This window comes from Rhizobium leguminosarum bv. viciae USDA 2370, from assembly GCF_002008365.1.
GTDB lineage: Bacteria > Pseudomonadota > Alphaproteobacteria > Rhizobiales > Rhizobiaceae > Rhizobium > Rhizobium leguminosarum.
Genome location: NZ_MRDL01000036.1, coordinates 229,122 through 286,792, shown reverse-complemented (window position 1 = coordinate 286,792; position 57,671 = coordinate 229,122). Strand labels below are relative to the sequence as shown.

Genomic DNA, 57,671 nt, shown 5'->3' with positions numbered 1-57,671 from the left:
GCGCGCCGACGCGGATTTCCGGACCATAGGCGGCCGGTCGCAGTTTCGAGTGGGCCAGAAAGAGATAGTTGATCCGCTCGGTGACGTGGTCCGAAAACTCGTTCGACAGTGCAAAGCCGATGCGGAACGGCGTGCCGTCCTTGGCGATCACGTAAATGCCAGCCATTTCAGGCTCTTCGCCGCCGTCGAGCGCGAAGGAGGGCGAGATGAGCGGCGCGCCGGGGGCAGCGGCGCCATAGCCGTTGCCCTTGTAGAACCATTCGGGCTGCACGCCCTTTTCGCCGGCCTTCGGCTTGCCGTTCTCAAGGCCCATCTTGAACATCTTCATCGAGTCCGTGAGGGTTTCCTCAGCGGCTTCGGTGGTCTTCTTGTGCATGGAATCGCGCGTTGCCGCCGAGCCCAAATGCGTCAGGCCGGTGCCGGTCAGATGCAGGTGCGCGGCATCGGGATGGGTGATCGGCGGCAGGAAGCGGCCTTCTGCATAGGCCTTCTCAAGATCGACGGCATCGCCGTAGCCATGCGCTTCGATGACGGCGGCCAGCGACTTGCCGCCGTCTGCGGCTTCCATCGCCAGCGCATAGACGCTGACGGCATTCTTGATCGACCTGGCAGCGCCGCCCGCCTCGCGCACGGCGACGATGATCTCTCCGTTTGCACCCTTGATCTGTGAAATAAGCACGTTACTCATCCTTTTCCTTTGGCGATGGCACAGCTACGCCTCTCCGGCTCCAGGCGGAGCCGGAATTCAGGTTTCTTATGACTGCGATGCGGGTGCCGAGCTAAGCTCAGCCCTTGTTCTTATTGTAAACGTCGAAGAACACGGCAGCGAGAAGCACCGCACCCTTGACCATCTGCTGCGAGTCGGTGCCGAGACCGTGGATCGACATGCCGTTGTTCATGATGCCCATGATCAGAGCGCCGATAACAGCGCCGGTCACCTTGCCGACGCCGCCCTGGGCGGATGCGCCGCCGATGAAGCAGGCCGCAATCACGTCGAGTTCAAGACCGAAGCCGCCCTTGGCCGTTGCCGAATTGAGACGCAGGGCAACGATCAGCCCGGCCAGTCCGGCAAGCAGGCCCATGTTTGCGAACGTCAGGAAGGTCAGTCGCTCGGTGTTGATACCGGAAAGCTTCGTCGCCTTCTCATTGCCGCCCATGGCGTAGATGCGGCGGCCGATCGTCGTACGGCGGGTAATGAAGGCATAGGCAGCAACCAGAACGAGCATGACCATCAGCACATTCGGGAAGCCGCGATAGATCGACAGCTGGTAGCCGAGCGCCAGAATGGCGAGGGTGACGAGGGCGTTCTGGACGAGGAAAAAGCCTAGCGGCTCGACGTCATTGCCATGCTTTTCATTCGATAGGCGCTTGCGCCAAGCCAGATAGAACAGGGTTACGGCGCCGACAACGGTCAGAATGATCGAGGTCGAGTTGATGCCGCCCATATCGAAAGCGTTCGGCAGGAAGCCGATGCTGATCAGCTGGAAAGCCGGCGGGAAAGGACCGATGCTGGTGCCGGTCCCCGATGCCGTCATCACGAACAGCGTCAGGCCGCGGAAGACCAGCATGCCGGCCAGGGTGACGATGAAGGACGGGATCTTGTGGTAAGCGACGAAATAGCCCTGAATGCCGCCGACAAGCGCACCCATGGCCAGACATACGATACCCGCCAGGACATAGTTGGTGTGCCATTGCACCGTCATGACGCCGGCGATAGCGCCGATAAAGCCGACGACGGAACCAACCGAAAGGTCGATATGGCCGGCAACGATCACCAGCAGCATGCCTAGCGCCATGATGACGATGAACGAGTTCTGCAAAATGATGTTGGTCAGGTTGAGCGGCCTGAAGAGAACGCCACCGGTCGAGAACTGGAAGAACACCATGATCGCGATGAGCGCGATAAACATGCCGTATTCGCGGATGTTGCCGCGAACGTAGTCTCCGACGGAGACGACACGCCCCTGCTCAGCGATGGGTTGATTGATCGGCGTCATTGTTTCTTCTCCCCTGAGCGCATGATAGCGCGCATGATGGTTTCCTGGCTTGCTTCTCCCTTCGGCAGTTCCGCGACGATGCGTCCTTCGTTCATCACGTAGATGCGGTCACACGTACCGAGCAGTTCGGGCATTTCCGACGAGATCATCAGAACGCCCTTTCCATCGGCGGCAAGCTGGTTGATGATAGTATAGATTTCGTATTTTGCGCCAACATCGATGCCGCGCGTCGGCTCGTCGAGGATCAAAATATCGGGATCCGAGAACAGCCACTTCGACAGCACCACCTTCTGCTGGTTGCCGCCGGAAAGATTGACCGCCTCCTGGAAGATGCTGGAGGAGCGGATGCGCAACTTCGACCGATAGTCGGTCGCAACCCTCGATTCCTTGACGCTGTCGATAACGGACGCATTCGACACCGCCTTCAAATTGACGAGCGTCGTGTTGTGCAGGATCGTGTCGTTGAGCACGAGGCCGAGCTGCTTGCGGTCTTCGGTAACGTAGGCGAGACCTGCATCGATCGCCTTGCGCACGGTGCTGACGTCGACCGGCTTGCCGTGCATCAGCGCCTCGCCCGAAACCTTGTGGCCATAGGCTTTGCCGAAGAGGCTCATGGCGAATTCGGTGCGTCCCGCCCCCATCAGGCCGGCGATACCGACGACTTCGCCCTTGCGGACGGTGACGTTGATATTGTGCAGGACCTGACGGTCGCGGTGCTGCTGGTGATAGGCGTTCCAGTTCTTCACTTCGAGAATGGTTTCGCCGATCGGCACCGAACGCGGCGGGTAGCGATCCTCGAGATCGCGACCGACCATGTTGCGGATGATGATGTCTTCGCTGATCTCGTCCGCATGACAGTCGAGCGTCTTGACGGTCATCCCGTCGCGCAGGACCGTGATCTGGTCGGCGACCTTGCGGATCTCGTTCAGCTTATGGGAAATGATGATCGAAGTGATGCCCTGCTTGCGGAACTCGATCAGCAGGTTGAGGAGAGCGTCGGAATCGCGTTCATTGAGCGAGGCTGTGGGCTCATCGAGGATGAGCAGCTTGACGCTCTTCGACAGCGCCTTGGCGATCTCGACGAGCTGCTGCTTGCCGACGCCGATATCGGTGACCAGCGTGTTTGGAGATTCGGACAGGCCTACTTTCTTCAGCAGCTGCTTCGTGCGGTTGAAAGTCTCGTCCCAGCTGATGACGCCGCTCTTGGCATTCTCGTTGCCAAGGAAGATGTTTTCGCCGATCGACAGCAACGGCACGAGCGCCAGTTCCTGGTGAATGATGACGATGCCGATTTCTTCGGAGTCCTTCAGGACCTTGAAGTTGCGCGTCTCGCCTTCATAGACGATGTCGCCTTCATAGCTTCCCGTGGGATAGACGCCTGATAGCACTTTCATCAGGGTCGATTTGCCGGCCCCGTTTTCGCCCACCAATGCGTGGATCTCACCCTGGCGAACCTTGAGGTTCACATTCTCCAGCGCCTTGACGCCCGGGAACGTCTTGGTGATGCTCCGCATTTCGAGGATAGTATTGTCCATAGTCAAAGTTCCAGCGCCTGCAGCCGTCAAGCGGCTGGGCGATCATAAAATCGAAGACCGGAACCCGCAAGCGCGGGCTCCGGTCCTTCTCATTACTTCAGCTTGTCTTCAGAGTAGTAACCGCTGTCGACGAGGATCTGCTTGTAGTTGGTCTTGTCGACGGCAACCGGCTTCAGCAGATAGGACGGGACGACCTTGACGCCGTTGTCGTAGGTCTTCGTGTCGTTGACCTCGGGCTCCTTGCCCGACATCACGGCATCGACCATGGCAACGGTGACCTTGGCGAGTTCGCGGGTGTCCTTGAAGATCGTCGAGTGCTGTTCGCCAGCGATGATCGACTTGACCGACGGGATTTCAGCATCCTGACCGGTGACGATCGGGAGCGGCTGAGCCGCAGTACCGTAACCAACGCCCTTCAGCGAGGAGATGATACCGATGGACAGACCGTCGTAAGGCGACAGAACGGCATCGACCTTGGCGTCGGTGTAGTTGGCCGAGAGCAGGTTGTCCATGCGGGCCTGGGCCGTTGCCGGATCCCAACGCAGCGTGCCGACCTTGTCCATGCCGGTCTGGCCGGACTTCACGACGAGCTTGCCGCTGTCGATGTAGGGCTGCAGAACGGACATTGCGCCATCATAGAAGAAGAAGGCGTTGTTGTCGTCAGGCGAGCCGCCGAACAGTTCGATGTTGAAAGGGCCCTTGCCGTCCTTGAGGCCGAGGCCGTCAACGATGGAGCCAGCCTGCAGAACGCCGACCTGGAAGTTGTCGAACGTCGCGTAGTAGTCGACGTTACCCGAATCGCGGATCAGACGGTCATAAGCGATGACCTTGATGCCGGCGTCGTGTGCCTTCTGGAGAACGTCAGAAAGCGTCGTGCCGTCGATCGAAGCGATGACGAGAACCTTGGCACCCTTGGTGACCATGTTTTCGATCTGCGAAAGCTGGTTCGGAATGTCGTCGTCGCCATACTGCAGGTCAGTGCCGTAACCGGCAGCCTGGAGCTGCTTGACGATGTTGTTGCCGTCGTCGATCCAGCGGGCCGAAGCCTTGGTCGGCATCGCAATACCGACAGTGCCCTTATCCGCGGCCAGAGCCGGCGCAACGAACGAAGCGACGCCGAAGGCAGCCGCAGCCATCAATGAGATAATGGATTTCATTTCTCTCTCCCTTGTTAATAAGCAGCGGACGAAAAATCGCCCGCCCCGAAACTGTGGCAGGTTCCGTATTGGATAGTTACTTCAGATGGTGAGAAACGAAGTAGGTCTCCTCCACGATCTCACACGTGTTGAGTGCCAACCAGCACACGGCGGCAAACTGGTATGGATTCCTATAACTGTCAAATAGAATAAGTGCTAACGTGCATAACAATTTTGGTATATCGTTAAAAAGTATTACTTTTGATGGAGCGCAGCGAGGAGGCTGCAACCATGACGGTTATTTCTGAGCCATTTTTGATGGATCACGTCGATATCCACAGCGATAATTTCGGCGATGACAGCCTTTTGCGTGCAGGACTTAAGTTGAATCACCTGCGGATGATCGTCGCAATCGAAGATAGCGGACAGATTTCCGCCGCAGCGGAGGTTCTGAACATTTCGCAGCCCGCCGCATCGCGGATGTTGTCCGAAATGGAATCAATCACCAAGACATCTCTCTATGAGCGCGTGGCCCGCGGCGTGGTGCTGACGACCTTCGGCGCAGCGCTTGCCCGGAGAGCCCGGAAGATCCTTTTGGAACTGCGCGAGGCGAGCCGCGAGATCGGCGAACTGAAAAGCGGCAAGGGCGGCTCGGTCTTCATCGGCTCGGTGACGGCGCCGGCCATGAGCCTCGTCGTGCCGGCGATCAACAAGGTGCGCAAGGCCTATCCCGGCATCGAGATCAACATCCAGGTGGAGACGAGCAACGTGCTTGCCCGCGAACTGCTCGCCGCCCGCCATGACTTCATCATCGGCCGCATTCCCGATGATCTCAACCCGCGCCTGTTCGAGGTGACGGAGATCGGCATCGAGCGGGCTTGCCTGATCGTGCGCAGCTGCCATCCGCTCATGAAGCAAAAGACCAGCAGCCTTTCCGACGTGAGGGATTATGACTGGGTGTTCCAGCCGCCGGGCACCCTGCTGCGCCGCACGATCGAAGACGTTTTCCTGTCGCAGGGTGTGGCGCTGCCGGAAAATATCGTCAACACCTCCTCGCTGCTTCTGACCTGCGCCATCATCTGCGAATCCGATGCGATCGCTCCGGTCGCCGTCGACGTCGCCCAGTTCCTTGCCAGCCAAGGCTCGAATGCCTCGGACGTATGCATGCTGCCGATCGATTTCGACATCAACGTCAAGCCCTACAGCATGATCACGGCGAGGGAGCGGGCGCTGCCGCCGAGCGCAAGGCTGCTCTACGACATCATCCTCGAGGAGAGCCGCAAGCAGGCCGGCTGACGACACCCGCAAGCCCTGCGCCATCTTGCTCTCCTTTAATGCGCCTGGAGCAATTCCAGCAAAAGTGTGCAGCGGTTTTGCATCCGGAATTGCGTGAACAAGGAGATAGAGCATTTCCGTGGTTCGAAGAAAAACGGAAATGCTCTCAAGGAAGGCGGATGCTGTTCGGGCAGTCGGTATTTCAATCAGTCCTCGAGCGGCTGAAGGCGGAGGACGAGACGGCCGAAGACGCCGAAGCGCCGGCCACCCATCGCGTGTCCGGCCTCGGCACCGGGCTTGCCTTCGATGTCATGGAGGGCGTTTCAGTCGCGTCGCAACGCGTCGGCCAGGCTTATTTCGACAATCTGGATCTCGATGCTGCCGCTGGGGTCGTGCAGAAACCCGCGCCTGCGCCTCCAGCCGGGCCCGTCATGCCGGATCATCTCACCCGCACGGCACCGCAGGAGGTTGCCGCCGAACTGGCGATCTCCGCCGCCGATACGCCACTGATGCTCCGCGAGAAGCGCCGCGCCTTCGCCCGCGCCAATCATCCCGATGGCGTAGCATTGCCCTTCCGTGACAATGCGACGAAGCGCATGATGCTGGCCAATCTGCTGATCGACGAAGCGCTGCGGCGATTGAGCCGCTGACTATTCCGCCTGCCCGTCCTTCGAAGGTTTTTCAGCGGCCGCCGCGGCTTCGTCCTCGTCCTCGGCGTCAGGCTGCGCGGGCGGCTCGATGGCCGGAGGCTGCGGATTGAAGGTCCAGAACAGCATATAGAAGGAATAGGCGCCTGCCCCGCCGGCCAGCACCGCCCAGAACGGATCGCCGGTGACAAGTTCGACCACGGCCCAGCCGAAGCAAACGGCAACGATGGCAATCCGCACCCAGAGGCGCCGATATGCCGGATGATTCGGATCGATGAGTTTCATTCCTGCCCCGCGGTCGCATTTGTCGCACTGCCTTCGGCCCGTGCCGCGATTGTCTCTAGAGCCTTTCCTGGCCAGATTAAAGTAGTCTCTTGGCTGAAAGGCCGGGCGCTTTCCGCCAGGATCAGAGGCGATCGGCTCTGCCCTGACCAAAACCTGCTCCGGCAGAATACGTCAATCCGACCATGAAAGGCTCTGGCCGACCATGAAGGGCTCTGGTTCGAATCTTGCAAATGTGAAAGATCCGCGGGCTTGACGCGGTCCACAGAAGATGGAATGAAAATTCCAGAATATTGGCAATTCGGTTTATTTGTTCCGAATTCAAGGGAGGTTAGAATGACAGTGAGATTTGGTCTTCTCGGCGCCGGCCGCATCGGCAAGGTCCATGCAAAGGCCGTCAGCGGCGACGCCAATGCGACGCTCGTCGCGGTCGCCGACGCCTTTCCGCAGGCCGCCGAAGCGATCGCCTCCGCCTATGGCTGCGAAGTCCGCACCATCGAGGCGATCGAGGCAGCCAAGGATATCGACGCCGTCGTCATCTGTACGCCGACGGATACCCATGCCGATCTGATCGAGCGCTTCGCCCGCGCCGGCAAGGCGATCTTCTGCGAAAAGCCGATCGATCTCGACGTCGCCCGCGTCAAGGCCTGCATCAAGGTGGTCGAAGAGACCGGCGCCAAGCTGATGGTTGGCTTCAACCGCCGCTTCGACCCGCATTTCATGGCGGTGCGCAAAGTCATCGACGAAGGCAAGATCGGCGATGTCGAAATGGTGACGATCACCTCGCGTGACCCCGGCGCTCCGCCGGTCGATTACATCAAGCGCTCCGGCGGTATCTTCCGCGACATGACGATCCATGACTTCGACATGGCCCGCTTCCTGCTCGGCGAAGAACCGGTGTCGGTTTTCGCGACCGCTGCAGTTCTCGTCGACAAGGCGATCGGCGAAGCTGGCGACTATGACAGCGTCTCGGTGATCCTGCAGACGAAATCCGGCAAGCAGGCCATCATCTCCAATTCCCGCCGCGCCACCTATGGCTACGACCAGCGCATCGAAGCACACGGCTCCAAGGGCCTCGTCTCGGCCGAAAACCAGCGCCCGGTCTCCATCGAAGTCGCAAACGGCGAAGGCTACACCCGCCCGCCGCTGCATGACTTCTTCATGACCCGTTATACCGAAGCCTATGCCAACGAAATCGCAGCCTTCATCGCCGCGATCGAGAAGGGCTCCAAGATCTCTCCATCAGGCGCCGATGGTCTCGCAGCGCTCGCGCTCGCCGATGCCGCGGTTCAGTCCGTTAAGGAAGGCAAGCTTATCAAGATCGGCTGACGGCCCTCTCCCGACCGGAAGCCATGCATGAGATGGCCGGGCACCCGCCCGGCCATTTCGCGTTTGGCAGACATTCGTTCAAACAGGCAACGTGCTGTGTCGCACCCCCCTCAAGTCGCATACTACAGACTAGCCCGTTGCTGCTGCGATCCCCAGACGCCGGTTGAAAGAAACCCTCAATCCGTCTCTTGAGTGGCCGCCGATCCCTGCACGCCCGAGAGAACGATATCCTCGTCGATCACTGACAGCGCTCGGTTCAGATGTCCTTCGAAGACCAGGATCTGCTCGTCGGCCACCACCCTGATCTCGGGCATGCCTTCCATGCGCACGATATGCGACTGCCCCAGACCCTCTTCGATCCCTTGCCGGAGAAGGTCGTAATAGCGCGTGCCCGGCCCGGTGATGGCGATCGGCATGCGCTCCGTCAGGCTCAGCATGCGCGACAGCCCGTTGCCGAGCGCCAGCCCTGCCTGGCGAAAGGCGAAGGCGGGGACGCGGTGGCCCTGGCGCGCCTTGGCGGCGATCTTGTCCAGTTCCGCCACCGGCACGAACTTTGCCGGAATCGTATCGAGCGGCACCTCGAAGGCGCTGCGCAGGATCGCGTAGAAACCGGCATAGGCCTCGATGCAGCCGCGGGTGCCGCAGCGGCAGAGCCCACCATTGGCCATGTGCAGCATGTGCCCGAAATTCGGCGCCGATATCTCCTGGCCCGTCTGGTTTCCGCGCCTGACGATGCCGAGCCCGACGCTATGGCCGAGCGAAAGGGCGGCGAGCGAACGGAAATCGGCGCCTTTCACCATCTCTTCACGCGCGCCGAGCGCTGCCGCGACCAATAGCGTCTCGTTGTCGAGGATCACCTTGGCCTGCCATTCCGGCCGCAGTGCCGATTCGAAATCGATCTGGTCACTGCCGAAAATCGGCGACCAGACGAGAACCGGCTCGGTGGAATTGACCAGCCCCTTGCTGCTGATCGAGATCAGCAGCACCTTTTCTTGGCTGATCTTCGAGCGATCGAGAATGCGCAAAAGCCCGGCCCGCACTGCCGCGACGAAGCGGCCAGCACCCGCAGGATCATGCGAACGTTCCTCGCTGAAGCGGTCGATCAGCTTGCCGGCATAATCGACCAGCGAATATTGCACAGCATCCGAGGAGATGATGACGACGATGAGATAGCCGCAATCGCGTCGCTGCCGCAGCAGCACGCGCGGCCGGCCGCGGCCGCTTGCCGGCTGATGTTCAGATTTTTCGATGATCTGGGCTTTTTCCAGCTCAGTGGTAATGGCCGTGATGGTGGCCGACGACAGCCCGGTGAAATCGGATATTTCGGTATGCGCGAGCGCACCGTGGCGACGCAGCACGGACAGCACGAGCACGCTGTTTCTCTGCCGGACCAGCTCCGTGCTCGACTTGGTCAGCATGAACGCCGCCCTCTCTCCCTGCTTGCTCCACCCTTGGTTTCCACTGCATCTCCAGCCGATGTTTCGCAAGGAAATTAAGCCGGCAGTGCAGTGTTGACAGTTGAAAAAATCTCTGACACTAAATTTCTCGACTGTCGAGAAAAAAATCCGAACCTTTCTCGACAGCTTTTCGCGGTGGCCGGAGGAAGCATGGGCTGGGCCGGTCGCAATCCACTCGGGAGGACATTATGAAGTCTATTTTGAAATTGATGGCCGGTGCGGCCATCCTCGTTTCCGTGCATACCGCTGCCATGGCTGCCGATCTCGTCGTCGGTGTTTCCTGGTCGAATTTCCAGGAAGAACGCTGGAAGACGGACGAAGCCGCCATCAAGAAGGCTCTCGAAGCCAAGGGCGCCAAGTATATTTCCGCTGACGCGCAGTCTTCTGCCGCAAAGCAGCTTACCGACGTCGAATCGCTGATCTCGCAGGGCGCCAACGCGCTGATCATTCTCGCCCAGGACTCCGACGCAATCGGCCCGGCGATCGAAAAGGCCGCCGCTGAAGGCATCCCGGTCGTCGGCTATGACCGCCTGATCGAAAACCCGGCTGCCTTCTACATCACCTTCGACAACAAGGAAGTCGGCCGCCTGCAGGCTGAGGGCGTTTTCAAGGCCAAGCCGGAAGGCAATTACGTCTTCATCAAGGGCTCGTCTTCCGATCCGAATGCTGACTTCCTGTTCTCGGGCCAGCAGGAAGTGCTGAAGGCCGCCATCGACGCCGGCAAGATCAAGAATGTCGGCGAGGCCTATACGGACGGCTGGCTGCCGGAGAACGCTCAGCGCAACATGGAGCAGTTCCTGACCGCCAACAACAACAAGGTTGACGCCGTCGTCGCATCGAACGACGGCACCGCCGGCGGCGCGATCGCTGCTCTCGACGCACAGGGCCTCGCCGGCTCCGTTCCGGTTTCCGGCCAGGACGGTGACAAGGCAGCGCTCAACCGCATCGCTCTCGGCACGCAGACGGTTTCCGTCTGGAAGGACAGCCGCGAACTCGGCAAGCGCGCCGCTGAAATCGCTCTCGACCTCGCCGGCGGCAAGGACATGAGCAAGATCGACGGCGCCCAGGCTTTCAAGGGCGGCCCCAAGGGCGTCGAAATGCAGTCGGTCTTCCTGAAGCCGCTTGCGATCACCAAGGAAAACCTGAACGTCGTCATCGACGCCGGCTGGATCTCCAAGGCTGAAGCGTGCCAGGGCGTCAAGGCAGACAGCGTCGCTGCCTGCAAGTAAGCCACGGGCTGTAAACTGAAATTGCCGGCGCCGCAGCGGAACACCGTTGCGGCGCTGGATGCGGATGAGAATTCCAATAACGAAGTTTTCTCCGCCTCGCCGCACCATCGCGGGTTTTCATTCCCTGCCGGAACGGTGTCGCGACACCACGCGACCGGTTTCCGGAAGCATCGCGGTGGTGAGTTGAAGAACAGACGCATGACGCTGATGGCAGCCTCTAGCACGCCGGCGCGTCCGTCCAAACAAAGTGGGGGAACGGCAAACCCATGGCCGAAATGGTAAAATCCACAACATCAAGCGGACCGCGAGCGGCGGAAGCCAGTCCGGTGACCCGCTTCTTCCGCGCCACCGAGATCGACACGCGTCTGCTCGGCATGATCGGCGCGCTGATCATCATCTGGATCGGTTTCCACATCATCACCGGCGGTCTCTTCCTGACCCCCCGCAATCTCTGGAACCTCTCGGTCCAGACCACCGACATCGCCGTCATGACGACGGGCATGGTGCTGATCATCGTCACCCGCAACATCGACCTGTCGGTCGGTTCCGTGCTCGGCCTCTGCGGCATGATCATGGGCGTGACGCAGGCCAAGATCCTGCCGGAATATATCGGCTTCGACAGCCCCTTCACCTGGGCGATCACGCTGCTGGTCGGATTGGCGGCAGGCTGCCTGATCGGCGCCTTCCAGGGCATCATCATCGCCTTCCTCAACGTTCCCTCCTTCATCGTCACGCTCGGCGGCCTGCTCGTCTGGCGCGGCGCCACCTGGCTCGTCACCAGCGGCCAGACGGTTGCCCCGATGGACCAGACCTTCCGCATCATGGGCGGCGGCGCCGAGGGCTCGATCGGCGCCACCTGGAGCTGGATCGTCGGTATCGGCGCCTGCCTCTTCGTCATCGCAAGCATCGTCGGCTCACGCCGGCAGCGCCGGCGCTTCGGTTTCCCGCGCCGGCCGATGTGGGCTGAATATTTCCTCGCGGTCCTGAGCTGCGTGCTCATCCTCGGCGCGGTCTGGATCGCCAACAGCTATTACTGGCCGATCAACATCGCCAAGAAATATGCCGAGACCAACAATATTCCCTGGCCCGAAACCGGCCTGGACATTCCCTACGGCATCGCCGTGCCGGTGTTGATCGCGATCGTCGTCGGCATCATCATGACCTTCATCGCGACCCGGCTGCGCTTCGGCCGCTATGTCTTCGCGATTGGCGGCAACCCCGAAGCGGCCGAGCTCGCCGGTATCAAGACCCGCTGGGTCACCGTGCGCATCTTCGCGCTGATGGGCATTTTGGCCGCTATCGCGGCCGCGATTTCCACCGCCCGCCTCAATGCCGCAACGAACTCGCAGGGTACGCTCGACGAGCTCTACACCATCGCCGCCGCCGTCATCGGCGGAACGTCGCTGGCAGGCGGCACCGGCACCATCGCCGGCGCCATGCTCGGCGCGCTCGTCATGCAGTCGCTGCAATCGGGCATGGTGCTCGCGCATGTCGATACGCCGCTGCAGAGCGTCGTCGTCGGCACCGTCCTTGTCGTGGCGGTCTGGCTCGACACCGTCTACCGCGCCCGTGCCAAGTGAGAGGAGCCCCAGACATGGCTGATCAACGCACTCCCCTCGTGGAACTGAAAAACATCTCGATCTCCTTCGGCGGCATTCACGCCGTCGACAATGCCTCGGTCGATCTCTACCCCGGCGAAGTGGTCGCCCTGCTCGGCCACAACGGCGCCGGCAAGTCGACGCTCATCAAGATCCTCTCCGGCGCCTACAAGCGCGATGGCGGCGAGATCCTGATCAACGGCGAACCGGCCGACATCCGCAATCCGCGCGATGCCAAGAAATACGGGATCGAGACGATCTACCAGACGCTCGCCGTCGCCGACAATGTCGACGCCGCCGCCAACCTCTATCTCGGCCGCGAGCTGAAGACCCGCTGGGGCACGCTCGATGACGTCGCGATGGAAGCCTCGGCCCGCGAGGTGATGGGGCGCCTCAACCCCAACTTCAAGCGCTTCAAGGAACCGGTGAAGGCGCTCTCGGGCGGCCAGCGGCAATCGGTGGCAATCGCCCGTGCCATCCTCTTCAACGCCCGCATCCTGATCATGGACGAGCCGACGGCAGCGCTCGGCCCCCAGGAGACGGCGCAGGTCGGCGAATTGATCAAGCAGCTGAAGAAGGAAGGCATCGGCATCTTCCTCATCAGCCACGACATCCATGACGTCTTCGATCTGGCCGACCGCGTCTCGGTGATGAAAAACGGCCAGGTCGTCGGCCATGCCCGCACCGAGGACGTGACCAAGGACGAAGTGCTGGGGATGATCATTCTCGGCAAAGTGCCGCCAAAGGCAATCCCCGGCCCCGGCGCCATGCAGATCTGACCGCCGCCAGGCGACAGTCGACAACAATCACGCTCCGCCGCCCGCAAGGCCGGCGGAGTTTTCATATGCATTCACCGGACTGACGGATAAAAACGTCCGCCAAATCGCAAGCATCGGTATTTCCGAGAATTTCGCGATTGAAGCCAGCCGCAAGCTAGGCTAAGAACCACCCATCGGACAGGCGATTCAAACCGCCTTCGGCATGCACCCGTAGCTCAGCTGGATAGAGTGTTGGATTCCGATTCCAAAGGTCACAGGTTCGAATCCTGTCGGGTGCGCCAGTCTTTGTAGTGCTTGGCAACAGCGTACACCAGCTTGCCAACAGCGTGCACCCTGCCTGCCAACAGCGTACACTCTTTTCCAGAAAATCGAATGAAAACAATGAACGCGCCGTTTTGGTGCGCGCGGCATTCAGCGTTTCCGGCTGCGACGTGATTCCTGGCGAAATCGAACTGGGGACAGCCGCCCCGGCGTCCCCACAAAGCTTCTGAGCATGATTGAACGCCCGTTTGCGCATTGTATCCTGTGCAACTTTCCCTAGCGACCTTCCGGCTCGATCAAAAGGACTGAGTCCTTAAAATAGCGCTCGTCGCCCTTTGGAGCTTCGAAAAATTTCGTAAGAATATTTTCGCGCCATTGAGAGATCACGCGCGAATCCGCAGCCTGTCATTACTTGCACTCGCACTGAAGTCTATTCAAATACATTTTGCATCGGCTGCGCCGTCACTCAGATTTTGTAGCGAATAAATACGTACATCGGCACTTTGGACAAGAAGATCTTTGGCAGGGCTGGCTGCTTATGGATTCGCCTTCGAATCCCTGTGGAGCTGGGGCCGTCTTGACAAGAATTCCGGACGAGGTGGGCTTTAAGATAACTGTCGGTTTTGGCCACCCGGCTCAAATTCCCTAGAGGATTCCATCATGAATCCTCTAGGGGGTTATTTAGCGAATCCGAAGCGGGCTTCGTTTCACTGACTCGGTTTCTCAAAACCTCGGCTTCCGTGCCTGATAGGCTTCGAAGGCAGGCATTCCTGACCGCGACCTCGGTGGCCGGCGCAGCTCGATCCTCGCCAGCCCCCTGATGGAAGCGCAAGTCAGGTAGTGATCGATGACGCTTTGGCGAAACATGGGTGTCGCGACCGCTCCAATCTTGGGGACATACCGTAGCCACCATAGAAGGCCGGTGTCTGGAAGCCACCGCGGCGGAAACTCCACGTCTCCGAAATCGAGGAACACCGGATATCGGCTGCCGGCCCATCGATCGACGATCGCAGAAATGCCCAGCGGAATGATCCAAGCTCTTAGCTTCGTTTCGGCAGAGCGGGCATAGGTAAGTGCATCGCAGAAGGAGGACAGATCCCTTTTCAGCCTAGTGCCGTCCGCCACCCACGCCATCGGGCGATAGAAGCTCTCTCTGGATGCTCTCTCCTCCTGGGATATCGGTGAGTGCTGGAACTCGAGCACCGCTCCCTGCGCTGTCTTCACATCAGCGATGTGAACGATTCCACTTGAATCCCGATGCCAGACTTCCTGCCATTCGATGGGAAAGTGGTTCTTCCATGCGCGATGCCATTCAGTCTCGGGTTCCCGCCAGGGATCGCATAAAACCGTGCTGCGGTGCGCCCAGTGATGGAGCCGTATCGCTCCGCATTTCGGTATCACGGGTGCCTCGCATCCGGGGCAGGTCCCAAAGAGACCCGGCGCGGCTTCCTGGCGGAGTCCATCTACGACGGCGAACTTCATTGTCATCTCCAATAGCCATAGCTTCGCCGATCACGGCGCGTGCTCGTTTCACAAGGGAAAGTGGCGGGCGGCTTGGATACCGCTTGGAGCTTCTTCGGGCAGTTTCGGCTGCCTCATCTTCTTATCCGTCTGTTCCGCCTGACGAATGCTCGGACGGTAGCCGGCGGAATGCGGGAAATCAACAACCGACGATGTGCTATCCACCGAAGACGAAAAAATGTTTTCAGGGCCCGTTGACGATCGAACAAAAAGAGAACATAAGCATCGACGCAATAATCTCGATTTCGGCGGTGCATGAAGTCACCGCTGCGCGCCTCTGCGGATTCCATGAAGGGACGTGGCCATGCATTCGATGCGAATACGAATAGCAATCCTTCCGCGAGCTTGACGCCACGCTTTCGCACGCCACGCAAAGACTCCTGAACAGCAGACCTGCCCGACTGATGCTCCTGGCACGCCTCCGCGCGCCATCGGTGGTTCGGCCGCGTTACATGCGGTGCCCGCTCCGAAGCCTCGTTTGAGCTTGGATCTACTTTCCACCGTGCCTCTTCCTGGCGACGGCAAAGGACTCACGCCTGGAGAAAGACTTGGCGGAGCGGGCTCAAGGATTCGACCTTTAATACAATGATTACAGACAGTTAGGCGAATCGCAGGCTTGCGACCGGGCTCTACTTGTGGGACCTTTGTGCCCGTGTCCGGCGGTGTCCACCTCGCTTGACCGATTTCAACAGATAGTTCGTCAACGTCGCTTCCGACCAGCGGGAGCGCGAACGGAGAGGTGTTGCCGATGATCAGCCATGCCAAAAGTTTTCGCGTCCAGAACATGAAGCTGAGATCACAGGATCTCGAATCCTGCGGGATCACGAAAGGTCTATTGGAGGAACTGCGGCCGTTGATCCCTCCGGCGCCGCCATCACGCGTAACCCGCGTCGAGCTGTCGTTCTTCCACGTCAAAAGAAGGGAGCATGCAAATGAAGAGCGTTCAAGATAGGCGGCCTTCGGGCCGGAAGCCGTCCCAGGTCACCAAACCACTACCCTCAGACGACAAGAAGCGTTCGACGGAGGATGACTACAAGGTTCTCCTTCAGTGCCTTCCGCACGCGCATGTCTGGTATCGAGAGCACCTGCGGCGCGCTTTCGATCACATCTTCTCAGAGGGTCATGAGCCTCGCGTCACGTTCCCGGCGCGCGTCAGGGAGCACGGCCGGTCAAAGTTCACGACATCAAAGTATCGGACTGGAAGCTCCATCGTAACCCGGAACAAATGGATGGCCCACGGCCTGGCGCTCATGGATGGCGATCCAGACATCGTCGCCCTTTCTCCGTATCCCATCACAATCCGGTATCTCGGTCGAAACGCGAACAGTAGCGTCGAGTGGAAGGATCATATTCCAGATCTCGCGATCCTGCGCCGGAACGGGGCCGTCGGGTTCATGGATTTCTTTCACGATATCGATACCCGACGAGATGACGAACGCACCAATGCACTTCAGATCTCGCTGAAGGAGGATTGTGGGGCGGCATACGAGGAGATGTGCGCCACGCAGATCCTTAGGCAGCCCCGCTTCTTTAATCGCAATCTCCTTCATGCGAACCGACCACGCCCCGGCGAACTCGATCTCACGGTTATCGAACGGTGCATCCTCGAACAGCCGCTACCGATGACCATCGCGGAAATTTCGGACGCGATGCCATTGAACGTGGTCGTCGAACGGTGGGAAGACGAGGATCGGACCTCAGCACGATTTGTGCCAGGCTCCCATGTGGTCTTCAGTTCGTGCCTGCGCCTTGGATATCTCGGCAAGGTCGATCTCGACATGTCGAAACCCTTGACCATGTCCTCGATCGTGTCGCGGAGGGTCTGATTATGTCCTTTGCAAGCAAGCATTTCGAATTCATGCAGCCTGTGCTGACAGCACACGACCTTGGCCTTCCCAAGGTCGAACCCGGAGAAATCGACGGGCAGCTCTTCGACTTCAGGCCCGGGGATAGGGTGCTGATCTTCAATGAAGATCGGACGAGCTACACGGAAACACGCTTCAAGGAGTGGATTCAGCTCACGTTGGAGGCGCGCAAGCTGGCCGTGTTCGGTCGGCTCGAAAGCAACGAGCAGATCACACTCAGCAATGCGGGGATGAGGTGGCTGGAGAAATTCGGCCGGATCATCCCCGTGGGAGCGAGCGGAAAGCGTATTCTGCCGGGATCCTCTCATCGCCTGTCCGACGCCGATCGCCAGGATGCCGAGAAGGCGATGGCAATCGTTGATCGGTACAATGCTTTTCTGGAGTCCATCGGCTTCGAAACGTACGGCCTCAAGAAGAGAACCAAAGAGTTCCTGGCAGCCGTCGCAGCCGAGCGCGGCGAACCTCCGATGAGCTACGAGTGGCTGCGAAAAATGGTCCGCAACGACGAGGCCGGAACCCACTTCGACCGCCTGATGAACTTCGCCCGTGCACCTAGGCGAGGTAACGAGTCACCGCGTCTCCCCGGTCTGATCTACGAAGCACTTGAGCTGGCTGCCCACTTCGCGTGGTCGCAGCCAAAGGGCGACTACAAGACCATGATGGACCACTTCATCCATCTGTTGCTGGAGGAAGATCGGTTCGCGCCTGTCCGGCACGTCGGCCTGACAAAGGAAGGCGCAATCAAGCTCCACAAGAGCACGTTCGACTTTCATCTCGCCGCCGTCGACAAGTACACGAGATCGCTGCTGCGCCACGGCGCTGACATCGCCGCGGCGAGGAACCGCCAGTACATCCGCGTCCACCGCCCGCAGAGCCTGCTCGACATTGTCGATGTCGACCATCTGAATCCTGACATCATCGCGTACCTCGACGAGAATCCGCTAGCCTTCGGGCGACTGGATCTCGTGCTCTTCCGGGAGCGGTTGTCGGGATCCATCATCGCGTATGCAGCCGGCTTCGGAGATCCTTCCTACGCCACTTTTCTGCGCGGACTTGAAGCAGCGATCTTCGGGATGGAGCGGCTCGTGGAGGGCGTGACATGGCCCTGGTTTGGCTTGTTCAACAAGCTGGCAGTGGACAATGCACTCCACCTGATCGGCGACTCCATCGACGCTGCCGCCCATGCGATCGGCTTCGACATCATCGAGCATCGTCCGGCAGCCCCGGGCGACAAGGGCGCGCTGGAGCGTGCGCTAGGCACCCTCGCCCGCGACGTGTTCCAAAACCTGCCCGGCACCACGATGGAGTCGCCCGAGATCAGGAAGCTGTTTGGTGAGGACCGCAACATGGCGGTTCCTGTCCTTGCGCTGTCGGAAGTGGAGGCGGTCATCCAGCACTGGATCGCGAACGTCCACCACCAGACGCCCCGCCAAGGTCTCGGGGGTGATCTTCTCACCGAGGCGGGCGTTCCCGCCGAACTGTGGAAGAAGCACGAGGCATCGATCCCCCGCCGCCCTCTCCTCGACCGATCGATCTTCGCCCGATTGGCCGGTGAAACGCGGTGGGTCACTGTCCAAAGCGATGGCGTGCGCTCGGACGGGATTCATTGGAACTCCCCAGGTCTCCTTGCCCTCTCTCTTCATCCAAAGACGAAACGAGCAAAGTCCGGACGCGACTCAACCAAGTTTCGCATGACGATCAACGTCAATGACATCGGCCAAGCGTGGGTTCACGACCCCTACCGCGAAGAAATCATCGAGGTGCGGGCTGTCGGGCCTGATGCGGAGTACTGCTCTGGAATGACCATGGAAATCCACAAGATGATCCAGGATTTCCGTCGCAAGGAGGAGAAGGCCGGTCGGGTCAAACCCCATCTGCTTCAGGCGCGCCGGGAGCTCCACTCGAAGCTCATGGAGCTGATCGACCAGAACCGCAAGAGGTATGCTACTCGAAAGAAACTCGCCAAGTTCGTCCAGGGACACTTCGTGGCCGACCGCCGCCGGAAGGTTCTGGAGGTGGCGAGAATGGAGGACGACGGCACCATCGATCTGAGCAGTGGCGTCGAAGTCACAACGAAGCTTCGCACGGTCCCAGCTCCTGCAACGGACGTTACGAAGACCCATGTGCCAGCGCCTGCGGTTGAACAAAAAAGTGAGCCTCGGTCTGCCGAAACCCGACGAAAGTCGGCTCCCAAGAAAACTTCTCCCGCAGGGGACGATGACGACGACATCGCCAGCCTGCTCGCTCGCAACCCTGATTGGAAGAAGAAGCCATGATCACCGATTTCCACACCGCCACATTTGATACGCCAGAACAGCGAGCGGCTGTGAGCCTGCTACCCAACATCGAGCGCCAGCACATGATCGAGCGGCTGCTGGTTACTTATCCGCTGTTCGACCAGCTCGTCGAATTTATTGGGAATTACCACTTTCCAGTGATCGGAGGGACTCACGGGCGTGGCTCCGTAGGCGGCCTATTCGGAAAGACCCGTGCCGGGAAGACCGACATCATCAAGTTCTACTGCAACAAGTGGCCGGCACACGTTGTGGAGGACGGCATTGTAATCCCAGTCGTTTACATCCCGGTGCCCCCGGACATTGTACCTCAGCGATTTGCCGAGATCGTCTATGACGTGACGGGATCCGGATCCGCTCCCAAAATCAAGATTCCATCCCTTATGGGGCGGTCAGTCGATAGGATCGTAGGGGTGCGAGCGCAACTGGTCATTATCGATGACTCTCAGTTCTTGTTTGGAGCACACAAGAACCACGTGAGAGAGTTCTATGGCTTCCTGAAGCAACTGGTCGACAGGCACACCTGCAACATCCTGTTCGTTGGCGAAGAAGGCGTGATCCCACAGGTGCTTGCGTTCGGTCCACTTGCTGCGAGGGGAGGCTTTCCCAAAAAAGTCCTGGCTCCGTTCGGTGAAGGCGAGATGGATCAGTTCCGACTGCTGCTGCACGAAATTGATCTTCGCCTGCCGTTTCGCGAGCTCTCGGGACTTGCGAACAAGTACCTTGCTCAGGAGCTACATAACTTCACGGGCGGTGCCACGGGACAGGTGATGTTCAACCTAGTGCGTCCTGCTGCCTTCCGAGCACTGAACGACGGTTCTCCGCGGATCCTTCGTCACCATCTCTATGAGGAAGCCGCCCTCCGACAGAGGCCCGGGGACGCCCGGGAATACTTCGCCAGGGAGGCAGCGTGATGGAGCTGCTGCGCGCCCGCCTTCCCTTCACGAGCTGGCGATCAAAGCCCGGCCTCGGGGATCCGGCACAAGGATACTTTGCCCGGCTCGTCGCGGAAGGACAGCATGTCAGTGCACGCGTGTACGCAAACGAGTTGGAGATCAATGGCCGCAACATCGTCATGCAGGAAATGCTCGACGAGCTGCTGAAGCTCCCACTGCCAGAGGAGTGCAAGCAATCCCTGATCCGATGGACTCCAATCTGGCGCAACGGCTATCATCGACTAGCGGGGGAAACTCTCCGCAAGAGACAGATGTCCTTCTACAATCGCCGCTTCTGCCGCGCTTGCCTCGCCGAAGCGCCGCACCACCGCGTCTGGTGGGACATTGTCGATTTCCATGTTTGCCCGTTTCATTGTGAGCCCATTGAGGACAGATCAGCCGCTGGGGATCAGATCAAGTGGTGGTTTCCGTCCTTCGAGCTCGACCCCGAAGGCGAACCGCTCGGGCGGCCGGCTTCGCTCCTTCTGGAGCCGGACGATTTTGAATGGTACGTCCTCTCCCGGTTCGAATGCGTTGAGAGCTATGCGCGCCCGCTCCTGGATGGCGCGCCGCTCCACGAGGTGATCGACGTCTGCGGGGCGGTAGGACGTCTGCTCGCGAATCCATGGATGAAGTCTGCGCCGGCCATTGGGCGCGAGGATTGCCGAACAGGATTCCTGGCTCTCTCTGGGAGTTTGTCTGATCTCGAGAAGTCCCTTGTGACTTGGCTGGAGAGCAATGTGGCGCAGCAGGATCGCAACCGCGGGATCTACAATGGCTATGGTTGGTTCATGCCCCGTGGAGAACGAAACTTCCTGGAAGCAACTCTCTGGCCGGATATCGATGCTGCCATGCGGCGCGCGTTTGCCAGGACAGGTCGCATTGGCCGTCAGAGCGCAGACGTCGACCAACTTCCGCACCGGGAACACACAATAAAGGAAGCCGCTAAGACAATCGGAATGGATGTTCGCGGTCTACGCGCGATTAGTCAGCAGGCGGGGATCACGGTGAAGAGCTCCAATCCCGCAATGCGGTCCTTCCTCACCGAAGAACAAGTAGCTCGGCTCCATGCGACCGCGAAGGACTTGATCAGCGTAAAGGAAGCGTCGGCCCGCCTCGGCTGCCGTCAGACCTGCGTCCGAAGCCTTGTTTCGATGGGTGTGATCAAGGGGTTTCTGCATACCCGCATCTTCGGCCACGAGGGGAATGGACTTGCGCACCTTGGATCTGACATTGATGCCCTCGTTGACCGTGTTCTTGCCGTGCCGACTGTCGGCGGTCAGGGCCAGAGCCACGGCATCGCCTATCTGTCCAAGGCATTGGGCAAAAGCATCCCTGAAATCGTCCGGTCGGTCCTCAGCGGAAAGATGAGCGTCGCTCGATTTGACCGACGGCGGAAAGGCATCGGGTCGTGGCGTTTCGATGCCGTCGCCTATAAGAAGCCATTTCGTCAGCGGGTGCGAGAAAAGGAAGTCCGCGCCGTCGAGGCGGCCGCCGTCATGCAGATGCAACTGGATGCCATCCAGGCATTCGTTCGTGCTGGTGTCATTAAAAGCCGCGTTGGGAGAGATGGTCAGACGTATCTCGACCGCGCCTCATTCGACGTCTTCAGTTCGACCTACGTCAACGCCAAGCCCTACCAGGATCGCCTCGGATGCACCGACCTTGGCCTCGCAAGAAGGCTGGAGGAACTCGGGATCCGTCGAATTCACGGAAAGCTCCGCGCTCGCAACAAGATCTACCTGGTGGAGAGGAAGTCACTCGAGAAGGTCATTGGAAAGCTCGACGATCGCGGAACTGATCCGCCAGTGTGGGAGGCTTTCCGCAATACGATGGCGAGCGTGTGCGCGTCGTTCGTCATCCCACCATCTTCGGGCGGAAAGGTCGTGAAGGCATACACGGCCACGCGGTCGACCTATGTTGAGCTTCACGTCGAGGGTGAGGAACTGCTGATCCGGAAGACATTCCGAAGCCATCCCGCCCCGCGCGAATGGAAAGTGTTCACCGCCAATCAGCGCCAGATCAGGGAAGAGTGGAAGGCCTTCAGGTGGTCGAAACAGAATGCGCGAGGTGACGTGACCGCGGAATTCAGGATCCACACGACCGAGGATATCGCCATTATCGCGGAGGCTTTGCGGTGCCTGTATCTTCATTTCAGGAATCCGCGAAACTTGCCGAAGGCATGACCATTGCAATCTCCTCCGGGCCGCTGCAAACATGCGCCCGGAGGACTTCTCATGAAATCACTGCTCGCCTGCCTGTTCGGCCTAGCTGCGTCCACCGCGCTCGCCGCCGACTACCCCACCACTGGCATGCTCTATAACCAGCAGGAAGACTCGTCGCTGACCTACACCTGCAGTCTTCAGCAGGGTCAGCAGCGCCTCCGGTGCGAGTTCATCCAGACAGCCGTTCGCAAGAAGGCGAAGGCAGCCGATCTGGAAAAGAAGCTCGATGTAGCCCGCAAGAACTATCCGGGTGCTGTGAAGGAATTCTCCGATCCCAAGGAATGCAACATGGTGGGCGCGTGGCTCGGCATGGCCACCGGTCAGATTTCCATCGATGCCGCCCTCGCGCGCAATCCTGGAATCGCGACGGATGCCGCGAAGTTCAAGGAAGGTATGATCCGTCTGCAGGAGGAGGCCAAGGTAAACCCCGGCGTGCTCGACACCTTCCGCGCTCTCGCAGGCATGTGCGATCATCCGACTGAGGAGAATTTCCTGAAGATCACAAAGGCCGACCACGACAAGAATATTCGAACTTGCCAAGTCAGTTCGAATGCGTTCGCGCAGGAATTCGTCTGGGTCTCCGACTTCGGCAATGGCGGTGCGTGGGTGGTGTCATCGCAGCCCGAAGGTCCATGTGGCGTAGTCCAGCTTTCTCGCTTTGAAAAGGATCAGTCCGACACGTCCGGCCTCTTCTGGCGGTACATTGCCCGGAAGGCCGCCACCAATCCGTCAGGCACAGTGTTGCCAGGACTGAGTTGCTCGGCAGTCGATCAGGCCGAATACGTCTACGACTGGAAGAAGACGAGATCTGACCATCTGCAGTGCGACTTCGTTGAGTTCAGTCCGATCTGATGGACGATCCGCGTGAATCGGATGGCTTAATTCGTACATATTAGGAGGACTTCATGCGTCCGAGCGGTCGTGGCCTGTATTATCGCGCTGATGCCATCCGCGGCATTCTTATGTGATGTATTTTACAATAGCCTAATGTACAGTAGCATACCTGCCTACCTGGGGGCTGCGACTAGAGAATTCAGCAAGTATTGCCAGCCTGCCGGCGACGAATCCTATCTGCCACGGCGGACCGTGACGGACACGCTAGTATTTTTCAATCAATTGGGGGATGCCATGAAATTGACTAGACGCGACTTCACGAGAGCTTCATTGTTGGCGGCAGGTCTTTTGGGACTTCGATCCACCGGGGCCGCAGCCGACGATGTACCGGCCGAGGAGGCCCGCGCCATCGCCAAGGAGGCCTATATCTACGGCTTCCCGATGGTCGACAGCTACCGGATCCAGTACGCCTATTTCGTCGACGACAAGAACCCGGAATACAAGGCGCCGTGGAACCACCTCAAAAACATCCCCCGCGTCTACACGCCCGCCGATACGGCGATCCAGACGCCCAACTCCGACACGCCCTATTCGATGATCGGGATGGACCTGCGCGCGGAGCCGATGGTCCTCACCGTGCCAGTGATCGAGAAGGACCGCTACTTCAGTATCCAGCTTATCGACGCCTACACGTTCAACTTCGACTATGCCGGCAGCCGCACGACCGGCAACGACGGCGGCAGCTTCTTGGTCGCTGGCCCAGGGTGGAAAGGCGAGACGCCTGCGGGCATCAAGAAGGTGTTTCGCGCGGAGACCGATCTCATCATCGCGGCCTATCGTACACAGCTATTCAATCCAGACGACCTCGACAATGTGAAGAAGATCCAGGATGGCTACAAGGCAGAGCCGCTTTCGGCGTTTCTCGGTAAGCCCGCGCCTGCGGCCGCTCCCGCAATCGACTTCATGAAGCCGATTTCGCCGGACGACGAGCGCAAATCGCTCGAGTTCTTCAACATCATGAATTTCGTCCTGCAGTTCTGCCCGACTAACGCATCCGAGACCGAGTTGATGGCGCGTTTTGCCAAGATCAACGTCGGTGCAGGCAAGAAGATAGACGTTGCGGCGCTCTCGCCCGACATCAAGGCGGCCATGGAGCAGGGCATAGCCGACGCCTGGGCCGATCTTGGGGAATTGAAGAAGCAGATCGACGCTGGGGCGGTGACCTCGGGTGAAATGTTCGGCACGCGCGAATACCTCAAGAACAACTACCTGTACCGCATGGCGGCAGCCGTTCTCGGCATCTATGGCAATTCAAAGCAGGAGGCGATGTACCCGGTCTACGCCATTGACTCTGAGGGGCAGAAGCTCGACGGCGCCAAACACTACACCGTCCATTTCGCAGCCGACAAGATGCCGCCGGTTCACGCCTTCTGGTCGCTGACGATGTATGACCTCCCGGCGAGCCTGCTGGTCGCCAATCCGATCAACCGCTACCTGCTCAACAAGCCGATGCTGCCGCAATTCGTGAAGGATGCCGACGGCGGCTACACGTTCTATGTGCAGAACGAGTCGCCGGGCAAGGACAAGGAGCCGAATTGGCTGCCAGCGCCCAAGGGTCCCTTCTTCGTCGCGATGCGCCTCTACTGGCCGAAAGACGAGGCGCTGAATGGCACATGGAAACATCCGCCCATGACCAAGACTTCATAGTCGGTTCAATTCGCCCGCGGCGTTCATGAACTTAGCAATTCCCGGCCGGTCTTCGGGGGCTACTCCCGAAGATGGCGCGAGACGCGAATGGCGGCTTTGGGGCCAACAGGGGCGGTGGCATTTGCCACTTGCGGCGTCATCGACGAATTGATTCAGTGGCTGCGCCCACACCTATTTCTCAAGCATATGCATAGCAGCGGCCGTCATCTTCTGGCTCTGATTAGTCCTGACCGTAGAGGCCGGAAGCTGTTCGTGGCTCACGAATTAATCGGATCTTGACCGTTTTCCACCAACGGCTGTCGCACAATGAGTGCCCTCAACCAAAGGAACAACACCGAATTCCTCCGCCTTGATGCCTCTCGCACAGATAGCACGAGTGGAACGGCCTGTCGTGTCAGTGGAAATTCCTCGCCTTCACCTTCAGGGCGTCGATTTGCAGATCCTTAACAAAGATATCTCTGGGGTGTGGCACTGGCTTCGGCCGATCCCGAGAGTCCGGGCTTCCCGGCGACCCGTGCGCGAACTCGTCACCCCTGCCCGTCGACAGCTTGAAGTCGATGTCGCGGTCGGCCAGTCCAGAGAGATCGCCGGACAGGTCGAAGACCTGCTGGGCGACGAGATGGACGACATCGCCTTCCCGCTGGATCCTGCCGTTGATCGCCATCATTGACGATCCCAGCACAACCCGCCGCCGTTTCTCGAACAGGCTCGGCCAGACGACCACGTTTGCTGGCCCGGTCTCGTCCTCGATGGTGATGAACATGACCCCCTTTGCCGATCCCGGCTTCTGTCGAACCAGAACGAGTCCCGCCGCCATGAGCCAGCGGCCATCCCGTGCGTTCATCGCGTCCGCGCAAGTCACGATGTTTCGCTTCTGCAGATCCTTGCGCAGGAATGCGATCGGATGTTCCCGGAGTGTCAGCCCGGTGTGGCTGTAGTCGGCGACCACGTTATGGCCCGCGGTCATCTGCCTGAGCACTACCTCAGGCTCCTGCTGTTCGGCGATTGTCTTCATCTCTCGTTCGGCAGCCGCTGCAAACAGAGGTAGCGGTTCGTCACGGAGAGCCTTGATGGCCCAGAGGGCATCACGTCGCTCGAGCCTCAGCGATGGGCGGAAAGCATCCGCTTCCGCGAGTTGCACGAGCGCTTCGGCGGGGATCCCGGAACGCCGCCACATGTCGTCCACGCTGTCGAAGCCGGCCTGCGTCCGCGCGGCGATGATGCGAGCGGCATCGACGGTGGCCAGGCCCTTCACCATTCGCATCCCGAGACGGACAGCATGGTCGCCGATGTCGCCGATAGGTTCAAGCGTGCAGTCCCACCGGGAGCGATTGATGCAGACGGGTCGAACCTCGACACCGTGATTTCGGGCATCGCCCACGATCTGTGCCGGAGCGTAGAATCCCATGGGCTGCGAATTCAGGAGCGCCGCACAGAACGCATCCGGATAATGGCACTTCACGAAGCTGGAGGCGTAGGCGATGAGTGCGAACGATGCTGCGTGGCTTTCCGGGAAGCCGTAGGATCCGAAGCCCTCGAGCTGAGAGAAGGTCCTTTCCGCGAATTCCGGGGTGTAGCCATTCTTGACCATCCCGGACACCAGCTTGTCCTTGAACCGGGAGACACCGCCAGTGAATTTAAAAGTCGCCATCGACTTGCGGAGCTGGTCGGCCTCCCCGCCCGTGAAGCCGGCACAGACCATCGCAACCCTCATCGCAGACTCTTGAAACAGCGGCACACCGAGTGTCTTTCCAAGGACTGCTTCAAGCTCCGGGGTCGGATACTCGACGGCTTCCTTGCCCTCGCGACGCCGAAGATAGGGATGAACCATATCGCCCTGAATTGGGCCAGGCCGCACGATCGCGACCTGAACGACGAGATCGTAGAAAGTCTGCGGCCGGAGCCTTGGAAGCATCGACATCTGAGCGCGGGATTCGATCTGGAATGTCCCCAAGGTGTCCGCTTTCCGGATCATCGCATATGTCGCAGCATCCTCCTGCCTGATCTTCGCGAGATCGAGATCTTCGTGCTTGTGCTCGCGGATGAGGTCGAAAGCCTTCGACATGCAGGTGAGCATTCCCAGGGCCAATACATCGACCTTCATGAACTTCAGCGCCTCAACGTCGTCCTTGTCCCACTCGATGATCTGCCGATCCTTCATGCTGGCAGGTTCGATCGGGACGAGATCGTCCAATCTGTCGTGGGTAAGGACGAAGCCGCCAGGATGCTGGCCGAGGTGGCGCGGTGCGCCCATGAGCTGCTGAGCCAGCTTCAGCGTAAGTACGAGACGGCGGTCTTCAGGGTTGAGGTTCAGCTCGCGGACGTTCCTATCCGTCACCTCCTCCGACCATGACCACATTCCCGACGACAGAGCCTTGATCACGTCCTCGGGTAGTCCGAGCGCCTTGCCGACATCTCGGATCGCCCCCTTCGCCCGGTAACGGGTGACCGTCGCACAGAGTGCGGCCTTCTCGCGCGTGTAGGTCTTGTAAATCCACTGGATCACCTCCTCGCGCCGCTCGTGCTCGAAGTCTACGTCGATATCCGGCGGCTCGTCGCGTTCCTGCGAAACGAAGCGCTCGAACAGAAGGTCGTTCGTTGACGGGTCGATGCTCGTGATACCGAGGATGTAGCAAACGGCCGAGTTCGCCGCCGATCCGCGGCCTTGGCAGAGGATGCCTTGGCTCCGAGCATACTTGACGATGCTGAAAACCGTCAGGAAATATGGCGCGTACTTCATCTTCTGGATAAGGTCGAGCTCGTGACGGACGGTCTTCAGAACATCTGGCGGCAGGCCCTCCGGATATCGGTTCGGCACGCATTCCCAGAGATAGTGCTCAAGGGATTCCTGCGCACTTTTGCCGGGCACGATGGCCTCTTCCGGATACTGGTACGTCAGCTCCTCGAGCGAGAATTTGCAGCGGTCAACTATCTCCATCGTGCGCCGGAGTGCATCTTGATAGCGCGGAAACAGGCGCTCCATCTCCTCAGGCGGCTTCAGATATCTGTCGGCGTGGCGCTCGCGCTCGAACCCGACGGTGTCGATGGTGGTGTTGTGCCGGATGCAGGTGACGATGTCCTGGAGCTGCCGCCTGCCCGGCTCATGGAAGAGCACGTCATTGGTCACGACGGTCTTCACCCTGAACGTTGTCGCCAAGTTCGAAAGCTCATGGAGCCGCAACTGGTCGTTCGGCCGCCGTCGGAGACACAGCGAGAGATATGCCCTGTCGCCGAAGATCTCGGCCATCTTCCGGAGCTGGACTGCGCATGTATCGTCGGGTAGATCCGGAACGAGAATGCCGATCATACCGTCGGAGTATGCGACGACATCGTCCCAGTGCAGGATGCAGTTGTTCTTGCCGCCGCGGGACTTGCCGAGCGTGATCAGGCGGGTCAGCCGGGAATAGGCGGCGCGATCTGTCGGATAGACAAGGATCGACATCCCATCCTGCAGGTCGAGCCGACATCCGACGACAAGACGGATCCCGGTCGATCTCGAGGCCTCAAGGGCACGGACGATCCCGGCCAGCGAATTCCGGTCGACCACACCGATAGCATCTATGCCAAGCTCCCTGGCAGTCGCGAACAGCTCGTCGGCGGATGAGGCTCCGCGGAGGAAGCTGAAATGCGTGGTGACCTGGAGTTCGGCGTATCTCATCAGGCAAATATCCCGTGCATGAACCACCTATGCGACCCCGTTTCTGGATCCACGCCGTCGCCGGAGCGGAAGATCCAGAGCCGTTCGCCCGCATCATCCTCGATGACGAAATAGTCCCTGACGGCTTCGTATTCCGAGCTGCGCTGCCACCACTCCCCGAATATCCGCTCGGGACCGTCAGCACACTTCACCTTTCGGCGCTTGCCACGCCACATAATCCAGACGGGCGGATGATCCGGCATCAGAGCCATCACATCGATCTGCTCCGGCCGCGCCAGCAGACGGGCGGGCCGCCGCCAGTGGTGGATCCAGGATGTCTCCACAGGTTCCGAGGCGGCATCAATACGACCTACGGAACGCTCGGGAACATCGGAGGCGACCGGGGCGACGCGATAGACGCGCTGGCCGCGGTTTCCGTATATGTCGATCAGCGGTGTCACATCGGTTACCTCGTCCTCGACCAGCGACGACGACTTCTGGGCGTCCTCAAGCGGCTCGGACATGACCGCAACGAGCGTGAGCTTTTCGATGCCAAAGCCCGGCTCGATCTTCTCGGTCTGGTCACGGAAGAGCTTAGTCAGCCATGCCACATCGCGGGCGGGTTTTGCGGTACCGGCCCGGACAGCCTGGCGGGTGCCATCGACCTTCTCGACGATCAGATCTGCTCTCCTGACACCGAGGCCCTCCTTCTGAAGTCTGTCGATGAGCTGGACGATCAGTCGGCCGACGTACTTGTTGATGGTTTCGGCGGCACCGATCGGCTCCGCGAACGCCCGTGAGACTTCGATCAGCTCGGGAGTTCGGATTGGATCGATCGGCTCCGGTGTGCGGCCGAACATCTGGTCAAGGCGGCGGCCCAGCTCAGGTCCGAAGCGGAGGGTCAGCGGCGCGCGTGGTGTGTTGGCCAGTTCGCCGATGGATCTGAAGCCCAGCGTTCGAAGATCGCCGACGATCTTTTCAGGCAGCCTCAGAAGCGAGATCGGAAGCTTCTCGACCGCCCGGACGATTCCGCCCATCGGCACGATGACGGTCTCGCGGGTGATCGCTCTCGCGGATGCGTGTGCCGCACCCCACGTATCAGCGACGGCGACCCTGGCCGTGAGCTTCTTCGCGAAGAACTGGTTCGAGATCTTCGTGACCATGGGCAGTTCGCCCCCCTGGAGATGGTCGGCTCCTTCGGTGTCGAGCACGATGCCGTCTGGCGCATCCATGGCAACGATGGGCGAATACTGCGTCAGCGCCCAGAGCGTGATCCTCTCAAGCGCGGCTGCATCGGCCGCCGGATCCGCATCGATCATCATCAGGCCGCGGAACAGAGCCTGCGCCTTGGCGGCCTGCATGCCGATGCGCACGCCGGCCTTGCGTGCGGCAGGATCGGCAGCGGACACCCAGCGCTTCGAACCGGACTTCGCGATCACGGCTATCGCTTGATCAGCCGGAATAGACGGATCCGCGCGACGTATTCGATCGGTCGCCAGATCGGGTAGATAGATGGATACGACCCTTGTCATCGCAGGCTCCAATTTCAAACTCAGCACACTCGCCCGCACGCGATCTCATCAGTTCCAGAAGCCACCTCGGCCGACCAACTCCAGGCACTGGAAGTTCCTCGGAGGGCAGGACGCTCACTCGCCATCTCGTGGTCGACGCCGTCGGCTGGCCGAAGTCGTTTGCCTCGGTCTGCCGCCGCCACCGCCTGACCGTGAGGGCCATCGTGCCTGTCCGCTCGGCGGCAAGCTGGATGCGGCGGGAAGCGGTCATCGGCAGCCGGACGATCTCCCCGACGACGGCGCCGAGGCCGCCAAAGGAAAGCCCCTCTTCCATATTCGCCAGCACGTCCTCTTCCTTGTCGGACTCGACGAATATCACCCGGTCGGGATGAAGGCCGACCTGCGCCAGCGCCGGGAAGAAGAGATCCGGCCTCGTCAGGCACCACACAATTGGCCCCTTGGTCCTCGCGGCGATCCCTGCTGCGAACAGGGCTGCAGCCGCTCCATCGACCGTGCCGGAACCGCCCCCAGAGAACTCATGCAGAGCGCCATGACTCAGCCCGCCTCCCGGAAGAACCGAGTCGATTTCCGGTACGCCGAACTCCAGGCACCCGACCTTCCTCACCGCATGGCTCTCGATGGAGCTGATGCGTTCCCGGAGTTCGGCTATGACGTGCGCGTGGACAGCGGACATCGATCACGAATCCTGTTCAGATCGCGTTGAAACTGACGACATCATGTCGCTTGAATGCAGATGTTCCTGTAATGTTCCTTCGCGCAAGCAGAGTCAAGACGCCGAAATATAGGAATTATGTCCCACAATTTTGGTTTGCCGAAGATTGTTCCGTTGAATCAGCGACCTAGATACATCGCGTAAGTGACCGGCTTTATTGAAAAATTTGAAGTGTCGGAGAGTTGACGGGTTCCGGATGCGTCGCCTAGACATCTTATCCTTCGGAAGCTCAGGGAGATGCCGACATGAGGACGAAGAAGCCACTCGATCTGTCCTCGACACTGCGTCAGGTGCGCGATCCGATCATAGAGGTAGAATGCCGTGCCTGCGGTCACTCAGGCAGCTACGTCCGCGCAGAACTCGTCAAGAAGCATGGTGCCAGCGTTACGTTCGCCCGGCTCCGGCGTATGTCGGCACTCGGATGCGATCGCTTGCTGGGTGTCGATGGGGATAAATGCGGAACCGCCTTTCCTTGTCTCAGTGGTGCCGACCGTTGATCGAGCAGGCGGCAAAGGCTCTTGTTGCGATGGGGGAGTGTTGGAAGAAGAAAAGCGAAGATGGATCGAAGCAAGGCGATCGCAGTTGGTTGGCGCTCGCGACGGCGATATTGAACGACCTAGCGTTAAATACGCATGGGTGAAGGACTTTGGGCATGGGATAACTGTCTCATGCGAACGAGGCAGAAGCTTCAGGGTCGATGAGGGCGCCTTCAGAAAGCGCTACGTGACGCTCAAGTTCGCGCGCGATGACGCGCTCGATGCGCATGCAATGTTCTTCGAGTGGAGCACGCCAGCGTACCCGGTCGACGAAGCGGAATTCTTCGATGTCGCGGACAGCCAAAGTCAAGAAGACTACGAGATGGCTGCTGTGCTGGAACAATGCTGGGGCGATGCGTGGGAGCACCCACTCGACTGTGGCTCGGTCGTGGTGTTCCACAGACTGGTCGTACCACGCCCTATGCCTGGCTTCTGGCCGACGATGAGATCGGCCATCAAGCGCGAGTTCTCGCGGCGCGCAGCGATGATGATGTTGAAGGCGTTCCCGCTCGAGTGGGAGGGCAGGTTCCATGATCCCGCCGCTCCAGGAATGGATGACTTCGAGCGCCGCTCCAGAGCGATGGCGAAGCACTATCAGCGGCAGCTCGAGGTGTCTCCAATACCGGTTGCACCGAACTTCGGGCAATGGATGTGGCTTCCGATCAGGTTCGACTACGAGCCGCGGGAGGGTGCCGAACCGCCGTCGCGTTACTTGCTCTAAAGATAGGAAGCATTGTTGCCCTGAGCATCATCGCGAGATCCGAATGCGTCGATCTCATCGATGAACAGGATTGCCGGCGCGGCATCTCTGGCGTCCTTGAAGCTCTTCTGCATCGCCTTCAGGAAGTCGTTGAGATATCCCTTTGCCTGCCATTTGGCGTACGAGGTGGCGATCAGCTTCACATGGCACGAAGCAGCGACCGCCCGGGCGAACAACGTCTTACCCGTCCCCGGCGGACCGGATAGTAGCACCCCCTTGTCGACGTCCTCCCAGGTGATCGTACCTGCGCGCCAGTCGGCTAGATCGCGTGCAAGCTCAAGGCCCCACTCCTTGGCTTCGCCGTATCCCTCCATGTGTTCGAGACGGATATCGGAGAGCGCTTCGGGATCCTTCGTCTGCCTTGGTGCTGACGGCTCCTCCTGCGCCATCTTTTCAAGGATTGCGAACACGCGCGAGATCGGCCGGCCGCGCGTCATGGCAAGCTTCAGCCGTTTCCAGTTGGTCCTCGCGAGTGCCTCCGCTTGATGCTCGGTGACCCCGACGCCGTACGCCCACCGAACCACACCGCGCACCAGACGGCCGTCAAGCGGCCGAACTTCTACGATTGCATCGAGAGCATGCCGGAGATCAGAAGGGATCGCTTCTGCCGACTTGAAGAGGATGATCGTCTTCGTGTTCTGCAGCATGTCCAGCACGGATTCGATCGAGGATTCGAGCTTTTCGTCATCGAAGGCCTTCACCTGATCCCGGAAGCGGAAATCCAGTTCCCGGTCGATAACCACGAGCGCCGCCCGCATGTAGGTGACCCTTCGATCCCAGTCGGGAACGATGAGGCCGATGGCATAGCGCGTCGCACGCTTAAATGGACGCATAGCGCCGCTAATGGATGCATACGCAAGGAATTCGGGCAGCGAGAAATCGTGCCCGTCGCGAGAGATATTTTTCATTGATGTGTCCCGGATTAGAGATGACGATTGCTGGCGCTTGATTGCGTCACGTCATCCCCGTATCCGGCGCACCTGCGTTTCCGGGCTGATCAGGGCATCGTCGAGGTCGACCTCCAGGAATCCTTGGAGGATGAGCGATGCCAGTGTCGGCATCGGGCGTCCTTCCTGGATCGCCGACAGGCATTCCGCAATCGTCAGCGATCCCATTTCTTCGAGGCCGGCCAGAAGACGAATCCTGTCGCCCAGCGGTGGCCGATAGAAGCCGTATCGGAGAAGATCCTTCGCGTTCCGGAGGCGGAAGCTGTCGGCGAAGTCGATCATCGCCACAGGGCGATATAGGTGCCCCATGGATTCGATCGCGCTGGATAGCCAGATCGGCGGCGATGGCTCCTCCTGGCCGACATCGATTAGGAAGGATCCGCCTTCCACAGTCAGCACGAGGAAATCGAGTTGGTATTCGTCGTCACCATCGCGCAGCAGCGGTGGCGCGGCGCTCCATCGAACGACATTGGGATCAAGATCAAGCAGGCACGCGAAGTCCCTCGCCTGCTGTGATCGAAACTTGGCGGGGCCATCGCACTTGATGGTCGCCAGAGGTGTGTAAATCGGTGAAAGCGTGACCTTGTGCGGAACAGCATCGTCCCTCCGGTCAGTCGAGATTACCTTCATGGCATCCCTCGTAAACGAAACGCAGAACAGGGCGACACCGGACGGATCCGGAGTGCGTCAGCGTATTCGTATCGAGGTGCGCGCGAAGGTGTTCATGGGCGGGAACGAATAAAGAACATGTGGCGAGGCGTCAAGCAACATTCGTGGGCGGGTCGCCTTCAAAGGTGCTGCACGAGTTGATCGGGTATCGGCCGGCGGCATCTGCCTGCAACATCAAGGTGTTGAGAACCCGCATATTTCCACTTGCGGAGCGATTTCAACTAGAGGTAACCATTGTTGTGTCAGGGTCTGATGCAACGGAGGGGGAAAGTTGCGTCTCAAAGAACTATCCGATCAAGATCTGCGCGCCGAGTTTAATCGAAGTCGCGACAACTTAGCTCGACTTGAGGAAATCAGCGGAGTTCTAAAGCCCAGAAGCTCTGATGAAGCTATAGAACTCCACATGGAAGTTGTTGGCCTGCTAAGGCGGCTGAGGAAAGCGCCTGGCTCCCCTGCTCCGCAGGCACAAAGTAAACATTGGAATGTCGCGTTCCTCCTCAAGCGCAACTTGAATGCTCCTGATGGAAGGCCACTCCATCAGTACCGGATGACCGATCAGGAATACGCCGACCTTCGGGAGCGTTTGCGTTTGTCGACGGCACGGCTGTTGCAGGAGGACGGCACGGCGGCAAGCATGTTCGTCGCATTCTGTGCCGAATGGTTCCGACGTGAGGCGACGACTCTCTTCCTCAAATGGGATTCGGTCGCTGCGGAAGTTCTTCAAGAGTTGCCAGACCACACGAAAAGGAATCTTACCAGAATCGGCATTGGATACTGGAAGCGGCATCTGATCAGATCGGAAACAAGTCGCGAATTCCTCCTTACGATTGCGCTGGAGGGCGGGATCTCTGCTCATCTCCTGGCAGACAGTGGATCGATATGGCTATCCGACTACCTTCGGACCGTGATGCGATTTGCACTCACAGGTGCCGATCGTGAGCATGTCCGCGGTTTCGCTCATGATATGTCGTGGCGGATGCCGGTGTCGTACAGACAAGATGGATTCGTGGATCTCTGTTGCGAACTCATCGTCGAGCTCCTGAAGTGGCGAAAGGTGCTTGACCAAGGGCCTTCGAACATAGATCCGGTTCGATACCTCGACGCTCACAGCCCGGACTGGAAGGAGAGCCTTCCGATCTACATGCGCGCCGAGCATGACCAGATCGCGCGGAAGCTGCTGGGCGGACTGCTGAACGAGAAGGTGGGTTCGATAACCAGCAGCGGAATCGGTGCCGAACGATATCTGTGTTTCGATGGAGTGAGATGGCAACCGGCGCTGCTTTTGAATGCCGAAGGCGAAATCCCGGCGGGACGTCTGCATGGTGTTCCACCTGCCGGAAGATGGAGGGCGAGCCCATCCGGAACTCTGGCGAATTTCCTCCCGAGTCAGATCGCGTTGTTCGAGCCTCCGGTTGAAGGAGCACATGCGTGGAGGGTTCGTCCGCTTGTATCGCTTGGGAGATTGATCGTTGGCTTTCAACTCAATGAAAGCGTGACTGCGAACCTGACGTGTGGATCCGAGGCCGTATCCATAGTTTGGCCGAATGGCACGCCCGTCACCTCCCCGATCGCGACGTTCATTCCAGTCGAGGGATCGGATACATCACAACCTGGCAAGCTGAGACTTGCAAAGACCGGTTCCGCGAGTTTGCCACCGTCCCTGCTCTACACTCTGGTACCGAAGGACTGGGAGGCAATCGCCGCAGAAGGAACAACTCTCGGTCGAACCTGGAGCGTTGGAGATGCAAATGCGCTTCATGCCGTAACCGGAACTGTCTATTTCTCAAAGCCTGGCGCATCGACGGGAGAGCGCTACCGCGTTGAGGCTGGCAAGGACGAGCGTCAGGAGAGCCTCGAACTATCGTCGGCTATGTCGACCCCGCTCCACACAGACGATGAAATCGAACTCTACGAGGGATCGGTGACGGTCAGGATCGGATCAAACGGGGGAGGCCGTCAGCCGAAAAAAGGTGAACTCCTATATCGTCGCCCCGGGGACGCATGGAAATCACTCCCCGATGGGAAGCTAGTGGACCATGGCCTTTTCGATATCTCGTGGAGAGACCCTCTTGCGGATATCCAACTGGAACGGCGGCGCATCGCGATTTTGCCCAATAACGCGAGGATCCATGGACGCATGACGAGCGCAACTGAAGGCATCGTCTCACATGAGTCACTTCCGGGGTGGAGCGTCGTCCTGCCAGAGGACGTAAGGGTAATCGAACGCGGGGATCAAGAGCAGCGGTTCTCCTTCAATGGAAAGCCAAGCTACAAGATGGTCGCGGGGCTGCGTGCGCCAAGCGGGCCATCGTTCCACATGACTATCACACTGAAGAGCCGCGACGCGGCGATCATCCTTGGCGACGGCAGAGTTGCCGGAGCTGGTCAGGAGATCGACATTACTGCGCTACGCGGCGCGATCGCAGTCTCGCCGCATAACACAACACTGACGGTCACTCCTCGGGTTTCCAGATCGAATTCCCTGCAGTTCAAGTTCGCCGACGAGTTTCCGTTGTCCGCACTGAAAAGGGTGATGGAGGAATTCATGGCCCAAATTGCGGATCAGGACGCAGTCTTGGAACTTGATTTCCTCGGCGATTCCCGAAAGCCAATCTGCCTGAAGCAGTATCGCTACCCGCGGCCAAGGCCGGTAGATGGCGCTATAGTGTTCTCGTCCGAATTCACGGAACAGCCCGTTGCACGAATGATCATGAATCCAGAGCGAGAGCATCTTCTTCGGGTAAGGTCAGACGGCGCATATGAGATCCCGGAATGGTGTACGGGTCCTTGCCTCGTATATCTGCGCGACGGTCCAGACGTCGTATCTCGTCCTCTGCTTGTTCACCTGCCACTGGGCCATGCTCCGAGAACGCCGTTGCAGTCCGCACTCGCACAGCAGGACTACGCAAAGCTTATGTCCGAGCTGCAGATAGCTGTCGATCTCCTGATGAAGGGAGAGCTCCCCATCGAAGACATCAGGTTCCTGGTCACACTCGTAGGCTCACTCAATGGTCTTCCGGCCTCGGCATTTGAGGTGCTGAAGCAAGTCGCCATCCAACCTCGTGCCCTACTCCGCTTGCTCTTCTCTGCGGCAACGGACGGCGAACGCCAAGCGATCTGGAATCTGCAGGAACAACTGCCGTTTCTGTGGCTCACCATTCCTTCCGGTGCCTGGGAGGAAGCGTTCGTTGCGACGCGTGACGCACTCGAAGCGGCTCTTTCGGCATTGCCTGAGGAGATGCGACAGGGTCTGGTCATCGAACATCTTAAATCCATGCGTGTCAGCATTCTTGCCTTGGAACCCGGGTTGGATCGAATGTTCGTGAAATTCGGCTTCCCAGAAACAGCAATGCCAGCGCTGGAGGATGTCCTGCAGAATTTCATGCGGGAACAGAGGATGTTCGACGACGACACTGTGACTCCATCCGTGCGGAGAGATCCAGTTCTCGAACAGATCCTCACTGCCCGAATAAGACTGCCGACCGCATTCCATAACTTCAGTTTCGGCGACTTTGAAGGTGTCGTAGCCCCGGTAGCGTTGGCGGCCGCGTCTCGAGGAATGCTTAAGATCACCCCGTCCAGCGACATCTTGCTGCGAAAGGCTCTTCGCGAGCACAGCAGATACGTTTCATTCGCATACGCACATCTCGTGCGCCATTTCGAGGTCACACATTGAAGCCCTTCGCCACTCTCTCCGAAATACGCCGCCGGTCTGCCGAAGCAATCATTTCCCAATCTGGCATTCGAGACACGCATCTCATCGATCATTTGCGTAAGGTCTTCACCGCTGAGACCGCGGCGGCCGGTGGCCTACTACAGCAACCAATCATAGAGGGCGCCCACCCATTCGTTCCAGCTTCAGTCAACATGGTCGGCGTTCCGTCGAAAGTTCTCCACCCCCGCTTCGTCGAGGCCATCGACGGGTTGCCGGACGGCAGTGATTATCGGTTCCCAAAATCAAGACGTCCCTTTCGGCATCAATTGGAAGCGTGGGAACACCTTTCGAAGCCTGGCAGTCCTCAATCCGTCCTAGTCACGTCAGGCACAGGTTCCGGGAAGACAGAATGCTTCCTGTTTCCGATCCTGAGTGATCTCGTATCGCAAGCGACCCCCGGCAGTGCAAGAATCGAGGGCGTGCAGGCCATAATGCTGTATCCGCTCAACGCCCTGATTGAGAGCCAGCGAGAACGCCTGTCGGCCTGGACGCGCCCATTCGGCGGCAGCATTCGCTATTGCCTGTACAATGGAGACCTGCCGAATTCGCAACCAGACAGCTTGCGGCGCGCCACACCAGAGCAGCAGATCGACCGCGAGCAACTCCGCACTAGCCCGCCGCCGGTTCTCGTAACAAACGTGACCATGCTCGAATACATGCTGGCGAGGACTGAAGACCAGCCTATCATCGAGAAATCGAGGGGCAAGCTCAAATGGATTGTTCTTGACGAGGCGCATTCGCTTGTCGGAGCCGCAGCCGCGGAAATCGCGCTTCTTCTTAGGCGGGTTCTTCTCGCATTTGATTGCAAGCCCGAGGAAGTCCACTTCGTCGCAACATCTGCGACCATCGGGTCGGGAGACGACGTCCAAAACCAGTTGAGGCGCTTCCTTGCGGATGTGGCCGGGATCGCGGATGCGAATGTCCATGTTGTCGAAGGTACAAGGCAGCTCCCGTCAAGACCTACAATAAGGGGGAAGCTTCCCCCAAGAGATCGGCTCGAGCAGTTGAATGGCGACGAGCTTTTCAACACCCTTGCTGCCGACGACGTGGCGTGGGACTTCGTTGCAAAGAAGCTGTTTGATCGTCCCCAAACGCTGTCCGAGATGGATAAGGTCGCAAAGGTGATCGGCCTTGATGCAGAAAGATTCATGACCTTCCTGGCAAACGCCAAGCGAACCAATCCGGAAACTCAAGAACCTGAAAACCTTGCGCCGATGAGGATCCACGGGTTCGAGCGCGCGGTCCCAGGAATTTGGAGTTGCGTAAACCGGGATTGCAGGAACTCCCCCACTGGTTGGGGTTTCGGAGAGGTCTTTATCGATCCTCGGGATGAGTGCCCGACATGTTCCGCGCCAGTCCTTGAGATCATAAGCTGCCAGGAGTGTGGCGAAGTCGTTCTTGAAGCCCACGACGATGTCACCAACGAAAGGATTCGCTCGACACGCCGGGGTGTGGACTCGGATGAATTTGAGTTCGAAGCCCTTCGTGATCAGGATGACCCGGAAGCGGGCGACGAAGCCGAAGACCACGAGGAAACTGTCGAGCTGGCCTTTCCTGAAATCCGCAGAACCATTCTTCTTCGACCGGAGGGTGCCGTCGGCTTTAGGCCTCTGTACCTTTCGACCGAGGGCTGGCGAACACAGTCAGTAAAGGCGGCTGACACGGTCACCGTTGCCTACGACGAGAAGGCCGACTTTTGTCCTTGCTGTGGAAAGAGTTCGGCCAGGGGCGTCGACAGCCTACTCAGGCCAGTCCGGTTCGGCGCACCGTTCATGATTGCCAATGCGGCTCCTATACTTCTGGAGGGTGTGGATCCTAGTCGCATTGACAATACTGCCCCATCACAAGGTCGGCGGCTGCTATCGTTCACCGACAGTCGACAGGGCACGGCACGGATGTCGGCAAAAATGCAGGCGGAGGCCGAACGAAACTTCGTCCGTTCCTTCGTATACCATACTGCCCAGCATTCACTCTCCGCAGCTCCGCAGGTTGATACCTCCGCTCTCAAGGCGCAGATAGCGGCGTTGGAAACAGTAGTCGCTCAGAACCCGCTTCCTGAAATTCAAGACATGCTCGCTGGCAAGAAGAGGGAGCTGGCTGCAGCCGGTGCAGAGCGTGTCGATGGCCTGCCATGGAACGAGATGGTCAGCCGCCTGAGCGAGAGGGATGAGGTCGATAAGTGGGTGAAGGAGGTGTGGGCTCCCAGAGATCCAAGGTTGTTTAGCGGTAGCGCTGAACTCGCTGAATTCTTGCTTCTTCGCGAACTCGCCAGACGCCCACGGAAGGCTCTCTCGCTCGAAACGCTTGGAATGGCGCGTCTGCGTTTTCCGGCGATCGATGGTCAGCAGTCGTTACCCACGCCGTTTGCACGCCGCGGGAAGACCATCGATGACTGGAGGTCGTTCCTTTACGCGATAACTACATTCTTCATGCGGGGTAACGCGGCGGTCGCGGTTCACAAGGACCTCATGCATTGGATTACACCTAGTGCCAAGATCAAGGGGCTGCTGAGCCCAGGCGCGAAAACGCTGGGTGATCGGCGAAAACTTGCGTGGCCCGGCGTGCCACGGAACCTTGCCGTACTCTCCACGCCACAGGCCCTGTTGTTGAATGGACTCGGACTGGATATCTCCGTGCCTGAGCATCGTGCAGATATTGAAGAATGCTTCGACCAAGCGTGGCACAACCTGCTGCCTGTTTTCGGCCCTGATCCCGACCGACGGGCGCTAGATCTGCGGAACTCCTATATAGCTCCGGTTGTCGAGGGATTCTTCTGCCCTGCAACGCGCAGGATTCTCGACATGGCTCCGTTCGGTAACAGTCCATTCGCGCAAGGAACACAGCGTTCGAAGCCGAGCCCCGTCCAACGAATTCAACTCCCCCGGCACCCCATACCGTTGCTTGGCGATGTAGATCCAGTGGCGGCCCGGAGCGCGATCGGCGGATGGCTTGAACAAGCTGAAGACGTCGAGAGCCTTCGAGCATCGGGAGCCTGGAATAATATCTCGGACCGCGTTGCTCTCTTCGCAGAATATGCACGATCAGCCGAACACTCGGCACAGCAAGACAGTGCACTTCTGCGAGCGTACGAACGGAAATTCAAGGACGGGGAGGTCAATATCCTCAACTGCTCCACGACGATGGAGATGGGTGTCGATATCGGTTCAGTGTCCACCGTTATGATGACCAATGTGCCTCCGTCCGTGGCGAGCTACAAGCAACGTGTTGGTCGAGCTGGTCGACGCGGTCAGTCATTCTCCCTCGCATTCACCTTCTGCCGCGATCGTCCACTGGACAGAGAAGCCTTCGTCTCGCCAATCAGTTATCTTGATCGGAAGCTTGCTGCGCCACGCGTTGCTCTCAGCAGTCGTCCAATCGTCCAGAGGCATGTGAACGCGTTTCTTCTTCGCCGGTTCATGATTGGACGAGGTGGCGATCCGATTCGCATGACAATCGGTGCATTTCTCGGCGCGCCGGCTGGTGTAGGCGAACGGCGCCTTCTCCTAGAGCAGCGCCCGGTTGCACACTTCAAGGATTGGCTACAGGCGCCGACGACACTTGAACTCGTCGAAGCTGAATTGGAGCGGCTTGTCAGACATTCGGTGCTCGAGGGGGAGAAGGCAATGATCGACACCTGCCTTCAGACTGTGACCGATCTCGAGGAGACATTCCTGAGCGAGTGGGACGGGCTCCAGACCCTCGCTAAGGACGAAGACGTAAAGGGTGCAGGTCGGAGCAGAATGGGAATGGAGCTGCAGAGGCTCTGTGATGAGTTCTTGCTTAGCGCACTCGCAGATCGCGGGTTCCTGCCGGGGCACGGTTTCCCAACTGGCGTAGTGACTTTCCTGCCATATCGATCGAAGTCGGATCAACCCCTCGATGGGCGACGTACCACGAGACTGTCCGGCCCGCAGAGATCGCTTGATCTCGCCATCAGGGATTACGCGCCTGGCTCGGAGATTGTGCTCGACGGTTTGGTACACAAGTCCGCCGGCGTTCTGCTGAACTGGAAGCGACCAGCAACGGAAGAGAATATCCGGGATGTCCAGAGCCTGAAATTCCACTGGAACTGCAAGCGCTGCGGGTCAAGCGATTCCAATCGCAACAAACTGGTCGAATGCCCCGTATGCGCCGGGCCTGTGACAAGCAGGCAATATCTCCGTCCTGGCGGTTTCACGGTCGATGCCCGTGACAAGGTCCATGCCGAAACCGACTTGATATCTTACGTGGCTCCCGAGGAGCCTAGCGTTTCGGTACGAGCTGCTCCGTGGGTATCACTGCCGATTCCAGACCTCGGGCGTCTGCGCAGTACGCGCGAGGGCGCCGTCTATTACAGCAATCGCGGGCCGACCAAGAATGGATATGCTCTCTGCCTTCATTGCGGAAGAGCCGCGCCAGACCACCCAGTATTGGACACGGGGGATGTCGACCAGACCACTCCATCGCCTCTTGCTGGGCACGCTCCTCTCCGCTGGAAGAAGGACGAAAACGCGCTCGTTTGCGAAGGGAACAACAACGCTTGGACCGTCCGTCGGAACATGGAACTAGGCTACGAGATCACTACGGACGTGTTCGAACTGCAGCCTTCGAATCCTCTCAGCAAGGCCGCCGCCACGGCACTGGCGATAGCAATTCGCGAAGGTACGGCGAGGATCCTCGGGATAGAGGCCGACGAGATGGGCTTTGCCACAAAGATCTCCGACGGCTTCCTTGGCGGCAGAGCAGCTTCCATGCTGGTGTTTGACCGGGCGGCAGGTGGGGCAGGATTCGCCGCCTCGATCCCAGGACATCTTTCGAAGGTCTTATATGAAGCAACCGAAGTTCTCGATTGCTCGAACTCTGGCTGCACGAGTGGGTGCGCAGCTTGCGTGCTGGTTCGCGACGCGCCATTCGAATCCGGCTCCCTCGATAGGATCGGCGCCCTCCGATTTCTAAGAAATCACCTCTCGTTCGATCAGGCGCTCGATGACGGGGATCGGTACTCCAAGGACTCACTTGCTTCGACTTCCGTTCTGGATGAAGTTGAGCGAGCGCTCAGAGACGGGCAGAAGCCGAGCTTGCAGATATTCCTGCCTGCGGAAACTGATGCAGGAGAGATGGCGGCGTGGCCACTCATTTCCGTTCTGGATAGATGGCGAGTCCATGGCCACAAAATCGGCTTTGTAGTGCCGGACGAGCTTATTAAGAACTGCGACACCGCGGGTCGACTTGCTCTGTATGATCTTGGCAAGAGGTTCGCCACGGGCGCCAGACCCTTCCCTATCTGTATCGGCTCAATGCCTATCACGGGCAATGGGAGCAAGATTGGCGTTGCTGTAGGCAGCACTGGAAGCCGAACGGTGTGGGCCTCGCGGGAGGAAAAGCCATGGCTTCCAGGAGAGACCTGGGGTGTCCCGGTGGAACGGCCGATCGTAAGAGGCTCGATCGACTTCCAAAGCGAGACTAAACCGTTGGACGAAACGACACTCCTTCCGTCGCCGGATTCGAAGTACGAAACCATTACGAACGAACTCGACCGCCCCGCATCCTTGTTCGGAGCAGCGATGGCAAATCGTATCCGGGGGCTGCTTGCTCCACTCGGTATCGCGAAGGAACAGAAGGTGACGTCAATCAGGTACAGTGATCAATATGTCCGGTCGCCACTGGTTGCGAAATTATTCATCGATACCGTGGTCGCGCTGGTGAAAGGATCACCTCACACTGTCGAACTCCTTACCTCGCCTCCCGCCCCTCGTAATGGAACGCAGTATCGGGTGTTCGATGACTGGCGCGACGGCCCAGAAGCGGAGCAATCCATACAAGCTTACGCACGCGAGAAGGGCGTGAACCTGAACGTCCAATTCGCACAGATCCCGCATGCGCGGTATATGGACATCACTTTTGAAGGTGGCCTCTCAGTATCGCTCGCGTTCGATCAAGGATTTGGTGCATGGCAAGCCCCACGCAGTGGTGCGAACATCCGTCACGACTTCACGGCGGCGCTTCCTCGCCAAGCGAATGCGCTCTCGCGTCTCTCGATTCCGGTAGCGCGCAATGGACATGGGTCGACCTATGTTGTTGCATCCAGGATCAAATGAAACGCAGATGTTCCAACGTGGGGCCGGTTGGGTCGGTGAGGCACTTTTCGACAACACGTCGTTGCGTCGAAATGTGTGCCCCGATCCGACAGCAAGTCCTACGGCGTCGTGGCCAGTTTGAACCTGGTTCTTTGTCCGGCCCAGAGGCCATGCTTCTGCAACATCAGCGTTCAGTTATTTAAAGCGGAAGCCAAACAAGCCTCCGTCCTCGGTGTCCCGAAGGACCGTGGGCAACACACGTGCCTTCGCGTCGAATTCTTTCTTGAACTGAAGCTTTTCGAATTCGTCGGAATTCAGAAGGACAAGGTACTGGCCATCTATGTAGTCGGCCAGCGATGCTCCGACTTCAATGGCCGTGGCCACCTGCCGCGCATCAACACCGTCAAATAGATGGCTGTCGTGAACGAGAAGTCGTGGGCCGCCGAGACGATCCTTCGTGATTTTCGACAAGGCGTAATCGAAACAGAATATTTCCATGCTCGAGATCCCGCCGGAACGCGTGCCGTCGATAGTCATCTTGAATTCTGGGCCGCTTGGCTTCGCGGTGATTTCGAGGAGTCCCTGTCTGTCTTCCTGGTAAAGGGCTTGTCGCGCCTCGTCGGCCGCAACGACTGCCGCCCCGATGGAATCTGTGCGCGCCTCGAGGTCATGCTGCAGACGGGCCAGCAACTTGTTCTCGTGATCCTTGGCTTCAGTGCTGTCCTTCTCGAGCAGGAGTGCGTCAGCAAGCTGGTTCTCCAAGCGCGCCAGTTCGCCTTCCTTGAGAGCAAGCTGCCGTGTCGTGTCGGACAGGTCGGAGAATGCTCCCTTTCCCGCGAGGCTCGACAGGATCTCTGATCGGCGAGCCGCCACGACCGTCATCTCAGCGTTGATCTCGTCGAAGCGACGCTGCTGCTGACCAAGCTGTCCATTGAGGTGCTGGCGTCTGTTCCGTATGACGGACTCATGGAACACCTTCACCTGCTCGAAGGTCCGAAGGGCAGTCTCCGGGAGCTGGATTCCGGCCGCCTTGTAGAGGCTCGCCACCTCGCGTCCATCGTTGACCGTCTCCGCGACCAGGCTCTCCTTGATATGGTCGAGCGCGCTGCTGACGGTGACCGCTTCACGGCTGAGTTGTTCCACCCTCCCCTTGGCTGCCGAAGCCTCCGCAGCAAGTTCCTGATACTGGTCATGAACCTTGAAGTTGGTGACACGAGACCGCAATGTCTCTGCCTGTGACTTTGTGAGAGCAACCTCCGACCGCAGTGCCGATACGGTCTTCAAGCGCCCTGCTGCTCCGACCCGCGCCTGCGCGCGCTTGCGCTGGCTGGCCACCTCGGCCTTTTCGTCCCTCTGCTCCTGGAACTCTATCGCGAGCTGCCAGTCGAGGCCGAACAGATAGGAAAGGGCTACCTGCGCAGCGCTTTTGCTTTGACCAGGTTTCGCAAACCTCGTCGGCTCCTGGAAGCCTCCGTCCTCTCGACGGCGGGCGAAGTAACCGAACAGAGAGCGGAAGGATGGGGGTGTATGCTCGGCAGAGCGCGGGATGCGAAACATCTGCCTGCCAAGCCATGCGCACCAATCCTGCACGCTTGCACTCGGCACCGACATCAGATCTTGTTCGAGTTCGAGTCCATGATCCTTTCCGTCGGCAAACGCGACTTCAACGCGACGATCATTTCGAGTCGAGCGCGATACCCGGAAGCTGAGCCCGTTGACGCTCATGTCAGCGAAGAACTGGACATCCGCCAGCTCGGGGACATTGAAGAGTGAGTCCTTGGTTGGGGTGCTTCCAAGCAGGAAATGTATGATGTCGACGAGGCTGGACTTCCCACAACTGTTCCTGGACTCCGCGTCACCAGATGCGTCGTCTTTGTCTGCAAGAAGGATGTTCAGGCCCTGTTGGAAGGCTATTTCTCTGAAGGATGGGAGCGAGCTGCCGATGCGGATAATCATCCAGACACCTGCAAGAGCCGCACAAGGTTCTTGTCCAGTTCAATGGCGTTCATAGCATAGAGAAGTGTCAGCGCCAGCACGAACCAGTCGAAGGCCAGCGGCACATTTCGGCGGGCAGCCGACATCCGCTCCCAGATCTCGCTGATGGAGAGGGGATAGTCGCGGAGCTCATTCAGGATCTCACTGCCGAGGACAATGAGCGAACGTTCCGCTGGCAGGAATTTTGACGGCAGGATCATTGGTCGGTTCCGCTGGTGATCTTCTCCTTGTCCTCGAAAATCTGGCAAGATTCAAACATGGTGGCGAGCATAACGTGCCCTGCAAAGTCACGGATCATATTGGATTCAAGGGTTCGAATCTTGCCCACCATCACTTTTTGAAGCTCTTCGAGAATTCTCTCCGGCGACGTGTAGCTGAGCTTGAGTTCGGAATATCTTTCCTTGAAATACGCCGGCACGGTTTCTGCTGCTGCAGCGTCGCCGAACCTGCCGATGCAATCCCAGGCAATCGGTGCATCGGCCAACGCAAGTGTCAGACACCTGCGCCAAAGAGGCGGGATGCTGTTGTAGTCGAACTTCTCAAGGGGGACTTCCTTCGGCGGTCCGGAAGCAACAACGCCCTGGCCGGCGATCTCCATAATTCCCTTGATGATCTCGTTCAACGCGAGTGGGAGGCGCTCGAGTTTGTTGGACTGATGGACGTCGATTCCAAGCAATCGCCGGATATCATGCTTGCTGAGTTGCTTGACTTCGTCCTCGAATAACTTCGGGCCGAAGAACGCCACATCCATGCCGGACTTCGCGCCGATCTCGCGCATTTCCGCCACGGTATTGCTCACGTCCATGATTACGCCACCCACGAGATTGTGGGTAAAATACCACTTCTTCGCTTTCGGGTGCTTCACCCGGATTGTGTCGAAGTCCTTGCGGATCTTGTTGCAGACATAGGTGGAGTCGATGACGTGCCCGTTTTTCGCGCCGTAGCATTGATAGATGGTCTTCCCATCCGCGAGAAACAGACCGTCAACGCCTTCGTCGCCCTTGGGGCCATGTGCCTGAATTCTCACGAAATCCTTATGACGGCGCTCCATCACCTTGCTAAAGAAGTCCTGGAATGCATCGCCGCTCTGGCTGCGGAGTTCCTTTTCCAAGGCGATCTCAATGTACGTTTCATCATAGGCTTCGAGATAATCGTCATCCATGAAATCTTCCCCCTGCGAATCCTATGACATCTACTGATTGTAGATTGAAGAAGTCTTTCGGCGAAAGAGACCAACGGCTTCAAGCGATGGGGTGTCATCGCCAGGAGACGTCCCCGTTCGTGCGAGAGCATGACTGTCATGACACGATCAATGCGCTCGACAGGTTCGAAAAGCGCACCCGGAGCTATTCGTGCCAAAAGCCTTTCCAGCCACGCGCAATCCATGCCTTGCATTATCGCCCCGTGTGCGATTCAGGCCTGAAATGGTATCGAAAAGCCCAGTTTACGCTGTTGCCAAGCAGAGCGGACCCGGTGCAAGCTGTTGCCAAGCTCGGTGTACGTTTCGAGGAGCGGTCGATCCGGAAAGCGCAATGATTTCTATGGGTGTCAATTTAGGCTGATGCCGAGCGCTACAGTCTTTTCAAACGTTTATCGTATGTTTCCAAACCTGACTGCCATTCGCTCGACGGTCGCCGATGGATCACTCGCAGATTTGCGAGTCGACGCGTCCTGAAAAACTACTGGAATTGCACGGTCGGCCGGCAAGTCGATAACGCTCTTCAACTGAAAGTAAGGCTTCGCTACGACGTGGAGCCCGAAACAGGGAAACGAACTCAAAAAAATCTGTCGGCACGGGAACAATATGCTCCGTTGATCGTAAAACCTTCGGGTCGTGCGGAGATTCGTTACACTTCGCTATATGCGACCCACCTCAACCTTAGCCCCGCTCCATAGTGGGGCCTTTTTTGTGTCTGCGGCAGTGGTATGGGTGGCCCTCTGCACTAAGGCAGCGCCGTTGCGTTTACCTCGACGAGCGGCGTTGTGGACGGCAGACCTATCTAGCGACTCCGCCTGCGGATAAGCTCCGCAGGCGCCTCCTCCAGGCGAATTCGCGGTATCTAGCTCGGCGACGAGCATTACGAAGTTCCGACCGATTCCGGCACGTGCGACCGTCGACTTCTCCCACCCGAATAATCACATTGATGGTGTCCCCTCGGCGCTGACATCGACGAATTATCGCGAGTGAGTCGGACTTCGGTCCGATGGTAGACAGCAATCTCTCTGCTAATTTCCGTTCCGCTGAGACTGCAAAACTCAGCACGAAAAGGGTGTCTGCCCCTGATCCGGAGCACCCTTTTCAAACTCGTTTTCGGGAATCCCCCCTTAACCCTCGGCACCGACGGTTTGCGGGCGACCAACCTTCCAATTGATCATAGGGTATAGGTAATCTGTCGGGGCATCTTGCGTGCGATGGTGTTGCCAGTTCCATCGCATCTTAAGCGGGCGGTCGTCAAAGTCGAAGTCTGTGATTTCCTTCCACAGCAATTGCTCATCGATACGGCTCTGCTTGTGACTATTGTCGATGGCAGTGAGCGTGGCGGTCAGATAGGTCTACGGATCGACGGCTCGATGAGCGAAGCAATGGTCGCCCTGTTCTCCTGCCCCTCGCCTTCAAATCGAACGTAGAACGGTCGCGCGCGTGAGCAACACGTTTTCGAGCAAGATCAACCCTGGTTTGGTAACGGCTTACCCTCGTAGCGCACGCGAAAATTCCTCCTGTGAAAATCCTGCTCGAAGCAGACGAAGACGAGTTCCAGGTCATTGGCGCTGTCGCGCTTCCCAAGGAGACTGAGCGTGACAACGATAACGCCACTGTATCCGCGCGTCAGGCGGAAAGCCGCGTTGCGGATGTCAGTCCCTTCTGGATCCCTCCGGTCTTCGCGGCGCTCATAGATGACCCAGAAGCGGGCAGCATCCCAAGTCTGCCGTAGGATTTGGCTGACCTCCGCCTTGAACTCTTCGGCATGCATTGCAGGCCCCCAAGACAATGCCGTCTCGCCCGCATCGCTAACGACATTGAGGTAACCGTCATATCGGTAGGCGCCTGACAGTGACCGTTCGATCATCTCGAATGCCGTGTTTTCGCTGATTGTTGTTTTGAAGAGAATTGCCATGGAATCGCTGCGTGCCGCTGCCGATATGTCGGTGAGACGGCGACACTACTGGGTGTCGCCAGGGCGAGCAATGGTGACTTAATTGTCGGGCATCCGAGTCCGCGGCATCGTTCCGGAGATCTGCCTGCCCATACCGGAGACATAGGTAACAGAACGTCCCTAAGACATGGGTGACAACCTTGTGCCGAACGGGTTCTCGATGGTTTGCAAAGTCCTCTGCTCCAGATCGATATATCCGAGATCATAGCGCATGAAGCTGACGAGCCAAACGCCGTCATCGACCTCCTCGATGTCGAGCTCTGGCCGGCCATGACTGTGAAGATATTGATCTTCTTGCGGTACATGCAGATGCGGCCGCAATCGGTCACCAGTACGTCACGGTCGTGGAAGCGTATTTGTGCTTAGCTCCCATGAATGGGCGCAGGGGCGCGATTTCGCCTCGGGTTGGGGCCCGCATCCTCAATTCGCCGAGCTCACGCATCCGCTCGTTAGCAATTTGTTGACCATAAGCTGGCTTTACTAAGCGTGATAGATGCGGAGGTTCCCGCACGTCGTCGAGTGTTTGGTGTGGGCGGGTTTGTTCGTGTTGAAGTATCCAGTGCAAGGATTGTCGGGCGGGGCCTTGGGCGGAATTGCCATGCTCCTGTCGCGTGCGGAACGCTTCGTCGCGCAGACCATTCTGCCGGCTCTGTTCGCGCTGCCGGCACTTGTCGGTTCTGCATCATTTGCCTCGGCGGAAGATCGGGCCCTGAAGCTGTTCTTTACCCATACGGGCGAGAGGGCCACGATTACCTACAAGCGGGACGGAAAGTTCGATCCCAAGGGCCTCGCCCAGATCAATAGGTTTCTGCGCGACTGGCGAAGGAACGAGCCGACCCGGATGGATCCCCGGCTGCTCGACCTGGTCTGGGAGGTGTACAAGCGCAGCGGCGGCAAGGACTACATCCACATCGTCTCCGCCTATCGTTCGCCCACCACCAACAACATGCTCCGCAACCGTTCGCGCAGCACCGGCGTCGCCAAGAAGAGCCAGCACATGCTGGGTAAGGCGATGGACTTCTACGTTCCCGGCGTGAAGCTTTCGACGCTGCGTGCGCTTGCGATGCAGATGCAGGTTGGCGGTGTCGGATATTATCCGACCTCGGGATCGCCCTTCGTCCATCTCGACGTCGGCAATGTCAGGGCCTGGCCCCGCATGTCCCGGCAGGAACTCGCTCGACTATTCCCGAGTGGGCAGACGATGCATCTGCCTGCCGATGGCCGGCCGCTGCCGGGGTACAATCAGGCGATTGCGAACTACAAGAAGCGCGTCGGCCCCACCTCGATCCAGATCGCCAGCACCGCTGGAGACGACGAAGACGCAGGAGCCTCGACCAGGCCGAGCGGCGACACTCGAGATAACAACCTCGTGACGGCGCTTCTGCCCGCACCCCGAAGCCGGGCATTGAATGCGCTGGCGCTGCAGACCGGCGCGGTCGAGCGGAATGACAAGCGGTCCGCTTCGGACCTTGCATCTTTGCCGATTCCGATACCGGCGATGCGCCCGCCTGCCCTCGAGCGCGACTCTGATATGGATGACAAACTGGAGACTGCGTCGATCGGCCCAATTGATGTGCTTCCGGACAGGCCGGCGCCTGCATTGCCGGGCTACGCGCGCTTCGAACCTCTCCGTGTTGCACACCAGGCCTCCAGGCAGGGCGCTGATATGATCGCCTCCCTGCCGATGACCGCTTCCTGGGAAGAAGCAAATTTCTTTGGATCGACGTCCGACGCGGCGCTGATGAAATGGGCGCTGCATTCTCCCGGCGACGTGATGGGATTGAGCGCGCCTCGCGTTTCCCCCCGCGCGGTTCATCGTGAGGTCAATGCCGCGACGTCCGGTGAGGACATCATTCCGCTCGCCGCCACAGACATGTTCGATGCGAGCCGGTTTGCGTCGCCTCCGGAGGGCTGACCTATCATCAAGGCTTGATGCGCAGCACCTCTTACGACATGCGACTTCGGCGCGGTATCCGCTTAATGTCCCGGAGCGGTCTCTATGGGGTAGTGAGCATCCTCCCACGCGGGAAAGCCACCGGCAAAGTGGTAGACATTCTTAAACCCCCATACCAAGGCTTTGGCCGATGCGTAGGCGGAATCGCCGCAATATTTGCCATGGCATGAGAAGATCACTTCCTCCTCCCTGCTCACGGCCTTCGACAGCGTGTCCCTTGCCAAAACCTCCACGACCGATAGGTTGATGGCTCCCGGCGCATGCCCGCGACCAAAGCTCAGAGCGGTGCGCACATCGACGAGCTTGACGCCGCGGTCGTGCAGCCGCTTGGCCGTCGGGGCGTCTATTTCAGTGGCTCCCTTGATATTGTATTCCCCGTTGCTTTTGCCGATCAGGCGAGCGTATTCGTCATAGGAAATATCTGTGCCCGCTCCCTCCGGCACGCCGGCTTTGCGCAAGCCCTCCTTCAGGCGCTCGCGATAGGTCGAATCGTAGTTGAAAATGTCGCCGTACCAGTACCATCCCAGTTCCTGCACCGTCAGCGGCGAGTAGCCGGCGGGAACCGCGAGCGCGTTGTATTTTTCGATGTTTTCCTGAACGCCGTCCGTCCGCCCGAGGTGGCCGAAGCTCGACACCAGCGTGGCGTAGTCTTCACTGACGTCTGATTGCCTGATCACCAGCAGTTCGAGGTTCTTCACCGCCTCCTCATATTTCTCCTGGTGGAACTGTGAAATCGCAAGAACCCTGAGATAGCTCGGCGGATATTGCGGGTCGACACGCATAGCCCGTTGCACTTCGCGTTCGGCTTCCGGAGCCTGGCCCGTTGCGTTCAAAATGCGTGCCTTGCTGAGGTGATTTTCGGGATCATTGGAATCGAGTTCCATGGCACGACTGATTTTGGCAAAGGCGTCAGCATACCGGCCCTGCCTTGCCAGCACCTCAGCGGAGATCGCATAGGCAAGCGAATTGGGCTTTCGAATCGCAAGAGCCAGGTGCCGATCCACACGTTCCATCGCCCTCTCGAAGCCAAGGTTGGCGGCCTCCCAATTGGAAACGGCAATCCGCCAATTCGCCGAAGCGAGCGCCGCATGAGCGCGGCTGTAATCGGGGTCGAGCTCGATCGCCCTTTCGAAAAAGGGAATTGCCTTGAGCGTTTCATTCTCGCTGTCGTGGCGCAGGTGATCCCAGCCTTGCAGCAAAGCGTCGTAAGCCTGCGGGCTATTCGTCTCCGCCTGCTCGGACTGAGATCGCTCCGCCATTGTGAACTTGACGGTGAGCGCAGACACGATCTCGCCGATGACCTTATCCTGAAGCGTAAAAATCTCGTTCATCGCGCCGTCATAGCGGTCAGCCCATAGATGATGGCCGCCGAGCGCGTCTATGAGCTGTGCGTTGATGCGGACCTGGTTGCCCTGGCGGCGCACGCTGCCTTCAAGGATATAACGGACCCCGAGTTCCTCGGCCACCTGCTGAACTTTGATGGGCTTGCCCTTGTAGGCGAAGGTGGAGTTTCGAGCGATAACAAAGATGCTGGACAGCTTCGAAAGGTCTGTGATCAGATCTTCCGTCATGCCGTCGGCGAAATAGGCCTGTTCCGGATCGGAACTGAGGTTGTCGAAGGGCAGGACGGCAATTGACGGCTTGTCAGGCAGCGGGAGTGCCATGCGTGCGATCGATGCCGTTTCCGCACTGGTCGTCCATGGACCCAGCCATATCGCGACGAAGGCAGCCACCAGCACCAGAGCCACCGCCGCGAGCGGTCCCCAACTGCGAAGACGCTGGATTTTGAACTGCCAGCGAGGAACGTTTCCATCGAACAGCACGCGATAGGTGCGTACGGGGCGCGCGATGTTTTTGACATGCTGCTCGCCAATAAATTCAAGCGGCAGTTCGAGCTTGCCTTGCAAATGATCGAAAGCAGTGCCGGATACAAAAAGCCCTCCGGACTCACATATCTGCTCCAGGCGAGCAGCGACGTTGACCCCATCGCCCAGCAAATCATCGCCCTCCACGACGACGTCGCCCAGGTTGACGCCCATGCGGAAGAGAAGCCGGTGTTGGGGCAGGATATCCACTTGCCGTGCTGCAACCTGCCTTTGCAGGGCAACCGCACATAAGACAGCATCCACGACGGAGCCAAATTCCACGATCGCGCCATCGCCCATGAGCTTCACTGTGCGTCCGTGATATTCCGCGAGCAGTGGGTCGAACACTTCGGAGCGCAATGCCCTCATCGCGGCCAGCGTACCGGCCTCGTCATCCTCGATAAGTCTTGAATAACCAACGATATCGACGGCGAGAATAGCAACCAGCCGCCGCTCGGCATGATCGTCTCCCATGGTCATCCTCTCCAGCGAGGTGACGAAAGCCACGCTTAGCGGATCCTTCGGTCGACGGGAACACTCCTCCGGCCTCCGCTATTCTACTCCCGTTTCCTTCTCCAGACGAATGAACTCTTTCGAAATATGGCTTATCCGGTTCGCGCTGGTCATATCACCGCCTGCGCGACAAGCATGTCGACGTGTACGCCAATGAGTTCGTATTTAAGGCGCGCGGGCGCCGTCGTTGGGACGGTCGAACTACGAAGCCCCCCGTTTCCGCGCACCCGAAACTCAGACCAAAGTCCGACCTACCCCGGACTTCGTGCCCATACAAAACCCTCGATCACTGTAATAACAATAATATATTCTCAAGTAACGAAGCGAGACGATGTGAGAAACTGCGTTGACTTCATTGGATCGCATTTACCTGACGACTTCTACTTGGAAAAAGATACCCAGAAACTGGTTGTTGTTGACAATCTTTGCACCGGACCTTTCGAAAATATAACACACATTCGGATGCCCGTTTCCACAGGCAACCTCATCTCCCTGGATCCGGAACTCGTTGGAGAGGTTCTCGATACCATGCCGATTCCTTCGATCGAACCGTTGATGGTGGCGGCCGTCTCATGGCACGGATGGTCGAGATTGGGCGGGCAACGATCACCTGTAACATCCGGCCCGGCGCGGCCGACCGTTATCGAGCGCAGCATCGGCAGCGACACACGTCGCCTTAAAGTAGGTAGATTTAACGATTAACATTAATACGCGAGTATTTCTTAGAACTTTTCTAAGTAATTGTCATGCATTACAGGCAATGCTAATAGACAAGCAGCTTAATCTCAAGTCACGAGGCGCAAAGCAATGAAGAGCGTATTGATTTCTGGCGGGGCTGGCTTCATCGGATCCCACATGTGTGATCGACTTTTGCTGAGGACGGACATTCAGAAGCTGGTCGTTGTTGACAACCTCTGGACCGGGCTTTTCGAAAATATCGCCCACATCCGGGACCCCCGTTTCCACTTCGTGAAATCCGACGTCGAGACACTGCAGACCTCGGATAAATTCGACGAAATCTATCACCTTGCATCCCCCGCATCGCCGCCATGGTACATGAAGGAGCCGAAGAGAACGATCTCGGCCAATCTTCTCGGCGCATTCCGGTTGCTCGACTTGCTGAAGAAGGGCGGACGTTTCGGTTTCACCTCTTCTTCCGAAGTCTATGGCGATCCTCTGGTGTCGCCGCAGCCGGAATCCTACAAGGGTCAGGTCGACTGCACCGGACCGCGCTCATCCTACGACGAGAGCAAAAGGTGCACGGAGTCGCTGCTGTTCGAGATGCAGCGTACCCAAGGGCTCGACGTCAAGATCGTTCGCCCCTTCAATATCTATGGACCCCGGACACGTTCCGACGATGGTCGCGCGGTCTCCAACTTCATCACTCAGGCGCTTTCGGGTCGCCCGATTACCGTGTTCGGCGACGGCCTTCAGTCACGCAGCTGGGGTTATGTCGATGACGTTGTCGATGGTTTCGCGCGATATTTCTGGATAAATGAAACCGACTATAAGGGGCCTCTGAACGTCGGCAATGATCGCGAGATTTCGGTTCTCGAGGTCGCCCAATATGTCTCCAAACTCGTTGGTGGCGTGCCGATCGTCTTCGAGCCGTCACCGCCGCAGGACCCCACGAACAGACGGCCGGACCTGACCAACGCGCACTATGTCATGCCCGAGTGGTCGTGCAAAATCACCTACGAACAGGGCGTGGCGATGACGCTCAATTGGTTCAGGGAACAAATGAAGGCGCACGCGGCCGAATAAACCACGATGACTTTCGAGGCTCGCGTCCTGGATGCAGTTGGCGTATGTTCACGGTGCGATTGAGAGAGTAATGATGCGAGAACCAATTCCGTCCGATCTGAAGGATATAAGTTTTCCCATACCGATTCACTATCTTGATCTCGCCACCTCTCACCTCGCCGTTGCGCCCCCGGTCTCCGATGGGCTCGTGGTCTTTCTGTCGGATGGTCTTCCCGTAGGACAAGCCTATATCGAAAGGCCCGAGACGGCGGCGGCACTCGCTGAGCGTGTCGTGCGGCCCGAGACGCTCGAGCATGCGCGTCAAGTCGCGCAAACCCCTGTGGGCAACCGCGACGTCAGCATTCTGATTTGCACGAAGGACCGGCCAGAGGAACTACGCCGTTGCCTGGCCTCGATCCCCAAACAGTCTCTCAGCCCCGTCGAGATCATCGTGGTGGATAATGCCTCTGCAGGCGAGGCAACGCGTCGCGTGGTAGAGGAATCGGGCGCAACCTATGTCCGTGAAGATCGGGTCGGGCTGGATTATGCGCGCAATGCGGCGGTTCGTGCGGCGAGAACCGAATTCGTCGCTTTTACGGACGATGACGTCGTCCTCCATGAGCGGTGGCTGGAGAACCTGATGAAGGGGTTCGATCTGCCTGAGATCGCCTGCGTCACCGGGTTGGTCCTTCCCGGAGAACTTGCAACGCCGGCGCAGTTTATCTTCGAAAAGCATTGGAGTTTCGGCCGGGGCTATCTGCGGCAGGATTTCAACCAGGACTTCTATACCAGGGATACACGTTACGGCGCCCCGGTCTGGACGATAGGAGCCGGCGCAAGTCAGGCCATCCGCCGCAAGGTCTTCGACGAGATCGGCCTGTTCGATGTCCGCCTGGACATGGGCGCTGCCGGATGCTCAGGCGATTCCGAATACTGGAACCGGCTGCTCCATCATGGCCATGTCTGCCGCTACGAGCCAACGGCGGTCGCCTGGCACTTTCATCGCAAGGACATGAAGGGGCTTGCCAAACAGATCTACCAATATATGAGTGGCCATGTCGCAGCCCTGCTGGTCCAATATCAGAACACCGGAAATAACGCCAATCTGCGGCGCATCCTGCTCTCGTTTCCGAAATATTACGCCGGAAGGATCCGAAGACGGCTTCGCAAAGGCACGACGTCGCACGATGTCTTCCTGAAGCAGGAGATGCTCGGAAGCGTAAATGGCGCTCTCTACGTTCTGCGGCGATGGAAGAGGCCCGCATGGTGATCGCCGCAACGCCTGACGTTTCATTCCTCATCCCCGCCTATAACGCAGCCGATACGCTTGCCGAATGTCTTGCCAGCCTGCAGCAGCAGTCGCGATCGAACTGGCAGGCCGTCGTGGTCGATGACGGTTCGACCGACCGCACCTGGGAGGTTCTCGAGAGCATCGCAAACACGGACAGCCGCATTCTCCCCGCCCGTCAGCCGAATGCGGGTGCGGCCGCCGCGCGAAACCATGCCGCAAGACTGGCAGCCGCGCCCCTGCTCTGCATGCTGGATGCCGACGACTGGCTGGATCCGACCTTCATCGAAAACATGCAGCCAGTGGCGGAGAATTCATCTCCAGCAGCCATCGCCTATTGCGCCTTCCGCCGCGTCGCCCCGGACGGCAGGCTTATGCAGGTAGAACAACCTCCCATCTTGACGGGAGACGTCGCCAAGCGTGAGTTCTCCTCTTTTTGTGCACTCGCCATCCATACGGTTGTCTTTCCCAGAAGCCTTTTTGAGCTGGTTGGAGGCATGGATGAGACCTTGCAGACCTGCGAGGATTGGGATCTCTGGCTTCGCATGGCCTTTTCCGGCGCCGAATTTCGTCGCGTCGACCAATGCCTCGCTTTCTATCGCATGAAGGCGGACTCGCTCTCCGGCGATCCGACCAAAATGGTGCGTGACGCCATTCGCGTGACATCGAAGGCGCAAGCGCTGCAGACGCAGCAAGGCTTGTCGGCCGAGGGGCCGGAGACAGGCTGGATCACACCCCCGGTCAGCCAACTGCGCATGCTAGCCTGGGTCGTCGCGGCCAAGCTCGACCCGACTTTGGATGTTGCAGCCCTTGCAGCGCTTCTGCCTGAGATGCCGGACGCCGCGGGCTACGAAAACTTTCTTGCCGGGGTAATCCTGCATGGCCTGCAGACCGGGCTCTCTACGGATCGCGCCGACGATCTCATTGATGTGCTCGACAAATGGCGGCCGACGTTCCTTTTGCTCATCCAGCTGATTCAGGAACATTCCTTACCCGGCACTGGGCGCAAGATCATTGAGGCCGCCTCTTGGCACATATCCGCCGCAAACCCTTTGCGGTCATTCACGCTTGGCAATGTCCAGGTGGTCAGTGCCGCGCTCGAAACGCTTTCGCGGATCCCCAAGGCCGAGCCAGCCGACACGCTCATCATGCACGCCTTGTCCGGCGGACAACATGTCAGCTCCTTTGTCGGGCCATTCTGGGGCGATCTTTCGATCCGGGCACAGATCAGGCTGATCATGCATGAGATGCAGGCAGAAGAACATCTGCAGACGCCGCCCACCCTCGTCTATATGAGTTCGTGGACAAGGGAGGCATTGCGCGGCTACAGAGCCTTCGGCGGGCTGATCATCCGGAATGGCCAGCGGCGAGGACGTCTCGACCGAATTTTGGTGCGTATCGGACGCAACGCTCTTCTTGCCTGCGCGCCAAGCGACAGAGAAGACAACGACGCCCGATTGTCCGACATCCAGCAAAATCTCCAACGCGGTCTGGCTCCACGGTTCCGAAATCCCACTCGGCTGCGGCCCTACGAAAAAAAGGGGGCTGCCCCGGTTCAGTCGGAAGAAGAGTACTGGGAGCATATCTTTGAACGCCCGGATCCATGGAATTACGTCTCCGTCTACGAGCAGGTTAAATATGCGCAGACGTTGAGCCTGATCCCGGAAGGGATCGAGAAGGCCCTCGAG

Annotated in this window: 37 protein-coding genes, 1 tRNA gene and 2 pseudogenes (2 of these 40 cut by a window edge); 21 read left to right on the top strand and 19 right to left on the bottom strand. The window is 58.9% G+C overall.

The genetic code is table 11. From position 1 onward, the window contains the following. The 4 genes from araD1 to chvE form a co-directional block, all read right to left on the bottom strand. Positions 1-679 carry the 5' portion of an AraD1 family protein gene (araD1, locus tag BS629_RS16310; protein WP_026188493.1) on the bottom strand. The gene continues 317 nt to the left of window position 1, outside the view, so the window shows 679 of its 996 coding nt (coding positions 1-679); the start codon lies at positions 677-679; the stop codon falls past the left edge of the window. A 106-nt stretch (positions 680-785) separates the two neighbouring features. Beyond that, positions 786-1,997, bottom strand: a complete 1,212-nt coding sequence (gene mmsB / locus BS629_RS16305) for a multiple monosaccharide ABC transporter permease (RefSeq protein ID WP_018243172.1) — start codon at positions 1,995-1,997, stop codon at positions 786-788. Continuing rightward, positions 1,994-3,532: a multiple monosaccharide ABC transporter ATP-binding protein gene (mmsA, locus tag BS629_RS16300; RefSeq protein WP_018243173.1), complete on the bottom strand. Its 1,539-nt coding sequence runs from the start codon at positions 3,530-3,532 to the stop codon at positions 1,994-1,996. The genes mmsB and mmsA overlap by 4 nt, the downstream gene beginning before the upstream one ends. 92 nt (positions 3,533-3,624) lie before the next feature. Beyond that, the gene (gene chvE / locus BS629_RS16295; protein WP_003561803.1) at positions 3,625-4,689 is read right to left on the bottom strand and encodes a multiple monosaccharide ABC transporter substrate-binding protein; all 1,065 of its coding nucleotides are present in this window, start codon (positions 4,687-4,689) and stop codon (positions 3,625-3,627) included. A gap of 270 nt (positions 4,690-4,959) precedes the next feature. Between chvE and BS629_RS16290 the strand changes: the two genes are divergently transcribed. Both BS629_RS16290 and BS629_RS16285 read left to right on the top strand, forming a co-directional pair. Further along, complete coding sequence (locus BS629_RS16290) at positions 4,960-5,964, top strand: LysR family transcriptional regulator (protein WP_018243174.1); 1,005 nt, start codon at positions 4,960-4,962, stop codon at positions 5,962-5,964. Between the two features lie 158 nt (positions 5,965-6,122). Further along, on the top strand, positions 6,123-6,593 hold the full coding sequence (locus BS629_RS16285) for a hypothetical protein (RefSeq protein ID WP_018243175.1): 471 nt from the start codon (positions 6,123-6,125) through the stop codon (positions 6,591-6,593). On the opposite strand, the gene BS629_RS16280 is transcribed toward BS629_RS16285, so the two are convergent. Further along, entirely contained in the window at positions 6,594-6,875 is a 282-nt protein-coding gene (locus BS629_RS16280) for a hypothetical protein (protein ID WP_018243176.1), read from the bottom strand. A gap of 333 nt (positions 6,876-7,208) precedes the next feature. On the opposite strand from BS629_RS16280, the gene iolG reads away from it, so the two are divergent. Beyond that, entirely contained in the window at positions 7,209-8,201 is a 993-nt protein-coding gene (gene iolG / locus BS629_RS16275) for an inositol 2-dehydrogenase (RefSeq protein ID WP_018243177.1), read from the top strand. Positions 8,202-8,377: 176 nt separating this feature from the next. On the opposite strand, the gene BS629_RS16270 is transcribed toward iolG, so the two are convergent. Beyond that, positions 8,378-9,619 (bottom strand): ROK family transcriptional regulator, encoded by a 1,242-nt coding sequence (locus tag BS629_RS16270; RefSeq protein ID WP_018243178.1) that lies wholly within the window; start codon positions 9,617-9,619, stop codon positions 8,378-8,380. A 227-nt stretch (positions 9,620-9,846) separates the two neighbouring features. On the opposite strand from BS629_RS16270, the gene xylF reads away from it, so the two are divergent. The 4 genes from xylF to BS629_RS16250 all read left to right on the top strand — a co-directional run bounded on the left by xylF (position 9,847) and on the right by BS629_RS16250 (position 13,545). Continuing rightward, the gene (gene xylF, locus BS629_RS16265) at positions 9,847-10,887 is read left to right on the top strand and encodes a D-xylose ABC transporter substrate-binding protein (RefSeq protein WP_018073829.1); all 1,041 of its coding nucleotides are present in this window, start codon (positions 9,847-9,849) and stop codon (positions 10,885-10,887) included. Positions 10,888-11,153: 266 nt separating this feature from the next. Then, the gene (locus BS629_RS16260) at positions 11,154-12,467 is read left to right on the top strand and encodes a sugar ABC transporter permease (RefSeq protein ID WP_018243179.1); all 1,314 of its coding nucleotides are present in this window, start codon (positions 11,154-11,156) and stop codon (positions 12,465-12,467) included. Positions 12,468-12,481: 14 nt separating this feature from the next. After that, complete coding sequence (locus BS629_RS16255) at positions 12,482-13,264, top strand: ATP-binding cassette domain-containing protein (RefSeq protein ID WP_003542059.1); 783 nt, start codon at positions 12,482-12,484, stop codon at positions 13,262-13,264. Positions 13,265-13,468: 204 nt separating this feature from the next. Then, positions 13,469-13,545: transfer RNA gene (locus tag BS629_RS16250), tRNA-Arg, on the top strand. Between the two features lie 703 nt (positions 13,546-14,248). On the opposite strand, the gene BS629_RS16245 is transcribed toward BS629_RS16250, so the two are convergent. Next, a complete protein-coding gene (locus BS629_RS16245) occupies positions 14,249-15,007 on the bottom strand; it encodes a competence protein CoiA (RefSeq protein ID WP_077988324.1) in 759 nt (252 codons plus the stop codon). A 1,268-nt stretch (positions 15,008-16,275) separates the two neighbouring features. Here BS629_RS16245 and BS629_RS16235 point away from each other — a divergent pair. From BS629_RS16235 to BS629_RS16210, 6 genes are all read left to right on the top strand, one after another. Next, positions 16,276-16,872, top strand: a complete 597-nt coding sequence (locus BS629_RS16235) for a hypothetical protein (RefSeq protein WP_077988322.1) — start codon at positions 16,276-16,278, stop codon at positions 16,870-16,872. A 2-nt stretch (positions 16,873-16,874) separates the two neighbouring features. Then, entirely contained in the window at positions 16,875-19,187 is a 2,313-nt protein-coding gene (locus tag BS629_RS16230; RefSeq protein ID WP_077988321.1) for a hypothetical protein, read from the top strand. Continuing rightward, on the top strand, positions 19,184-20,119 hold the full coding sequence (locus BS629_RS16225; protein ID WP_077988320.1) for a TniB family NTP-binding protein: 936 nt from the start codon (positions 19,184-19,186) through the stop codon (positions 20,117-20,119). The genes BS629_RS16230 and BS629_RS16225 overlap by 4 nt, the downstream gene beginning before the upstream one ends. Next, positions 20,119-22,326, top strand: coding sequence for a TniQ family protein (locus BS629_RS16220; protein WP_077988319.1), 2,208 nt, complete (start codon positions 20,119-20,121; stop codon positions 22,324-22,326). Before BS629_RS16225 ends, BS629_RS16220 begins: the two co-directional genes overlap by 1 nt. Positions 22,327-22,377: 51 nt before the next feature. After that, positions 22,378-23,217, top strand: a complete 840-nt coding sequence (locus tag BS629_RS39770) for a hypothetical protein (RefSeq protein ID WP_245315086.1) — start codon at positions 22,378-22,380, stop codon at positions 23,215-23,217. 276 nt (positions 23,218-23,493) lie between these two features. Further along, a complete protein-coding gene (locus tag BS629_RS16210) occupies positions 23,494-24,906 on the top strand; it encodes a DUF1254 domain-containing protein (protein WP_077988318.1) in 1,413 nt (470 codons plus the stop codon). Between the two features lie 394 nt (positions 24,907-25,300). Here the strand turns inward: BS629_RS16210 and BS629_RS16205 are convergent, their stop codons facing one another. From BS629_RS16205 to BS629_RS16195, 3 genes are read right to left on the bottom strand one after another with little or no spacing between them, the layout of a single operon-like run. Continuing rightward, positions 25,301-28,564 carry an error-prone DNA polymerase gene (locus BS629_RS16205; RefSeq protein ID WP_077988317.1) on the bottom strand — a complete coding sequence of 1,088 codons (3,264 nt, stop codon included), beginning with the start codon at positions 28,562-28,564 and terminating at the stop codon, positions 25,301-25,303. Next, the gene (locus BS629_RS16200; protein ID WP_077988316.1) at positions 28,564-30,075 is read right to left on the bottom strand and encodes a Y-family DNA polymerase; all 1,512 of its coding nucleotides are present in this window, start codon (positions 30,073-30,075) and stop codon (positions 28,564-28,566) included. The genes BS629_RS16205 and BS629_RS16200 overlap by 1 nt, the downstream gene beginning before the upstream one ends. Further along, entirely contained in the window at positions 29,996-30,748 is a 753-nt protein-coding gene (locus tag BS629_RS16195; protein WP_077988315.1) for an ImuA family protein, read from the bottom strand. Before BS629_RS16195 ends, BS629_RS16200 begins: the two co-directional genes overlap by 80 nt. 762 nt (positions 30,749-31,510) lie before the next feature. Between BS629_RS16195 and BS629_RS16185 the strand changes: the two genes are divergently transcribed. Continuing rightward, a complete protein-coding gene (locus tag BS629_RS16185) occupies positions 31,511-32,044 on the top strand; it encodes a hypothetical protein (protein ID WP_143529704.1) in 534 nt (177 codons plus the stop codon). On the opposite strand, the gene BS629_RS16180 is transcribed toward BS629_RS16185, so the two are convergent. Together BS629_RS16180 and BS629_RS16175 are read right to left on the bottom strand one after the other, a co-directional pair. After that, entirely contained in the window at positions 32,041-32,991 is a 951-nt protein-coding gene (locus BS629_RS16180; protein ID WP_077988312.1) for an AAA family ATPase, read from the bottom strand. The genes BS629_RS16185 and BS629_RS16180 overlap by 4 nt on opposite strands. Before the next feature lie 51 nt (positions 32,992-33,042). After that, positions 33,043-33,660, bottom strand: a complete 618-nt coding sequence (locus BS629_RS16175) for a hypothetical protein (protein WP_077988311.1) — start codon at positions 33,658-33,660, stop codon at positions 33,043-33,045. Between the two features lie 310 nt (positions 33,661-33,970). On the opposite strand from BS629_RS16175, the gene BS629_RS16170 reads away from it, so the two are divergent. Together BS629_RS16170 and BS629_RS16165 are read left to right on the top strand one after the other, a co-directional pair. Next, complete coding sequence (locus BS629_RS16170; RefSeq protein WP_077988310.1) at positions 33,971-37,375, top strand: STY4851/ECs_5259 family protein; 3,405 nt, start codon at positions 33,971-33,973, stop codon at positions 37,373-37,375. Next, positions 37,372-43,491: a DEAD/DEAH box helicase gene (locus tag BS629_RS16165; protein ID WP_077988309.1), complete on the top strand. Its 6,120-nt coding sequence runs from the start codon at positions 37,372-37,374 to the stop codon at positions 43,489-43,491. Before BS629_RS16170 ends, BS629_RS16165 begins: the two co-directional genes overlap by 4 nt. Positions 43,492-43,665: 174 nt before the next feature. On the opposite strand, the gene BS629_RS16160 is transcribed toward BS629_RS16165, so the two are convergent. The 6 genes and pseudogenes from BS629_RS16160 to BS629_RS40525 form a co-directional block, all read right to left on the bottom strand. Next, the gene (locus tag BS629_RS16160) at positions 43,666-45,426 is read right to left on the bottom strand and encodes a DUF2326 domain-containing protein (protein WP_077988308.1); all 1,761 of its coding nucleotides are present in this window, start codon (positions 45,424-45,426) and stop codon (positions 43,666-43,668) included. Continuing rightward, positions 45,423-45,665: an ABC-three component system middle component 6 gene (locus BS629_RS16155; RefSeq protein ID WP_077988307.1), complete on the bottom strand. Its 243-nt coding sequence runs from the start codon at positions 45,663-45,665 to the stop codon at positions 45,423-45,425. The genes BS629_RS16160 and BS629_RS16155 overlap by 4 nt, the downstream gene beginning before the upstream one ends. Continuing rightward, positions 45,662-46,627, bottom strand: coding sequence for a hypothetical protein (locus tag BS629_RS16150; RefSeq protein WP_077988306.1), 966 nt, complete (start codon positions 46,625-46,627; stop codon positions 45,662-45,664). Before BS629_RS16150 ends, BS629_RS16155 begins: the two co-directional genes overlap by 4 nt. A 1,316-nt stretch (positions 46,628-47,943) precedes the next feature. Beyond that, positions 47,944-48,071: pseudogene (locus BS629_RS40530) on the bottom strand (transposase domain-containing protein); the annotation flags it as partial. Between the two features lie 60 nt (positions 48,072-48,131). Further along, complete coding sequence (locus BS629_RS16145) at positions 48,132-48,581, bottom strand: hypothetical protein (RefSeq protein ID WP_018243180.1); 450 nt, start codon at positions 48,579-48,581, stop codon at positions 48,132-48,134. A 159-nt stretch (positions 48,582-48,740) separates the two neighbouring features. Further along, positions 48,741-48,975, bottom strand: a pseudogene (locus BS629_RS40525) (IS481 family transposase); the annotation flags it as partial. Between the two features lie 138 nt (positions 48,976-49,113). Between BS629_RS40525 and BS629_RS16135 the strand changes: the two are divergent. After that, positions 49,114-50,535 carry a peptidoglycan L,D-endopeptidase MepK gene (locus BS629_RS16135; RefSeq protein WP_050566332.1) on the top strand — a complete coding sequence of 474 codons (1,422 nt, stop codon included), beginning with the start codon at positions 49,114-49,116 and terminating at the stop codon, positions 50,533-50,535. A gap of 62 nt (positions 50,536-50,597) precedes the next feature. Here BS629_RS16135 and BS629_RS16130 read toward each other — a convergent pair whose 3' ends face one another. Next, positions 50,598-52,913, bottom strand: a complete 2,316-nt coding sequence (locus BS629_RS16130; protein WP_018243183.1) for a rhodanese-like domain-containing protein — start codon at positions 52,911-52,913, stop codon at positions 50,598-50,600. Positions 52,914-53,336: 423 nt separating this feature from the next. Here BS629_RS16130 and BS629_RS38355 point away from each other — a divergent pair, with 423 nt between their 5' ends. The 4 genes from BS629_RS38355 to BS629_RS16115 all read left to right on the top strand — a co-directional run. Continuing rightward, positions 53,337-53,654, top strand: a complete 318-nt coding sequence (locus BS629_RS38355) for a hypothetical protein (protein WP_128408353.1) — start codon at positions 53,337-53,339, stop codon at positions 53,652-53,654. A gap of 105 nt (positions 53,655-53,759) precedes the next feature. After that, entirely contained in the window at positions 53,760-54,716 is a 957-nt protein-coding gene (locus BS629_RS16125) for an NAD-dependent epimerase/dehydratase family protein (protein WP_018243184.1), read from the top strand. A 31-nt stretch (positions 54,717-54,747) separates the two neighbouring features. Beyond that, positions 54,748-55,965 (top strand): glycosyltransferase family 2 protein, encoded by a 1,218-nt coding sequence (locus BS629_RS16120; RefSeq protein WP_018243185.1) that lies wholly within the window; start codon positions 54,748-54,750, stop codon positions 55,963-55,965. After that, on the top strand, positions 55,959-57,671 hold the 5' portion of the coding sequence (locus tag BS629_RS16115; protein ID WP_018517010.1) for a trifunctional glycosyltransferase/class I SAM-dependent methyltransferase/polysaccharide deacetylase. The gene runs 1,290 nt beyond the window's last position; only the first 1,713 of its 3,003 coding nucleotides appear in the window; the start codon lies at positions 55,959-55,961; the stop codon falls past the right edge of the window. The genes BS629_RS16120 and BS629_RS16115 overlap by 7 nt, the downstream gene beginning before the upstream one ends.

Coding starts and splice junctions, on each gene's coding strand:
- mmsB (WP_018243172.1), bottom strand. CDS start 1,997: ATGACGCCGATCAATCAACCCATCGCTGAGCAGGGGCGTGTCGTCTCC.
- mmsA (WP_018243173.1), bottom strand. CDS start 3,532: ATGGACAATACTATCCTCGAAATGCGGAGCATCACCAAGACGTTCCCG.
- chvE (WP_003561803.1), bottom strand. CDS start 4,689: ATGAAATCCATTATCTCATTGATGGCTGCGGCTGCCTTCGGCGTCGCT.
- BS629_RS16290 (WP_018243174.1), top strand. CDS start 4,960: ATGACGGTTATTTCTGAGCCATTTTTGATGGATCACGTCGATATCCAC.
- BS629_RS16285 (WP_018243175.1), top strand. CDS start 6,123: ATGCTGTTCGGGCAGTCGGTATTTCAATCAGTCCTCGAGCGGCTGAAG.
- BS629_RS16280 (WP_018243176.1), bottom strand. CDS start 6,875: ATGAAACTCATCGATCCGAATCATCCGGCATATCGGCGCCTCTGGGTG.
- iolG (WP_018243177.1), top strand. CDS start 7,209: ATGACAGTGAGATTTGGTCTTCTCGGCGCCGGCCGCATCGGCAAGGTC.
- BS629_RS16270 (WP_018243178.1), bottom strand. CDS start 9,619: ATGCTGACCAAGTCGAGCACGGAGCTGGTCCGGCAGAGAAACAGCGTG.
- xylF (WP_018073829.1), top strand. CDS start 9,847: ATGAAGTCTATTTTGAAATTGATGGCCGGTGCGGCCATCCTCGTTTCC.
- BS629_RS16260 (WP_018243179.1), top strand. CDS start 11,154: ATGGCCGAAATGGTAAAATCCACAACATCAAGCGGACCGCGAGCGGCG.
- BS629_RS16255 (WP_003542059.1), top strand. CDS start 12,482: ATGGCTGATCAACGCACTCCCCTCGTGGAACTGAAAAACATCTCGATC.
- BS629_RS16245 (WP_077988324.1), bottom strand. CDS start 15,007: ATGAAGTTCGCCGTCGTAGATGGACTCCGCCAGGAAGCCGCGCCGGGT.
- BS629_RS16235 (WP_077988322.1), top strand. CDS start 16,276: ATGGCCCACGGCCTGGCGCTCATGGATGGCGATCCAGACATCGTCGCC.
- BS629_RS16230 (WP_077988321.1), top strand. CDS start 16,875: ATGTCCTTTGCAAGCAAGCATTTCGAATTCATGCAGCCTGTGCTGACA.
- BS629_RS16225 (WP_077988320.1), top strand. CDS start 19,184: ATGATCACCGATTTCCACACCGCCACATTTGATACGCCAGAACAGCGA.
- BS629_RS16220 (WP_077988319.1), top strand. CDS start 20,119: ATGGAGCTGCTGCGCGCCCGCCTTCCCTTCACGAGCTGGCGATCAAAG.
- BS629_RS39770 (WP_245315086.1), top strand. CDS start 22,378: ATGAAATCACTGCTCGCCTGCCTGTTCGGCCTAGCTGCGTCCACCGCG.
- BS629_RS16210 (WP_077988318.1), top strand. CDS start 23,494: ATGAAATTGACTAGACGCGACTTCACGAGAGCTTCATTGTTGGCGGCA.
- BS629_RS16205 (WP_077988317.1), bottom strand. CDS start 28,564: ATGAGATACGCCGAACTCCAGGTCACCACGCATTTCAGCTTCCTCCGC.
- BS629_RS16200 (WP_077988316.1), bottom strand. CDS start 30,075: ATGACAAGGGTCGTATCCATCTATCTACCCGATCTGGCGACCGATCGA.
- BS629_RS16195 (WP_077988315.1), bottom strand. CDS start 30,748: ATGTCCGCTGTCCACGCGCACGTCATAGCCGAACTCCGGGAACGCATC.
- BS629_RS16180 (WP_077988312.1), bottom strand. CDS start 32,991: ATGAAAAATATCTCTCGCGACGGGCACGATTTCTCGCTGCCCGAATTC.
- BS629_RS16175 (WP_077988311.1), bottom strand. CDS start 33,660: ATGAAGGTAATCTCGACTGACCGGAGGGACGATGCTGTTCCGCACAAG.
- BS629_RS16160 (WP_077988308.1), bottom strand. CDS start 45,426: ATGATTATCCGCATCGGCAGCTCGCTCCCATCCTTCAGAGAAATAGCC.
- BS629_RS16155 (WP_077988307.1), bottom strand. CDS start 45,665: ATGATCCTGCCGTCAAAATTCCTGCCAGCGGAACGTTCGCTCATTGTC.
- BS629_RS16150 (WP_077988306.1), bottom strand. CDS start 46,627: ATGGATGACGATTATCTCGAAGCCTATGATGAAACGTACATTGAGATC.
- BS629_RS16145 (WP_018243180.1), bottom strand. CDS start 48,581: ATGGCAATTCTCTTCAAAACAACAATCAGCGAAAACACGGCATTCGAG.
- BS629_RS16135 (WP_050566332.1), top strand. CDS start 49,114: ATGCGGAGGTTCCCGCACGTCGTCGAGTGTTTGGTGTGGGCGGGTTTG.
- BS629_RS16130 (WP_018243183.1), bottom strand. CDS start 52,913: ATGGGAGACGATCATGCCGAGCGGCGGCTGGTTGCTATTCTCGCCGTC.
- BS629_RS16125 (WP_018243184.1), top strand. CDS start 53,760: ATGAAGAGCGTATTGATTTCTGGCGGGGCTGGCTTCATCGGATCCCAC.
- BS629_RS16120 (WP_018243185.1), top strand. CDS start 54,748: ATGCAGTTGGCGTATGTTCACGGTGCGATTGAGAGAGTAATGATGCGA.